Below are 55471 nucleotides of genomic sequence, written 5' to 3'. Positions count from 1 at the left end.
GTAAAACCCGTGCTACAGACCCCCGCCCCCGTTTCCGCCCGAAACCCGAGCTGACGCTTCGAAAGACATCGCCATGAGCTTTCGCAACATCTCCGCCTGGGCGATCCGCAACCCGGTGCCGCCGATCGTCCTGTTTCTGGCGCTGACGATCGCCGGGATCGTCAGCTTCGCGCGGCTCGACGTCAATCACGACCCCGACATCGACTTCCCGGTCGCCTATGTCTCGATCAACCAGCCGGGCGCCGCGCCCAGCGAGCTGGAGACCCAGGTGACCAAGCGGGTCGAAGCCGCGGCGCGCGGCGTCCAGGGCGTCGACGAGTTGCGCTCCACGGTGGAAGAGGGCGAGACCACCACGGTTCTTCAGTTCAAGATCGGCGCGAATATCGACCGTGCCGTCAACGACCTGCGCGACAAGATCGCGCAGATCCGCTCCAACCTGCCCGACGGCATCCTGGAGCCGCAGATCGGCCGCGTCGACACCACCGACAACGACATCGCCGACTTCTCCGCGACCACCAGCGACATGACGGTGGAGCAGCTGAGCTGGTACATCGACGACACCGTCACCAAGGAGCTGCTGTCGGTGCCGGGCCTCGCCGGTGTCGAGCGCCACGGCGGCGTGTCGCGCGAGATCCGCGTCACGCTCGATCCGCTGAAGCTCCAGGCCTATGGCATGACCGCGCCGCAGGTGAACGCACAGCTGCGCCAGATCAACCTCAACGCTACCGGCGGCCGCGCGGAGATCGCCGGGTCGCAACAGTCGGTGCGCGTGCTCGCCAACGCACAGGACGCCTTCGCGCTGGGGCAGACGCTGATCGCGCTGGGCGACGGCCGTACCGTGAGGCTGTCGGACATCGCCGAGGTCCGCGACGCCAATGCCGAGCAGACCAGCCTGTCGGCGGTCAACGGCCAGCAAGTCGTGTCGTTCGACTTCAAGCGCTCAAAGGGCGCGTCGGACGTTACCGTCTACCATGCCGCCGAAGACAAGCTGAAAGCGCTGGAAGCGCGTAATCCGCGCGTTCACTTCCAGCTGCTGGGCACGAGCGTCGACGACACGGAACAGATGTTCCATGGCGCGATCGAGGCGATGATCGAGGGCGCGGTACTCGCGGTGATCGTCGTGTTCCTGTTCCTGCGGGACTGGCGCGCCACCGCCATTTCCGCGCTCGCCATTCCGCTGTCGGCGATCCCGACCTTCTTCTTCATGGAGCTGATGGGGTTCAGCCTCAACCAGATGACGCTGCTGGCGCTCAGCCTGGTCGCGGGCGTGCTGGTCGACGACGCGATCGTGGAGATCGAGAACATCGTCCGCCACATGAAGATGGGCAAGAACGCTTATCAGGCATCGATCGACGCCGCCGACGAGATCGGGCTGGCCGTGCTCGCCACCACCATGGCGATCGTGGCGGTGTTCCTGCCGGTCAGCGTCATGCCCGGTATCTCGGGCCAGTTCTTCAAGAACTTCGGTCTGACCGTCGTCGCGTCGGTGCTGATGAGCCTCGCGGTCGCGCGTCTCATCACGCCGATGGTGGCCGCTTACTTCCTGAAGGCCGGCGGTCACGACGAGCGCCCCGATGGGCGCGTCATGGCGCTGTACATGCGGACGCTGCGCTGGACCGTGGACATCGGCCGCTTCCGCGCCGCCAAGGCGCGCGCGAAGGGTTGGATCGGCCGCCGCGTCGCCCGCCTGCTCGACCATCGCGTCTGGGTGATGGGGATCGCGGCACTGTGCCTGGTGCTGACGGTGGTGATCTTCGCGATGTTGCCCAAGTCGTTCCAGCCCCCGATCGACCACGATCGCAGCTCGATCACCGTCGAGCTGCCGCCCGGCTCGACGCTGGAGAGCACGCAGGCGGTGGTTTCGCGAGTCGCCGACGTGATGCGCGCGCAGAAGCCGATCGTCACCATGGTCTATCAGCGCGCGTTCGTCGGCAACGGCCGCTTGACGGTGACGCTGGCCGAGAACCGCTCGATGACCTCGACGCAGTTCGAGCGGATGATGACGCCGCAGCTGACCGCGATCCCCGACGCGCGCGTCAACTTCCAGAACCAGAACGGCTGGGGCGGCAACAGCCGCGATCTGTCGATCGTGTTCGGCGGCGACGACCCGGCGCAACTTCAGGCGACCGGCGACAAGATCGTCGAACAGATGTCGGCGCTCCGCTCGATCCGCGCGCCGCGTATTGAAGGGGGGCTGCAACGACCGGAGATCATCGTCCGGCCGCGCCTCGACCTCGCCGCCGACCTCGGCATCACCACCTCGACGCTGTCGAACGCGATCCGCGTCGCGACGCTGGGCGAGATCGATCAGGGATCGGCGCGCTTCTCGCTATCGGACCGGCAGATCCCGATCCGCGTCGCCTTTGCGAAATCGGCGCGCGAGCGGCTCGACAACATCCGCAACTTGGCGGTGCCGACCCAGACCGGCGGTTCCGTGCCGCTCCACTCGGTCGCGGACATCAGCTTCGGGGCCGGCCCGACCCAGGTCGACCGCATCGCCCAGCAACGCCAGCTGACCGTCAGCGCCGATCTGGCGCCCGGCGTCGTCGAGGGAGAGGCGCTGAAGCAGATCTACGCGCTGTCGGCGGTGAAGGACCTGCCGATCGGCGTGTCGAAGCTGGATGTCGGCCAGTCCAAGGCGCAGGGCGAGCTGGTCTCGAACATCATCATCGCGGTGTGCGCGGGGTTCTTCCTGCTCTTCGCGGTGCTGGTGCTGCTGTATCGCCGTTTCCTGCCGCCCTTCGTCAATCTAGGGTCGCTGTTCCTGGCGCCGCTGGGAGCGACCATCGCACTCTGGATTTGTGGCATGGCGGTGTCGATGCCGGTCTATATCGGCCTGCTGATGCTGCTCGGCATCGTCGCCAAGAACTCGATCCTGCTGGTCGACTTCGCGCTGGAGGAGATGGGCAAGGGCGTGCGCCGCTTCGACGCGATCCTGGACGCCGGGCACAAGCGCGCGCAGCCGATCGTGATGACCACGGTCGCGATGGTCGCCGGGATGGTGCCGACCGCGCTGTCGGTCACCGGCGACGGCTCGTTCCGCGCGCCGATGAGCGTGACGGTGATGGGCGGGCTGATCCTGTCGACGGTGTTGACGCTGTTGATCGTGCCGTCGAGCTTCAGCCTGGCACTGGGCGCCGAGCGAGCGCTCGGGACGCGGCTGGGGCGGCGGTTGCTGACGTATCGCCCCGGCGACGAGCATGGCGGCGCGGTGATCGCGGGTGGTCCCCCGCGTCCGGCGCTCGGCGGCCCGCAGGGCAAGCTCGGCTACGAGCCCGACGGCCCGCAGGCGGCGGAGTAAGGCTGGCGTCGCGCCGACCTTCTCCGTGCCCGTTCCCTTCAAGCTAGGGAAGCGAAGGTGAACCAACCGCTCCGCCACTCATTACCTCAGCCATGAGGGTCTCCGCCGGCTTCGATCTCGCGCCACCCGGCCTGACTCGCATGCGGTTGATTGCAGGGTTGTTGCTGGTCGCGATGGCCGTGCTCTATCTGGTCAGCCGCCAGTTCGTGCCCCTCCACCCGATCTGGGGTTTCGTGCGGGCCTTTGCCGAAGCGGGAATGGTCGGCGGGATGGCCGACTGGTTCGCGGTCACCGCGCTGTTCCGCCACCCGCTCGGCCTGCCGATCCCGCACACCGCGATCGTGCCGCGCAACAAGGATCGGATCGGCGATCAGCTCGCCAGCTTTCTTCGCGAGAACTTCCTCGTCACGCACGTCATCGCACGACGGATGCGGAGGATCGACGTCGCGGGCGCGGCGTCGCGGTGGCTGACCGATCCGGCGGAGGCGGCGGGCGGCCGCTTCCGCGCCGGTGCGTCGAAGCTGGCGGCGCAGGTGCTCGACGCGCTCGACCCTCAGCGGCTCGGCGGGATGGTCAAGGCCGCGGTCGCGCACCGCCTGGCGGAAACGCAGGTCGCGCCCGTCGCCGGCCAGCTCCTCAAGGCGGCAATGGCGGAGAACCGGCACAAGCCGCTGCTGGACGCCGCGATCCGCTGGGCCGGTGCAGCGCTTGCCGACAACGAGCATCTGATCCGCCAGATCGTCCACGACAAGGCGGGCTCGGTGCTGCGCTGGACCGGTCTGGACGAGACCGTGTCGAACAAGCTGATCGACGGGCTGAAGAACCTGCTGGAAGAGATGGCGTCGAACCCCGAGCACCCGTTGCGGGTGCGCGCGGAGAACGGCCTCGACATCCTCGCCTGGGACCTGCGCTTCGACCCCGACATGGGAGCCCGAGTCGAGCGGCTGAAGGGTGAGCTGATCGCCAACCCGGCGATGCAGCGCTGGCTGGACGGGTTGTGGGAACAGGCGCGCGCGGGCCTGCTTGCCGTCGCCCGCGATCCCGAACGTGTGATGCGCGGCCGGCTGGGCGAGGTGCTCCGCCAGATGGGCGAGACGCTGGCGACCGACCGCCGGCTCGCCACCACCATCAACCGCTTCGTCCGCCGTGCGGCAGTCGGAGTCGCCGCCGATTACGGAGACAGCATCGTCCGACTGGTATCGGAGACGGTACAGGGCTGGGACACGCAGACGATCACCCGCCGCCTGGAGAACGCCGTCGGTAAGGACCTCCAGTTCATCAGGGTCAACGGCACGCTGGTGGGCGGGCTGGTCGGACTGGTGATCCACGGGGTGGACGTGGCGCTGGGGTGACGGGAAGACGGGTAGGAGGCCCGCTGACGCCCAATTGCGGACATTCGCCTGCGTTCGTAAGCTGGTCGAATGGGCAGAACCGCAAATGCTCGGCCGTCCGAGCGCAAAATTGGAGCGCGGGTTAGGATCAAGCCGGGTCATCAAACGGAAGCCGAGGCGATGTTTGAGGAAGCGGGCTTGTCGCCAATATACAAGGAATTGAGAACAGACGGGAATATCTCATACTGGTTCGGCAAAGATCAGGTTGGGCCGCTCGCGGACGCTGGGGTGATTGAACGCATGCCCCTGCACTGGTGGGCGCATTATGCGATTGTCGAAGACTCCCCGACCATCAACTAATGCAATGTCCGCTTTCCAACAAAAGCGGACGTCGCCCCCCCCCGCGGCACGCAGGCTGGCGGAAGCGAACGGGGGCGAATACGCCCCCGTCATGCCCGAAACCGACCCGCCATCGCTGCCGCCCGGTCTCAGCCGCAGGCCCGACCTGCTTAGCCTGTGCGTCGTCCTGCTCGTGGTCTGGAATGCGGTGATCCTCTGGCTGGCCTTGACGGGCCAGCTTCAGCGCGAGGTCGGGAACGACGCTGCGGGCGCGGGCATGGCGCGCGGCTTCCGGGAGCTGTTCGCGACGGCGGGCGCGTTCGGGATCGCTCTCATGACGGTGCCGGCGCTGATCGTCCGCGCGCCCGTCGCCCGTGCCGTCCTGATCGGCTCGCTCGCGTTGGCGAGTCTGGTCACGCCGATGTTGCTGTAAGGTGGGTCGATTAGCGCCCGCGCTCCATCGCGCCCTTGCCCCGACTCGCCGGATCGCCCAATAGGGCCGGGCATGAGCGCCATCGCCGATTTCGAGCAGGACCAGGGCACGTTGCGCTTTCGCGGCGACCTGTCGCTGGCGCGGCTGGGGACGCTGCCAGATCGGCTGGACCAGGTCGACGGCCAGGTGTCGCGCGTCGACCTGTCGGGGATCGACCGCATCGACACGGTCGGCGCCTGGCTGGTCCACCGTTTCGCCGCGCGCCATGACGCGGCCGTCGAGGGGCTCGACACCGACAGTCAGCAGCTATTCGACCATGTCGTCCGTTCGGAACAGCCGGTCGCGATGCGGGAGGGTCCGACGAACAGCCTGATCCGGCTGGTCGGCGAGGTCGGCGACGCGACGGTTCAGGCAGGCCGGACAATGTACGGTCTGCTCGGGTTCCTGGGCGCGACGACGCTCGCCTTTATCAACGTGATCCGCCACCCGTCCAAGTTCCGCTTCAACGCCACCGTCCAGCGATTCGAGGTGGTCGGAGTCTCCGCGCTGGGCATCATCGGGCTGATGAGCTTCCTGATCGGCATGGTCATCGCGCAGCAGGGCGCGGTGCAGCTGCGGCAGTTCGGCGCGGAGGTGTTCACCATCAACCTGGTCGGCCGCCTCACCCTGCGCGAGATGGGCGTGTTGATGACCGCGATCATGGTCGCCGGTCGCTCCGGCAGCGCCTTCGCCGCGCAGCTCGGCACGATGAAGCTGACCGAGGAGATCGACGCGATGCGGACCATCGGCGTGTCGCCGATGGAGGCGCTGGTGGTGCCGCGCACACTGGCGGCGATCCTGCTGATGCCGCTGCTCGGCTTCTATGCGTGCATGATCGCGCTGATCGGCGGCGGCGTTCTGGTCTGGGTGGACCAAGGAATTCCGCCGGCCACCTTCATTCAGCGCATTCGCGAGGTTGTGCCGATCACCGACCTCTATGTCGGCCTCATCAAGGCGCCGGTGTTCGGCGCAATCATCGCCATCGCCGGCTGTTTCCAAGGCATGCTGGTCGAATCGGACGCCGAGCAGGTCGGCAGCCGCACCACCGCCGCCGTAGTGCAGGCGATCTTCATGGTCATCGTGATCGATGCCTTCTTCGCCGTGTTCTTCACCTGGCTGGGGTGGGATTGATGGCGAGGCGCAAGGACGACATCGTCATCAAGGTGCGGGGCCTGCGTAACGGCTTTGGCGATCAGCTGGTCCACGACGGGCTGGACCTCGACGTGCGACGCGGCGAGATTCTGGGTGTCGTCGGCGGCTCGGGCACGGGCAAGTCGGTCCTGATGCGCTCGATCGTCGGGCTGCAGCCACCGCTCGCCGGCGATGTGACCGTGTTCGGCGAGGAGACGCTCGACCGCGACGATTCGGAGACGATCGACATCCGCAAGCGCTGGGGCGTGCTGTTCCAAGGCGGGGCACTGTTCTCGACTCTGACCGTGGCCGAGAACGTCGAGGTGCCGCTGCGCGAGTTCTACCCCGAGCTGAAGCAGGCGCTGATGAACGAGATCGCCGCCTACAAGGTGGTGATGACCGGGTTGCCGGCGGATGCGGGACCGAAGTACCCGGCGGAACTGTCGGGTGGCATGAAGAAGCGCGCTGGGCTCGCCCGCGCGCTGGCGCTCGACCCCGAACTGCTGTTCCTGGACGAGCCGACCGCCGGGCTCGACCCGATCGGGGCCGCTGCGTTCGACGAGTTGATCGCCGGGCTGCAGAACACGCTGGGGCTGACCGTCTTCCTCATCACCCACGATCTCGACACGCTGTATGCGATCTGCGACCGGGTGGCGGTGCTCGCCGACAAGAAGGTGATCGCGGTCGGCACGATCGACGAACTGCTGGCGACCGACCATCCGTGGATCCAGGAATATTTCCGGGGACCGCGCGGTCGCGCCGCGGTGGCGACGCGGGAGGCGCAAGAGGGCATCGCGGCGCATGAGCCGGGATCGCAGAATAACGCGACCGGCGAGGCCACCGCGCACCCGACGGAGGTCCGGGACGAACAGGACCGTGATGCCGGAATCGATTCGTCCAAGATGAGGGCTCACTGATGGAAACCCGCTCCAACCATGTCCTGGTCGGCGCCGTGGTGTTGATCCTGCTGGCGGTGCTGGCACTCTTCACCGTCTGGCTCGCACGATTGGGCGGCAAGTCGGAGAAGGAGTACGACATCTTCTTCCAGCAGTCGGTAGACGGCCTGACCAAGGGCAGCCAAGTCTCCTATTCGGGCGTGCTGACGGGCACGGTCAAGCAGATCGCGCTGTACAAGCCGGACCCCAATCTGGTCCGCGTCCGTATCGCGGTCGACCCGGAAACCCCGGTCCTCCAGGGAACCACCGCCTCCGCATCGTGCTCCTTCACCGGCACTTGCACCGTCCTCCTCGACGGTGCCCGGCGCAACGCCCCGCCGCTCGTCTGCGTCAACGAGCAGGCCGGACCAGGCTGTCGGATGGGCTTGCCCGAAATCCCGCCCAAGGCCGGCGGGATCGGCGCGCTGCTAGCCAGCGCTCCACAGCTGCTGGAGAATGTCTCCGCGCTCACCGATCGGCTGACCAAGCTGCTCGGCGACAAGAACCAGACCTCGATTCAGGGCATCCTCGCCAATACCAACCGGCTGTCGGGCGCGCTTGCCGACCGCGGGCCGGAGATCGCGGCGACGCTGGCGCAGACCCGTGTCGCGATCCAGCAGGCGGGCGAGGCCAGTCAGAAGATCGGCGATTTGGCGGCAACTACCAATGGCCTGCTCGCCAACGACGTCCGCCCGACCGTCCAGAATCTCAATCAGGCGATCGCGGCGGCGAAGCAGAGCGCCGACACGCTCAACCAGACGATCGGCGAGGCGCGACCGGGCTTGCGGACCTTCTCGCGTCAGACCATCCCCGAGGCTAACCAGCTCGTCCACGACCTGCGCCAGACCGCGGCGGCGCTGGCGTCGATCGCGGAGAAGGTCGATCGCGGCGGCGCGACGTCGCTGGTCGGGTCACAGCGGTTGCCGGATTACGAGGGCAAGTGAGGCCAATATGAAGCATTATCTCTCCCCTGCCCTGCTGGCCGTGACGCTCGGGCTCAGCCTCGGCGGTTGCATCAGCTTCGGGCCGAAGCCCGCCAAGCTGCTGCTGACCTTGACACCGGTCGCATCGCTACCGGTGGGCCAAGTACAGACCTCGGCACGCGCGCGATCGATCGTGGTGCAGGTGCCGGTGACCGCCGCTTCGCTCGCGACGACGCGGATTCCGGTGCAGGCAACGGCGACCAGCCTCGCCTATGTCAAGGACGCCGCCTGGGCGGAGCCACCCGCGAGGCTGTTCGCGCGGCTCGTATCGGACACGCTGACCGCGGGCGGCACCGTGGTGCTCTCCGGCGTCCAGTCGGTCGACAGTCCCGCGAGCAACCTCGCGGGCGAGCTGCGCGCGTTCGGCTTCGACGCGGCGACGCGCAGTGCGATCGTGACCTTCGACGGCGTGCTGACGCGCGGCGGGGCCACGGCGGTCGAGAAGCGCCGCTTCGAGGCGCGCGTCCCGGTCGCGGCGATCGATGCGGCGGCGGCTGGTCCGGCGCTCAACGATGCCGCAAACCAGGTCGCGGCGCAGGTGGCGGCTTGGGCCGGCAGCTGACCGCCGACCCTCCCCTGCGTTTGCGGGCGGGGAGTGACGTTAGGTCCAACGTCTGCTGAGGCAGTGTCGCGGCGGTGAGGACGGACACCTGGCGCAGCTGTGCTGACTGATCAGGGCGCCCGCCTGACCGCGGGCAGTACATCGCACACCGCCGCCCCACCAAGCGCCACCGTCGGTGCCTTCGGATTTTCGCGCGCGCGTACCGCGCCCTCGAACCGCGGATTGTCCGCCGCGCGATACTGAAAGCGCGGACGCTCGGCCGCCGGCAAGTCGCCGGCGAGCCGTACCGAGACGATCGGCAGGTCTTCGGCGCGCGACGCATACACCCCCATCGCCGCGTCGCTGCGCGGCAGGGCGGCGAAATACTGTATTCCCTCGACGATCCGACCCACCACCGTATAGTTGCGGTCGAGGCGCCGCGCCGACTGACCGATCGGCGTGAACAGCTCCGCCCCCGACCCTGTCGACGGCGACGCATCGCGCGCGACCCCGACCATGCCGTAACAGTGCGTCAGCCACGCCTGCGTGCCGTTGCTCGCGACCGGCCAGCCATCGGCGGTGATGCCCGACGCGGTCGAATAGCTGTCCGTCTTCGCCATCCGCACCGCCGGCGAGAACGCGGCGATCTCGAATTCCGCCGCTGGCTGGTCGGTAATGCCGGCAGGCAGCGGCTTCTTCTCGGTCGCATCGCCCCATTGCGCGACCCAGTTCTCCTGCACGCGATAAACGCTCGTCCCGTCCCACCATCGCGCCCGCGCTAACGCCCGGATATTGGTGACGTGCGCGGGCGCGAAGGCGGGTGCCAGCCGGATCACGACGCGCTTGCCCGTTCCGAGCGCGATCACCAGCAGCTGGTCGTCGGGAATGGCGTGCCAGTCCGCCTCGACCGGATCGGTCGCCGCGGGCGTCTGGGCGATGCTCGCTCCCGCGAGCAGGGCGAACGGCAGGAAGGCGATACGGGTCATCTGCCGATGCTGCCCCGTGCCGCCGACGAAGGCAATCGCTTGCGGCCCCGCCCGCCACACGCTAGCGCAACCCATCCAGCGATTGCGGAGCGGTGGCCGAGTGGTCGAAGGCGCTCGCCTGGAAAGTGAGTATACGCCAAAAGCGTATCGAGGGTTCGAATCCCTCCCGCTCCGCCACCTAGTCTGCTCTTGCTGACACTCTCGATAACTGCGCCGCTAGACCGGCGCAGTTCTGCGCCTTTTCGCCAGCAATCAAGTAGGCCGGAGAGCCTGGTCCCGCGTGACCGAGGGGCGAATCTGGTCGGTTTCTCCGCAGCGCCCCACCCCAGTACCCTTTTGCAAACTCGCCGTTTAAGCGCTCACTAGGCGCGATAAGATTCCGTGCTTTGCAGGGTATCTGCAGGGAATTTCGCGATTGAAGTTCCTAATCGTCTGGGATCGATGACCATTGCCGGTCGCTTTTTTTGCACCTCTTGACCTGCTCCCCGTTTTCAGGCCGCTGATAACTTAGCTTCAGTGTCCATATGCCCCTGGCGGGGGCAGTTGGTGAACTCGGCGGGTGCCAACCCGCCAAGGCTGCTGTGCGGACGCACGGTGTTGTAGTCCGTCCGCCATGCCTCGATGATCCGTCTTGCCGCGGCCAGCGATGGGAACAGGTGCTCGTTCAGGCACTCGTCGCGCAAGCGACCATTAAAGCTTTCGACGAAGCCGTTCTGCTGCGGCTTGCCCGGCGCGATGTAATGCCAGTCGACCCCGGTATCCTGGCACCAGGCAAGAACGGCGTGACTGGTCAGCTCGGTGCCATTGTCGCTGACCACCATGCACGGCAGCCCGCGACGTTCGGCGATAGCGCTCAGCTCACGAACGACCCGCCGACCGGACAGCGACGTATCGACGATGCAGGCCAGGCATTCCCGGCTGTAATCGTCGATGACGTTGAGCAAGCGGAACCGCCGGCCGCAGGCCAATGCATCCGATACGAAGTCGAGCGACCAGCGCTGGTTGGGCTCCTGCGGGATTGCCATCGGCGCCCGCGTGCCCAGCGCGCGCTTGCGCCCGCCACGCTTGCGTATCGTCAGCCGCTCCTCGCGATACAGCCGATACACCTTCTTCAGGTTCATGCCCTTGCCCTCACGCTGCAGCAGGATCGCCAGCCGCCGGTAGCCGAACCGACGACGCTCGTTCGCGATCTCACGCATCCGCTCGCGGACAGCATCGTCCTTCCCGCGAAGCGGCTCATATTGCCATGCCGACCGATTGACCCCGATCAGCCTGCAGGCGCGACGCTCGGAGAAGCCGTGATCGGCCATCAGCTTCTCCACCGCAGCATAGCGCTCTGCAGACCGGGTCAGTTTTTTCCCAGCAGATCCTTAAGCGCCGACACGTCCAGCATCGACTCCGCCAGCAGCTTCTTCAGGCGTCGGTTCTCATCCTCGAGCGCCCGCAACCGCGCCGCGTCGGACACCGTCAGCCCGCCGTACTTCGACTTCCAATTGTAGAACGTCGCATCGCTGATCCCGTGCTTGCGGCACAGGTCCGCCGTCTTCACGCCAGCCTCGTGCTCGCGCAGCACGCCAATGATCTGATCCTCGGTAAATCGGCTTCGCCGCATCGCTCGTCTCCATCTGACGAGCTAACTTACCAATGGCATGATTTCCGGGGAGCAGGTCACTGTCCACGCCAACATCCACAATCACTTCAATCTCGAACGCCACCTTGTCGACCGACAGACCTACAAGGAACTACGCTCCGCCGCCCTGGCGGAGTGGCAGATCATCGCAAGCTAGGCCCCTGCCCTCAAAGCCCGAACACCATCGTGTGGAGACGGGTTCGCGTTAGACTGACAGCACCCCTGAACGTGATGGCCGGCCCAATACGCGTCTGGCGCACGGTCAACGATCCTGCCCATGCTTGGACAGTGACTACTTAGTAAAACGGGGTTATCTCATCAGCGTGAGCGAGCTTATCAGACCAAGTGCACCGACTGGTCAGAGCACACGCGTAGGGGGCCGGAAGGGCCCGCCCGCGCAAGCCCCCCAGCTCGTTCCTCTGCTCTAACTCATCGCCTGAGGTGTTCCGGCTGGCGGTGCTGATGTACGTCCGCTTCCCGGTTTCGCTCAGAATCGTCGACGACTTGCTGTGTGCGCGCAGCATCGACGTCTCTCACGAGAGGGTGCGAAGGCCCCCTGTGGCTGACGCTTAGCAGCGGTACTTATGGGAGGTCAGAGATGCTTAATCTGGGCGCGCTTGTCCTAACGATGGCGGTGGGCGCCAATTCGATGCAGGCACGTCACCTAAGGCGGCAAGCCATTAAGTTGCGACTTGCCGAGCATTTCCTTTCGTTTATGATCAAAAATACCGTTGCGTTCGCTTGTGTGATCCTTGGGGATGAAATTCCTCATATTCGCGAAAGTAGAGATTAGATGGCCGATCTGAAGCTTACATCGAGCCGCGCCTTGGCCGTCGCAATATTGTCTTGGTTTTGCGTCTCGGCTGATAGCATCGGTCACGCTGCGATGGGGGGAGCGGCGACACTGCTGAAGATTGACGTGACCAGTCCGGCGAACGGCAGCAGCCGACTATGGCAGGGACAGGTCGCTTATAGTATCACCGCCGCCTATGATGGTAAGTCAACGCGGTTCGGGGAGATACAGCCGAACGATGTGGTCTTAGAAACACGCTACGTGTCTGACGTCGCAATGGCATCGAAGGTCGGGCGCATGCTACCGACGGCGTTGAATACCATCAGCCAGTCTAACTGCGCCGGGTGCCACGATTTTGAGGCTGGCGGGGCCGGCCCATCCTATGCTGCAATCGGCGCGCGTTACTCCGGAACGCCGGCAGCCGCCGCGACGCTGGCGCTGCACATCACGCGCGGAAGTAGCGGCGTCTGGGGGTCATCCGCGATGCCGCCGCACCCGGACGTGACCGCCGCACAAGCCAGAGTGGCGGCGGACTGGATCATCGGGCACGGCAACGATGCCGGTGTCCATTACTATCTCGGCAACACCGGCAGCTTCAGGATGATCCCGGCGGAAAGACCGGGTCCGCGGGCGGGGATCGTTGCGACCGCCTTCTATACGGGGCCGCTTAGACCCGGCGACACCCACCGCACCGGAACCGGGGCCGATCGAGTAGTGGTCATGGGATTGGCGCATCACTGACACGGCTTGCACGCTACCTTGAACGGAGACGAGATGCAGCGACGCACATTCCTAAAGACGATGGCGGGAGTAGGCGCCTCGCTGGTCGCAGCAGCGGGTGCGACAGCACAGCCAGGGCCGCGCGTGGGCACGAAGTCGGTCATCGTAGCCGGGGCAGGAATTACCGGCCTATGTTGCGCCTATGAACTGATGCAGCGCGGCCTGGATGTCGTCGTGCTGGAGGCATCCGGCCGTTACGGCGGCCATGTCTACACCGGGCATGACGGCTTGTCGGACGGGCTGTATGCCGACTTCGGCGCCGACCACGTTACCAAACCGGGGTACGAGCAGTTCATGAGGTACGTGGACGCGTTCGGCCTGCCGCTGGTCGCCTATCCCGGTGCAGAAGGATCGCCGCTGCCGGCCGATAACGGTCGGATGCGGATGATCGGGGGTAAGTTCCACACTGAGGCGATGCTGGCCGACCCGACCGTGCTGGCAACGCTCGGCTTCAACCAGCGCGAGCTAGCTTTCCTGGCGAAGAACCCCTGGCACGAGCTGCCGACCTTGTATCTCGCCGATCACATCGGCCGCTTCCGAGACGCTGGCCAGCCTTTCGGCAACGGATTGGACGAGCTGGATGCGATCGACCTGGACACGTTGTATGCCAAGCAGGGCGCGTCTTCCTTCGCGCGGCAATATCTGAGCGGAAAGCACGTCAACGCGCTTTATGGCGTGTGGCGGTTCGCCGTTATGAAAGCGCGGGGAATCCCGCTGTCCGAAGGCGAGACGTTCCACCTAGCGGGCGGTAACGAGGAGATGCCCAAGGCATTCGCCGTGCGGCTGGGCGCGCGGGTGAAGCTCAATCACCCGATCACCGCAATCGACCACGATACCGACGGCGTGACGGTCAGCTACACCGCCTACGGACGCGACACGCCGCAGACGATGCGCGCCGACTATCTGGTGAACTGCATTTCGCTCCCAGTCTTCCGGCGCATCGCGGTGACGCCGCCGCTGTCGACGGCGAAGCAGTATGTCGTCGACAATCTGAGCTTCAGCTCGCACCCGTTCTTCGTGTTCGAGGCGGAGACGAAGTTCTGGCTCGACGACGGCTTCACCAATCTGTCGATGGAGTTCGAGCATCCCGATATTTCGTCGATTTGGGCGATGCCGGAGACGGCGCGCTCCACTCGCGTGGTGCTGAAGGCGTTTGGACCCGGCGGCCTGTCGCCGCAGCGCGTGCTTGCTGCGTTTCGGGAGGTTTATCCGGGCAAGAAGGACACCATTGTACAGGCGCTCACCTTTGACTGGACGAAGGACATGCTGGCGCCCACCTGCGAGATGGAACCTCTACCGGTCGGCGAGCTGCGGCGGTTTTGGCCGGAGATCATGAAGCCGGACGGCCGGCTCTATTTCGCGGGCACCTATGCCGACCCGCTGAGCCGCGGCATGGAGTCGTGCGTGCGCTCGGCCGCCCGCATCGCACAGGAGATCGCCGCGGCATGAGCCACACGGAGACGCACCGATGAACCGTCGCGAGATGCTACGGGCGAGCGCGGGCGCAGGCGTCGCTGTTGCCGCCGGCACAGGTGGGACTGCGTCGGCACAGATACTCGAACATCGCTGGGAGGGCCATGACTGGGGCAACGTTCTGCCGGTGCCGGACAGGCTCTACCAGGGTCCGTTCACCAACTATGGGGCTGACGCCAACGCGCCCGGCGGTAGCGTCGTCATGGCGACGTCGCCATCGCGCGACATCGTTCCCAACATCGGCATGGGCCTGACCGCCTATGTATCCGGCGACACCGGTCCCCCGCGGCTCCCCGGCCAGTCGCTCGAGCGCTCAATCAGCGACATCGTCGCGCTGCCGTTCACGCAGACGATCTACCTGCGCCCGAACTGGCGGGAGGTTCAGACGCGGCCCGGCAGGCTCGACCTGCCCGACTGGTGGCACATCGCGGTGGACCTCGCACGTCGGCACGGCAAGCGGGTGGGCTTTCGCATCATGCTGGAGAACCCGGACGATGCGGCACCGGGAATGCCGGCGTTCCTGATGGGAAAGGTGCCGTACGTTCCGCTCAGGGGCAGCTGGCCGGGTAACCGCGGCGAGGTCCGGCATCGCAAGAAGCATGCGATGCCGCGCTACGATGCGCCAGCCTATCAGGCAGCGTTCGAGGAGCTGAACACGCTGCTGGCGGAGCAGCTGAACGGCAGTCCAGACATCGAGTACATGGACACGATGATGTACGGCTTCTGGGGTGAGGGGCACCACTGGCCCTTCGAGGGCAACGTCTTTCCTTCCGACGTCGCCGCCCGTGCCACGATGATGCGGATGCTGGAAACCCAGCTGCGGCTGTGGACCAAGACACCGCTCGTGACCAACACGCAGCCGGACTTCAATCGGGTCGGCAATGCCGAGATGCTGGATCGCACGGTGCGGAGCGGCAACTGGATTCGCAGTGACACCATCTTCATCGAGAACACGCAAATCGAGGCGCTGAGCAACCGTCCGGCATGGACGGCGGCGGTGAGCGAGGTCGGGATGACGCGGGGGGATCCGAGCCGGTTGCAGACGGTGGACGGCGTCACGCTGAACGAGCAGATCGTCGCGCATGTGCTCGCCGTCGGTGCGAACTATTGGTCGGTGTGGAACTGGCACGACGAGGCGGCGGCCAACGTGCTGAGCTACTATGAGAAGTTTCCCGAGCCGATCGACCGCATTGCCCGTCGGATCGGCTATCGGGTGTATCCGGCCTTCATCTGGTCGTTCGCCCGCGACGGCGCCAGCGGCATCGTGGTCGGGCTCGCCAACGACGGTGTCGCCGGCGTGCCGGGGGTACTGCGGCTGTCGGTCACCGACCCGGCCGGTACCGTCCTGGCGAGCGGCTGCGTCGATCCTGGCTACCCGAAGCCGACGGGCATCCGCCAGGCGATGCTGGCCTGGCCTGGCAAGCGCGACTGGAGCGGGCTCAGATTGCGCGCGGAGATCGAGATCAAGGGCGTGCGTCACCCGGTTCGCTGGGCGTGCCAGCAGCCGCTCAACCCCGATTGTTCGCTGACCCTGAAGCAGAACTTGCCCGCCTAGCTTCACCCCACCGGAAGTCCGCCATGTTCCTGCGCGCGCTTGTCCTGTCCGCTTCGGTCGCGGCGATGGCCGCGGCCGCGCCGTCGCCCGTGGCGCAGACCTATGACGAGGCGGATTTCGCACGGGTCCGCAAGCTCGACGCGCACGTCCACGATTTCGTCGCCGATGATCGGTTCCCCGATGCCGCGCGTCGTGACGGCTTTGAGCTGCTGTCGATCGCGGTCGACTATCCGGATGGACCGCCGCTCTCGCTGGAGGTAGCCGCCGCCTACAAGCTGCTGGCAAGGGACCCCGCCCGCTTCCAATTCGCGACCGCGTTCTCGATGAAGGGGTTCGGCACGCCCGGCTGGACCGAACGCACCAACCGCGCGATCGACGAGGCGGTGGCGCACGGCGCGGTGGCGGTGAAGGTCTGGAAGAATATCGGCATGGTCGCAACGGACCAGGCCGGTCGCCGCGTGTTCCTCGACGACCCGCGCTTCGACGGCGTCATGCGCCATATCGAGGACAGGCACCTGGTCCTGATCGCGCATCAGGGCGAACCCCGGAACTGCTGGCTGCCGCTCGACCAGATGACGACCGAGAACGACCGCAGCTACTTCCGCGAGCACCCCCGATTTTACATGTTCCTCCACCCGAACGAGCCCGGTTACGAGACGCTGATGGCGGCGCGCGACCGGTTCGTCGCCCGGCACCCGCGGCTCACTTTCGTCGGGGCGCACATGGCGAGCCTGGAATGGAGCGTCGATCGCCTCGCGCAGTTCCTCGATCGCTATCCGAACGCCAATGTCGATCTCGCCGCGCGCCTGTCTAATCTGCAGGTGCAGTCCAACGCCGACTACGAGAAGGTGCGTGCCTTCATGGTGAAGTACCAGGATCGTCTGCTCTACGGCACCGACCTGAAAATCAGCCCGACGCCGCCGGACGCTCAGGATGTGCCAGCGGCCGGTGCCTTCGCGCGGGAGGCGGATGCGTTCTGGCGATCCGATTGGCGCTACCTGGCGACCCCACTCAGCCAGCGCGTCGACGCGATCGGGGCCGACGCCCGCGGACTGGCACTGCCGCGGTCGGTGATCGACAAGATCTACTATGCCAACGCGCGCCGCATCTTCCGCCTCGCACCGGCTGCGGCCCGCGCCAGCAAGGGCTGAAACCGGCCCGTCACCTGACGGGCCGGACTAGGCTACATGCGGGCGCGCAGGCCGAAGAAGAAGGCGCGGCCCGTATATTCGTAAAAAGACGGTACGTTGCGATAGGTCGCGAAGCGCCGGACGGCGGAGTCGAGCAAGTTGGAACCCTGAACATACACGGTCAGCTGCGGCAGGATGTCGTAGGCGATGCTCGCCGCGAGCTCGTGATAGGGGTCCTGCTTGTCACGCAGCGTGTTGATGTACAGCGCCGGGCCGACTTCGAACCTCGACTGAAACTGGTACGACACTGACGCATTGATGCCATGCTTCTCATAGAATACTTTGGTGTTCGCCGAGAATGGCACCGCTCCGGCGAGACTGCCGGCGGAACTGCCGCCGAGCGTTTGCGTCGAATGATTGTAGGTCGCGTTCGCCTGGACGCCCAAGCCGTTGTCCAAGAAATATTGACCGCCCACCTCGACGCCATAGACCTTGGCGCTGTCTCCGTTGACGTACTGTACCTCGGTGAACTGGAAACTGGCCGGCGCGCCCGCTACCTGATTGGTCGGCACGAGCACAAAAGGTACCGCTTGCGTGGTCACAAAATTGGTGAGGTGCTTGTAGAAGGCAGCGGCGGTGATCGCCAACCGGCTATTGGGGATATACTCGAGCGAGATATCGGCCTGATCCGCCGACACCGGCTTCAGGTTTGGGTTGCCCGCGTCGGTAACGACAGGCGTGTTCGACTGCGCCGCCGAATAGTCGACCGCGGAGGAGAGCTGGCCAAAGGTCGGGCGCGAGATCGCCTGCGACGCGGCGAGACGCAGCCGCAACCCGTCCGCTAGATCATAGGCGAAGTTTGCCGACGGCAGCAGGCGCGTATAGTCGCCACCGCCGATGATCGGCGCGATCGGGTTGAGGACGACGTTCGCCGTGCCGACGCCGACGACGACATAGCTGCGCACCGAGGTGCCGTAGCCGAGCGAGTTCACGCTGGTGCTGACGAAGCGGGCGCCGATGTCGCCGCGCCAGCGGCTGCCTTCCAGATTGAATTGGAAGTAGCCGTTCCACGTCCGCTCCTTGATGAGGTAGGACGCCAGCAGGTCGGGTACGACCTGCTGCGTGGCGTAGCCGCTGGGATAGGGCAGGCCCGTGTTCGGGTTGATGACGTTGGGGTTGTTCTCCGCCCTGCTCAAGGAGGAGAGGTAGGTGTCGATATCAAAGACAGGAATGTCTCGCGGGAAGTTGCCCGATAGCTTCGGCAGGATCCCGTTCACCTCGGACGGCTGAACGACGTTCGCGCCGATCTCGGAAAAGGCGAACGGATAGCCGCCGAAGTTCTGCGCCGTCGTGTACTGGTTGTCGATCGCGACGACCTGCTTGCGCCGATCGGTGTAGGCGCCGCCAAAGGCGAGCGACCGAAGCGTGCCGTTGTTGACCACATATTCGAGGTCCAACTTCGCGCCCTGCGTCCGATCGGAAATGTTGCTGCCCTGGATGCCGATGTAATGGGCGCGGAAGTCGCTGTTGCCCGCCTGAACCAGCGTGCGGCTGCCGATCGTGCCATCCGCATTCGGGATGGTGAGCACCAGGTCGGGTATTCCGCCGTCGCGCGTGCTGACGACCGCCCGGGAGCCGGGAATGCCGGCGACGACGAAGCGGTTCTGGCCGCCGGTGTTGTCGGTCGCTCGGCCATAATAGACGTCGGCCGCCACCTTGAACTGATCGACCGGGTTCCAGTCGATGTGCCCGCCGACCTGATAGGTGACCGACCGCCGCGGCTCGTCCGTGCCCAGGATGTCGATGGTCGCGTTGTTGACGGTGTAATTGGTGACGACCTTGTTGCTGTCCACCCTAACGCTATTCAAATCCCAGCGGACGTTGCCGTTGTCATCGAGCGGGGTCAGGCCCACGGAGACGCGATGATTCTGCTCAAGGTCGGTATAGTTGCTGTACAAACCGTCGAACCGGAACTCGAATCGGCTGGACGGCTTCCACTGATACGCCGCCGATCCACCGTAGCGCTGGCGCTCGCCGACCACATAGCCGACGCTGTAGAAGTACGGCACGATCACGCCACCGCCGTTAGGCGCGTCGACCACTGAGCGCTGCCCGTTCGGTGCGGTCGCCAGGTCGAACGTGTCGGTGGCGGAATATTCGCCCAGATTGTCGGTGCGGAACTTGTACTTGTTGTAGGTACCCGAGATCAGGATACCCATCGTGTCGTTGGCGAATGTTGTGCTCGCGACGCCCGACGCCTTGAAGCCGCCCCGCTCGGCGAACTGGTTGTACTGGCCCTCGACCGACCCCGCGGCATGAAAGCCGCGATGGTCGAACGGCCGCGCGGTGCGCAGGTTGATGTTGCCGCCGATGCTCCCCTCCAGCTGCGACGACTGCACCGCCTTCAGGACCTCGGCACCCGAGATCACCTCAGACGCCAGCACGTCGAAGGCGAAAGCACGACCGGCGCTGTCGGTGGGCAAGATACGACCGTTGAGCGTCGTCAAAGCGAAATCTTCGCCGAGTCCGCGGATGGTGACGTTGCGGCCCTCACCGCGACCGTCACGCCCGACCGTCACACCCGGTATGTTCGCCAGCGCCTCGGCGACGTTGCGGTTGGGGAACTTGCCCAACTCCTCCGCCGAGATCGCGTCGACGATCGTCGCGGCGTCTCGCTTGGTGTTGATCGACCGCAGCAGGCTGCCGCGCACGCCGCGCACGACGATCTCCTGCTGACCGGCCGCGTCGCCGGCGACGTCGGCCGGGTCGCCCGCCTGGCCGGGGCCGGACTGGATGGTCGACCCCGGATTGGCCTGCTGCGTCTGAGACGGCGAGGCGGACGACGGCTCGGCCTGGGCGGGTGCCGCCAGGGAGGGCGCGGTCGGCGACGGCGCGGTTTGGGATGCGGTCTGGGCCACGGCCTGCGATGCGATCATGATCGCGGTCAGGCTCACGCCTGCACGGATGCCACGGCGCCACTTTCCGAGACCCATCATCATGTCGCTCCTCCCAGAGTCATCTACCGTCAAGAGCCTGTTCGCTCGATTTATTGCGCTTGGATAAATATAACTTCTGACTGATGTCAAACGGAAAGAAACGAAAGTTACTGGTCGTGTTGTCGATCGGCCGGCGCGCTGATATCGCGGTGAAAAGGGAGCAGTTCCGTGCCGGCCATCCGAGACACCAGCGAGCGTCGGCAGCAGATCAGCGCCATGGTGCGCGAGCGTGGCAGCGTCCAGGTCTCGCCCTTGGCGCAACGGTTTGGCGTGTCGATGCAGACGATCCGCAAGGACCTTCATTTCCTCGCCAAGCGCGGCATCGCCGAGCGCTCCTATGGCGGCGCGATCTCGTCCGACGCGGTCAGCTTCGCGATGGAGCCGGCCCTGGAAGCCAAGAACGCCAGCCATTCGGCGGAGAAGGCGCGCATCGGCCGGATGGCCGCGGCGATGGTATCGCCCGGCGACTCCATCGTGCTCGATTCCGGCACCACGACGCTACAGATCGCCTACCATCTGCCCGACGACGAAACGATCACCGTGCTGACCAACGATCTGGAGGTCGCCTCGGTGCTCGCCGCCAAGGAGCGGATCACGCTGGTCTTGCTCGGCGGCACGCTTCGGCGGCGCAATCGGGCGCTGTACGGCGCGCAGACGGTCGGCGCGTTCGACGACCTGCACGTCGACAAGCTGTTCCTCGGGGTGGACGGCTTCGACGTCGAGCGCGGCGTGACGACGCATTACGAACCCGAGGCGATGCTCAACCGGCGCATGGTGCAGGCGGCCGCGCAGGTGATCGCGGTGACGGACCAGTCGAAGTTCGGCCGGGTCTGCCTCCATCGCATCATCAGCGTCGGCGACATCGACGAATTGGTCACCGACGGCGAACCGCCCGAGGCGGTCCGGGTGGCGGGCGAGCGACTGGACTTCCGCATCAACTGCGCGTGACGGCGCAGGCGGGACCGTCCGCCGGTGCCGCCCGTCCCTACAGACCGGCCGGCGGCGTCAGGCGAAAGAAGCGGTGAGCGTTGGTCCAGTAGATCTTGTCGATCACCGGCCGCGGCAGCGCCAACCCCTTCGCCTCGGCCCCGATCGCGTCGACCCGCTGACCAAGCGGCGTCGCGAGATAACGCCAGTCCGCGCGCCAGACACGGTCCTCCTGGCCCGGAAAGTCGTCGGTTGCCGGCGGGTTCTGGGCGCGGGCATGCGGGTCCGGCGGGCTGTCCGTTAAATCGGTGCCGTACAGGATACGGTCCTGATACTTGATAAAGAAGGCGCGCACCTTGGCGAGGTCGGCGTTCGACTGCACCTGTAGGTTGGACATCCGGGCGGCGAGATCGACCACGGCGTTGGGGTAGCGATCGAGGAAGCGGGCGAGTTCGTCGACGCTCCATTCCAGGCTGGCCATGTGCGCGCCGTCGAAGGCGAGCCTGGGGTGGCGGGCGACGAAGCGGTCGCGCGCGGCCATCAGTTGCTCGTAGCTCGGCTCGTTCGGGTGCAGATACATGTAATATTCGGGGTGTTCCATGAAATACTCGCGATCGTTGTCGGTCGTCATCTGATCGAGCGGCAGCCAGCAGTTTTTCGGCTCGCCCTGATGCGCGATCAGCGGAATGTGCCGCTCCTCCAGATGCCTCATCACCAGATCGAAACGGGGATCGTCGAGGAAGACGCGCCGACCCGCCGGGTCGCGCGCGACCATGCCGATGTTCTTCCAGACCTTAACTGCCACGGCCCCTCTGGCGACGGCCGCGTCGATCGTCCGGATCGTGCGCTCGGACCAGCCGGACGTGCCGAAGCCGTCCATCGAAAAGGCGGTGGTGAACTGGAAGTGCGTCCGATCGTCGGCACGCATGCGTTCGGCGATCGTCGCCTGTTCGGGCAGCGGCGGGAAATCGGGGTAGTCGACGTTGATCGACAGCAGCTCGAACCGGTCGCGCCGCGCGGTGGCGAGCGCGCCGCGATCGTAGCGATTGGCGTGGAAATGCGCGTCGAACTTCGGCACCTTGCCGAAATCCTGTTCCGAATACGTCGCCGGCGACGGCGCGGACGCGGCCCCGATGGTGGCGGCACAGGCCGCGAGAAGGGCGAGGCACAGCGACCGACCGGACATCTACAACTCCTATAACGAAACAAAACGCGCTATTTCATTATTGTTTTTGTTTACAGGCCGCAGGACCGCGTGCAAGCATATTCACAATCAGCGCCGTCGACGTCACGATGGCGCGGCCGGGCAGGAGAGCAAGGCATGTCGCTTCACCAGGTCACCCGCCGCGCCGCGCTCGCCCGGCTCCTGACCGGGGCGGCCGTGGTCGGCGTCGCGACCCGGCCGGCGAGGCTGCTGGCCGCGGCGACGCCCGGCGTCAGGCTGTCGGACGGCACGCTTACGATCGACTTCGACGCCGGGATGGGGTCACGACTCAGCTTCAGGGGACGGCCGATCACCCCGGCGACGTCCGCGGCGGCGGTCCAGCTGGTCGACGGGCGTACGATCGACCGCTTCCTGCTGCTCGACCATGGCGAGGAGGCGGTTGCGGGGCCTCATGGCGGCGGCCGCCGCCATCGCCTGCGCGCGACCGCGCAGGGGACGTTGGAGCAGCAGCTCGCCGTGACCTTCCTCGATCGTCATCCGGGGCTGGCGCTGATCGACGTGACGTATCGCAACACCGGGGCGGTGCCGCTGGCGATCGCCGGCTGGCGGGTCGCGACGCACGATCTCCTCCCCCATCCGGACGGGGCGTGGAGCTACGCCGGTGCCTCCTATCCCAACCGACGCGACTGGGTGCAGCCGGTCGCACCGGGCTTCCAGCAGCATAACTTCATGGGGATGAACGGGTCGGATTACGGCGGCGGCACGCCCGTCGCGGTCGTCTGGCGGCGCGACGTGGGGCTCGCGGTCGGGCATATCGACACGGTGCCGCGGCTGGTATCGCTGCCGGTCGCGGCCCAGCCGGGCGGCACCCGCATCGGCATGAGCGGCGACGCGCCCGTGATGCTCGCGCCCGGCGCTACCTTCGCGCTGCCGCCCGCCTTCGTGATGGCGCACACCGGCGATCACTTCCGCCCGCTCGACGCCTATCGTCGGCTGATGGCGGAGCGTGGCCTGGCGGCACCGGCGATCCCCGCCAGCAGCTACGGCCCGATCTGGTGCGCCTGGGGGTACGAGCGAAACTACACGCCCGCCGAGGTCTATGGTACGCTGCCCAAGGCGAAGGAGCTGGGCTTCGAATGGGCGGTGCTCGACGACGGGTGGCAGACATCCGAAGGCGACTGGAAGCTCGATCCCGTCAAATATCCGAGGGGCGATGCCGACATGCGGGCGTTCGTGTCCCGCATCAAGGCGGACGGGATGCGCCCGCGCCTCTGGCTGGCACCGCTCGCCGCCGACCCCGGCACCGACCTGCTGCGCGACCATCCCGACATGCTGCTGCTCGACCGGGACGGCGCGGCGCAGAACGTCAGCTGGTGGAGCGCCTTCACGCTGTGCCCCGCCTATCAGCCGACGGTGGACCATTTCCGCGGTGTGGTGCGGCGGATCATCGCCGACTGGGGCTATGAGGGGTTGAAGCTGGACGGTCAGCACCTCAATGGCGTCGCACCCTGCTACAACCCGGCCCACAACCATGCTCGGCCGGAGGAATCGTTCGAAAAGCTCCAGGATTTCTGGAAGGCGCTCTACGACGAGGCGATCGCCGCCAATCCGCAGGCGGTGGTGGAGATCTGCCCCTGCGGCGACAGCTTCGCCTTCCACAACATCCCGGCGATGAACAACACCCCGGCCTCCGACCCGGAATCGTCGTGGCAGGTCCGCCTGAAGGGCAAGACGTTCAAGGCGCTGATGGGGCCGTCCGCTCCTTATTCGGGCGACCATGTCGAGTTGTCGGACGGCGGCGACGACTTCGCCTCGACCTATGGCATCGGCGCGATCCCCTCGACCAAGTTCACCTGGCCAAAGCCGACGACGCACCCCACCGACACGCTGCCGCCCGGCGGCTTCGTCCTGACCGCCGAGAAGGAAGCGCTGTGGCGGCACTGGCTCGATCTCTATCGAACCAATCGTCTGGCGCAGGGCATTTATCTGGGCGGGCTCTACGACATCGGTTTCGACAAGCCGGAGGCGCACGTCGTCGGCGAGAACGGTAAGGTGCATTACGCTTTTTACGCCAGGCGATGGGACGGCCCGGTCGAACTGCGCGGGCTGGGCAAGGGCAGCTACGCGTTGGCGGACGCATTTACCGGTCGATCGCTGGGCCGCGCCACGGCCACGCAGAACCGCATCGCCGCGACGTTCGAGCGCTTCCTGCTCGTCACCGCCACACCGGTCGCGGCGTGAGCGCCGATACCGTTCGGGGGCCCCGCGCCTGGCTTGGCTACGCCCTGGTCACCGTTGTGCTGTGGGGCGTGTGGGGTGCCTTTTCTGGTCTGTCGCCGCAGTACGGCTTTCCGGAAACGCTCGTCTATTGCGTCTGGGCGCTGACCATGGTGCCGCCCGCGCTGATCGTCCTGTCGATGGCGCGATGGCGGCTCGATCGCAGCGTGCGGGCGATCGGCTACGGCCTGGCCGTCGGGCTGCTGGGTGCGGCGGGGCAGCTGATCCTGTTCTATGCGGTCGCCCGCGGCCCTGCGTATCTGATATTTCCCGTCATCTCGCTGTCCCCGGTGGTCACCATCGCGATGTCGTTCGCGCTGCTGGGCGAGCGCACGGGGCGCCTCGGCGCGATCGGCATCATGCTCGCGCTGCTGGCGCTACCCACGTTCGACTTCTCGCCGGGCGGTGCCGGCGGCGCGGCGGCGGGGTGGCTGCTGCCGGCGATCCTTGTGATGCTGTGCTGGGGCGTGCAGGCCTATTTCATGAAAGCCGCCAACCACGTCATGTCGGCGGCGAGCATCTTCGTCTACATGACGCTGAGCGGCTTGCTCGTCATTCCGATCGCCTGGGCGATGACGGACTGGACGCGGCCGATCAACTGGGGGCTCGACGGACCGGGATTGGCCGCGCTGATTCAGGTGCTCAACGCGATCGGAGCGCTGACGCTGGTTTTCGCCTTTCGCTACGGCAAGGCGATCATCGTCGCGCCGCTGGCCAATGCCGGCGCGCCGCTCGCCACCGCGCTTCTGTCGCTGGTGGTGCTGGGCGTCGTGCCGGGCGCGCTTAAGATCGTCGGCATCGTCCTGGCGCTGGCCGCCTCCCTGCTGCTTGCGATCGAGCCGGACGCTACCGATACGAACGCCGAGACCGGCCTTCCGAACTCGGCTGGGACGTAGTTTCGTTTTCTTTCGTGTGTACGACGCGCTGACTGGCCGGGGATGATAGTGGTGACGATTCGAGATATCATGGCGCGCCACAAGGCAGGCGAGCGGATCGGCATCACGTCGGTCTGTTCGGCTCACCCGCTGGTGATCGAGGCGACGCTGCGGCATGCGTTGCGTACGGGGCAGGAACTGGTGCTCGTCGAGGCGACGTCGAACCAGGTCAACCAGGACGGCGGCTATACCGGCATGGTCCCCGCCGACTTTCGTGCGTTCGTGCTCGGCATCGCGCAGAAGGTGGGCTTCGCGGCCGAACGCCTCGTGCTCGGTGGCGACCATCTCGGCCCGAACGCGTGGACCGCGCTGCCCGCCGATGATGCGATGGCCAAGGCGGCGGTGCTGGTCGCGGATTACGTCCGCGCCGGCTTCGGGAAGATCCACCTCGACTGCTCGATGAGCTGCGCCGACGATCCCACACCGCTGCCCGAGGCAACGATCGCCGCGCGGGCGGCACGCCTGTGCGCCGCGAGCGAAGCGGCGGTCGCCGACCCCGCCGACGCCCCGGTGTATGTGATCGGTACGGAAGTGCCGGTGCCGGGCGGCGCGGCCGAGGATCTGGAGGAACTCGCGGTCACGACACCGGAGGCGGCGCTCGCGACGCTCGACATGCACCGAACGTTGTTCGCCGAGGCCGGGCTGACCGACGCCTGGGAACGGGTGATCGCGACGGTGGTGCAGCCGGGCGTCGAGTTCGACCACGACAAGGTGATCGATTACCGCCCCGACCGCGCGACGGCGCTGAGCCGCGCGATCGAGCGGGTCGACCGCATCGTCTACGAAGCGCATTCGACCGACTACCAGACCGCCGAGGCGCTCGCCGCACTGGTCCGCGATCACTTCGCGATCCTAAAGGTGGGGCCCGGCGTCACCTTCGCATTGCGCGAGGCGTTCTGGGCACTCGACGCGATCGAGACGGAGACCGTGCCCGTCAGCGAGCGCTCCGGCCTGCGCGCGGCGACGCTCGCGCAGATGCACGCCGATCCGCGGCACTGGCGCAAATACTATCATGCCGAAGGCGAGGCGCTGGACCTCCAGCTGCAATACAGCCTGTCCGATCGCATCCGCTATTACTGGGCGACGCCGGCATTGATCGCGGCGCAGGAGCGGCTGTTCGCCAATCTGCGCGACCGTCCGCCCTCGCTGCCGCTGGTCAGCCAGCACCTGCCCACCGCCTATAATGCGGTGCGCCACGGCACCGCGACGCTCGACCCCGCCGACCTCGTGATCGCGCATATCGGCGCGACGCTCGACGCCTATCATGGAGCCTGCCACCCTCATGTCTGACACCCTGCTCGCCGACGCGCCGGCCATCGCTGGCGAGTCCTGGACATCGCGAGAGATCCGTCAGCAGCCGGCGACCTTGCACGCGACGCAGGCGGTGGTGGCCGCGCACCGCGAGCGGATCGAGGCGTTCCTCGCGCCCTTGCTCGCCAGGCCGGAGCTGCGGGTCGTGCTGACCGGGGCCGGCACCTCGGCCTTCATCGGCGACAGCCTGGCCCCGTGCTTGTCGCAGCATGCCCGCCGCCCGATCGAGTCGGTGCCGACCACCGACATCGTCAGCGCGCCGGACCTGTATCTGCGACGCGGCACGCCGACGTTGCTGGTGTCGTTCGGCCGATCGGGCAACAGCCCCGAAAGCCTCGCCGCCATCGACCTCGCCGAGGCCATGCTGGACGAGGTGCATCACCTGATCGTCACCTGCAATCCCGACGGTGCGCTGGCGGCGCGCGCGGAGAAGCGGGCGTTCGTCCTGCTGTTGCCGGAGCAGACGCACGATCGCGGGTTCGCGATGACCTCCAGCTTCAGCGCGATGACGCTGGCGGCGCTGTCAGTCTTCGGCGGCATCGAGCGCGTCGGCGCGCGGGTGCCCGCGATCGCCGCGGCGGTCGCGCAGGTGCTCGACCAGGCCGACCCGATCGTCACCGATCTCGCCGGCCGCGGCTTCGACCGCGTGGTGTATCTGGGCAGCGGCGTGCTGAAAGGGCTTGCCCGCGAGGCCGCGTTGAAGCTGATGGAGCTGAGCGATGGCGCGGTCGTCACCGCGTTCGACACGGCGATGGGCTTTCGTCACGGACCCAAGACGATCGTGACTCCGCGGACGCTGATCGTGGTATTCGTGTCCAATGATCCGCTTACGGCACGCTATGATCGCGATATCGTCGAGGAACTGCGCAACGACGGTCGCGCGGGTGCCGTCGTGGTGATCGGGACCGCCGACGACGACACCGTCACCGTGCGCGGTCTGGCGGACGCCGCCGATTGCGACCTGTTGTTTCCGTTTATCGTGCCCGCGCAGTTGTTCGGCCTACGCGTCTCGCAGGCATTGGGGCTGACCCCCGACCAGCCCAACCGGGCCGGCACCGTCAATCGCGTCGTCCAGGGCGTCCGCATTCACGCGGCGCATGCATGAGCGCGTCGCGCGTGTTCCTGGGTGTCGACGGCGGCGGGACCAAGACCGAGTTCGTCTGCATCGATGACGACGGGCGCGAGCGCGCGGCGATCAAGATCGGTGCCACCTACCATCCCGAGATCGGGCTGGCCGAGGTGCTGCACCGTCTGCACCAGGGGTTGGCGGCCGCCTGCGCCGCGGTCGGCGTGGTGCCTGCCGATCTGGCCTACGCATTCTTCGGCCTGCCCGCCTTTGGCGAGGACCGGGTGATCGACCCGCAACTGAACGCTGCGTGCGGCGCGATGCTCGGTCACGGGCGATACCGGTGCGACAACGACATGGTGTGCGGGTGGGCGGGGTCGCTGGCGTGCGAGGACGGGATCAACATCGTCGCCGGCACCGGCTCGATCGGCTATGGCCAGCACCGCGGCCGGGCCGCGCGGTCCGGCGGATGGGGTGAGGTCTTTGGCGACGAGGGGTCCGCCTATTGGATTGCGCTGCGCGGGCTGACGCTGTTCTCACGCATGAGCGACGGCCGGTCGTCCAAGGGACCGCTGCACGCGAAGTTTGTGACGCACATCGGGCTGGAGCACGACATCGACCTGTGTCAGCGCGTCATGGGCCCGCCGGCCATGAGCCGGATGGATATCGCCGGCCTGGCACCGTTGGTGGTCGCGGCCGCCGATGAGGGCGACGTGCAGGCGATGGCGATCCTCGATCGCGCGGCGGAGCATCTGGCGGCGATCGCGGGCGCGATCCGGGCCGACCTGGGCTTCGCGGCCGCGGAGGCCGTGCCGCTGTCCTGGTCCGGCAGCATCCTAACCAACGCGACCCGCGTCCGGTCGCGGTTCGTCGAGATCGTCACGACCGGCGGGTTCCACTCGGTGACCCCGCGCACGCGCGCCGCTCACGGCGCCGCACTATACGCCCGCAAGCTGGCCACGGGCCTTGTCAGACCAAGTGCACTAGCGGCTCGGCAGCCTAATTAAATCGGCTGATAAGCCGGCGCTCGTATGGCGGTCGCATGCCCCGCCCGCGCAAACCAGCCAGTCCGTTTCGCTGCTTCAACAGCTCGCCGGAGGTGATCCGGCTGGTAGTGATGATGTATGCCCGCTTCCCGCTGTTGCTGAGGAACGTCGAGGACCTGCTGTTCGAGCGCGGCATAGACGTTTGTCACGAGACGGTGCGGATGTGGTGGAACCGGTTCGGGCCGATGTTCGCCGGCGAGATTAGGCGGCAGCGGGTCAGCCGCATGCGCGGGTTTCGACACTGGCGATGGCACCTTGACGAGATGTACGTGAAGCTCAACGGCGAGATGGTCTACCTCTGGCGAGCCGTCGACCAGGAGGGCGAGATCCTCGAGAGCTATATTACGAAGACCAGGGACAAGGAGGCAACCCTCACCTTCATGAAGAAGACGCTGAAGCGCCACGGCTCGCCCGAGGCGATCACCACCGATGGGCTGCGCTCCTACCGCGCGGCGATGAAGGAGCTCGGTAACGCCGACAAACAGGAGGTGGGTCGCTGGGCCAACAACCGGGTCGAGAACAGCCACCTGCCCTTCCGACGACGAGAGCGTGCGATGCTCAGGTTCAGGCGAATGAAGACGCTGCAGAAATTCGCTTCGGTTCACGCCAACGTCCACAACCACTTCAACCTCGAACGCCACCTCGTCGACCGCCAGACCTACAAGAAACGACGCGCCGACGCGCTGGCGGCGTGGCAGGTCATCGCAAGCTAAGCCCCTGCCTCAAAGCCCGAGTACCATCGTGTGGAGACGAGTTCGCGTTAGACTGACAGCACCGCGCCAAGGGTTGACGATGCCCGTCATCCGCCGAGCGGCTTCCAGTGGACTCAACTCGCCCGCTTGAAACGCACGCACGGCGACGAGAGCAAGCCGAAGTGCGGCTGTGTCTTCCATGCCGAGAGGTTGCCAGTCCGCCAGCCCGCTCGCAAGCAGCCGTTCCGCTTTCCATCACAACCGGACATTGGTGGTGGTCCAACGTCCGCTTTCGCGCACGATCGGGCGCTGATACAAAGAAGAAGTCAGTAATTGGAGGCAAATGGAACACCTCTTTGGGGAACAGCAATGGAAACGCGCGCCGCGTCGGCCTATGACGCCGAAGCAATGGGTAGGGTGCTTCGCGAGATCATCGAGCATACCGGCCGCCAGCGTCCAAACGATGTTGAGTTTGTGATGGGCCGCTACATCGCTGATCCTGTGAGCATACGATGCACCGTTGCTACCGACGGATCAGGAAACGTCGTCGGCTTTCAGTCTTTGAAGAAGGCTGTCCCCGGCAACCCGTATGATACACCGGAAGGATGGGGCATTATCGGAACCCATATCAGCCCAAGAGCCCACCGGCAGGGCGTTGGTAAACTCTTGTTTTTAGCCACGCGAGAAGCCGCACTTCAAGCGGGTCTTGAAAAGATCGACGCCTACATTGGAGCGGACAATCCATCCGGGCTAAAATACTATGATGCTATGGGTTTCCAGACCTACCGTACACCCCAAGGGATTGTTCAGAAGGTCTGCGAACTATGACTTGATCGGACTTGCCGTTTAGTGCGCGCCTTTCTCGAAACTCGATCGTTGTCGAGAAAACTGAACGGCAATGTTTTGACGGCTCCCGCAATGCGGCTACCATGAAACGCGGTCGAGACGTTCGCCGAGGAAAAGCAATGCGGGATCACGACGGGAAGGTCGCCATCGTCATCGGCGGAACGCGCGGCATTGGTGCAGCGATCACTCGAAGGCTGGCGGCTGATGGCGCATCGGTTGGGTCAACATTTCTAAGCCGGTCGGATGACGCCCAGCGTCTTTCAGACCAATTGCGTTCGGCAGGCCATCATACCTTGATGGTGCAGGCAGACGTTAGCGATGCCGGGGCGCTCAACGATGCGATGGACCAGATCGTAAGGCATTTTGGCCGCCTTGATATTCTGGTGAGCGTAGCTGGAACGGCGATTGTAGGGCCGCTTGCGACATACCCAGACGATGCGTTCGACCGATCTTTTGCGCTCAACGTGAGGGCTCCCTTCCTTGCTGCGAAGAAGGCGGCGGGCTTGATGATCGAAGGCGGGCGGATCGTGACAATCGGAAGCATCGTGGCAGACAGGATGCCCGGCGCTGGCGGCACGCTCTACGCGGCGAGCAAAGCTGCGCTGGGAGGGATGACACGCGGCCTAGCTCGTGACTTGGGCGAGCGGGGCATCACCGCGAACCTAGTGCAGCCGGGGCCGATCGATACCGAACGCAACCCCGCAGATGGACCGAACGCCGTCGCAAATCGGAGTCCACTTGCTGTTCCCCGGCATGGCACGCCAGATGAGGTTGCAAGCCTCGTGACCTACCTGACTTCGCCCGAGGCAGGGTTCGTGACCGGCGCGACCTACAATATCGACGGCGGTTGGAGCGCGTGAACAGTCGCTAGGGCATTGTCAGACCAAATGCACCGGCTGGTAATCAGGCTTGTTTAGCGTCGCCGACATGCCCCGCCCGCGTCAGCCAGTCAGTCCGTTCCGCTACTTCAACTCCTCGCCGGAGGTGATCCGGTTGGTGGTGCTGATGTACGTCCGTTTCCCGCTGTCGTTGCGCAACGTTGAGGACCTGCTGTTCGAGCGTGGCATCGACGTTTGCCACGAGACGGTGCGGATGTGGTGGAACCGGTTTGGGCCGATGTTCGCGGGCGAGATCAGGCGGCAGCGGGTAAGTCGCATGCGCGGGTTTCGTCACTGGCGATGGCACCTAGACGAGATGTATGTGAAGCTCAACGGGGAGATGGTTTACCTCTGGCGTGCCGTCGACCAGGAGGGTGAGGTGCTCGAGAGCTACATCACCAAGACCCGCGACAAGGATGCAGGGCTTACCTTCATGAAGAAGGCGCTGAAGCATCATGGCTCGCCGGAAGCGATCACCACCGACGGGCTACGCTCCTACCGGGCGGCCATGAAGGAGCTGGGCAACGCCGAGAAGCAGGAGGTCGGTCGCTGGGCCAACAACCGGGTCGAGAACTCGCACTTGCCATTCCGACGACGAGAGCGTGCGATGCTGCGATTCAGGCGAATGAAGACGCTCCAAAAATTCGCTTCGGTCCACGCCAACGTCCACAACCACTTCAACCTCGAACGCCATCTCGTTGATCGACAGACCTACAAGGAACGACGCGCCGCCGCACTGGCGGAGTGGCAGGTCATCGCGAGCTAGCCCCCTGCGCTCAAAGCCCGATCTGCATCGTGTGGAGACGGGTTCGCATTAGACTGACAGCACCATATCGAGCGCTTCTACAATCCCACGCGAAGGCACTCGACCCTGGGCTATCTCAGCCCCATGGACTTCGAGCGGCAAGCGCTTGTAGCTTAACCTCGTGTCCGTGAAACCGGCAGCAGCTCAGTTCGTCGGGCGCTCGGAGTCATTAATGTTGATGCGCTCCAGCATCGACCTGACCACCTCGCGACACGTCATCGGCTCCTTGGCCTCGCGCAGAACGTCGAGCGACATCGGACCAGCCTCGCCGATGGGGAACGGTGAATCAAAGGCGTTCTTCCGCTTCGGCTTCACGCGCGAGCAGTTCCACGACGGGTGGTCATCGCGAAGCAACGTCTCGGCGGCGTGGACGAGTTCTTCCAGCCGAGTGATGCGAGACTGGAGACTCGGCAAGTCCGCCGCAGCGGTGCTGGCGGTCTTCGCAAGCTTCCGCTTCTCATTCAGTTCCGAGAGGTAGGTGCTGATTTTGCGCTCAAGGTCCGCGCGGCCGTTGGAGATGCCCAAGTGATGGTCCTTTCTGCTTGTGAGGCAGGAAAGAACGCCGATTCAACAATTTGGAGTCTGGTGCATTTGCGCCATAATATCGGGAGATTGGCTGGGGCGGCAGGATTCGAACCTGCGAATGGCGGCATCAAAAGCCGCTGCCTTACCACTTGGCGACGCCCCAACGGCGATTGCGCATATAGCGGGGTTGTCGCTCGGGCAAACCCCTTCAGGCGACGGCGTGACGCCAGTCGTGCGGGTCGGGGGCGCGGCCGCGCTGGATTGCGCCGAGGCGATCGAGGAAGCGCGCCGTCGTCTGGCCCATGCCGCCGCTGCCGATGGTGAAGCCATAGTCTGGCCCCTTCACCTCGGCGATCGGCGTCACCACCGCGGCGGTGCCGCAGGCGAAGCTCTCGACCAGCCGGCCGCTCGCCGCGTCGGCGCGCCAGTCGTCCAGCGAATAGGGCGACTCCTCCACCCGCAAGCCCTCGTCGCGCGCCAGCGTCAGGATCGAATCGCGCGTGATGCCGGGCAGGATCGTGCCCGTCAGCGGCGGCGTCCGCAGCGTGCCGTCGTCGAACACGAAGAAGATGTTCATGCCGCCCAGCTCCTCGACCCAGCGGCGCTCGGTCGCATCCAGGAACACGACCTGATCGCAACCGCGCCGCGTCGCCTCCGCTTGCGCGATCAGCGACGTGGCATAGTTGCCGCCGCACTTCGCGGCGCCGGTGCCACCGGGTGCGGCACGCGTGTAGTCGTGGCTGACCCACAGCGAGATCGCCCGGACCCCGCCCTTCCAGTACGACCCGGCGGCGGAGGCGAGCACCATGTAGAGATATTCGCTCGCGGGCTTCACGCCGAGGAACGCCTCGCTCGCGATCAGGAACGGGCGCAGGTACAGCGAGCCGCCGTCGATCGCCGGGATCCAGTCCGCGTCGGCGCGCACCAGCGCCTCCAGCGACCCCAGGAAAAGCTCGTCGGGCAGCTCGGGCATCGCCAGCCGCCGGGCGGAGCTGCGGAAACGGGCGGCGTTGGCTTCGGGCCGGAACAGCGAAACGTTGCCGTCGTCCAGCCGATACGCCTTGAGCCCCTCGAATATCTCCTGCGCGTAGTGCAGCACCGCGCAGGCCGGATCGAGCGTCAGCGGCGCGCGGGCGGTGATGCGCGGATCGTGCCAGCCCTGCTCGGTGCTATAGTCGATCACCGCCATGTGATCGGTGAAGACGCGGCCGAACCCGGGATCGGCGATCTGCCGGGCACGATCATCGTGCGCCATCGGGCTCGCATGAGGCTCCAGGCGAAACGATGACGGGGCTGACGCGGGCATTCTCAGGACCTTCGATGCTTGGGGGTTGCCCCGGCCTAGAGGCGCTGTCTAAACGGGTCAACGTGACCGCCGTAGCGCCTTCTGCTTCCCCGCTTTTCCTCCGCGAACCCGAGCTTCGGCGCGGCATGGAGCTGATCTATTTCGGCTACAGCCACCTGACCCGCTCGATCGACCGCGAGCTGGCCCGGCAAGGGCTGGGCCGCGCGCACCATCGGGCGCTGTATTTCGTCGCTCGCAAACCCAATCTGACGGTCAGCGAGCTGCTGTCGCTGCTGGCGATCACCAAGCAGTCGCTCGGGCGGGTGCTCAACGAACTCACCGCGCGCGACCTGATCGAGACGCGTGCCGGTGAGCGTGACCGGCGTCAGCGGCTGCTGCGGCTGACGCCGGCCGGCACCAAGCTGGAAACCGAGCTGTTCGACGCCGCGCGGCAGAAGATGGCGGCGGCCTATGCCAGGGCCGGGCAGCAGGCGGTGAGCGGCTATTGGGCGGTGCTGGAAGGGCTGATCCCCGAGGACGAGCGCGAACAGGTGCTGGGGCTGGGCAGCTGAATCGGAGCGGAATTGTGCTCCGTCGCACCGAACCGTGATGCCGGAACGGGTCAAAGGTGAGCAAAGGTTACACCAAAACCGGTCGTCGGTACGGCTTCGCGGCCCCTAGGCGTGCCGGCCCGCCGCCGATGAAAACAGTGCGTGCCGCCCTGCCCCGGCGGACCCTTGTAGGACAGCGATAAACGAGTGGTCAGGCGTCGGGACGCGCCGCGGCCGCCATCTCGCCGTTCCGCCGGGTCGCCGCCGCCAGCGTTTCGGTCAACAACGCCAGCATCGCCCCGTCCCGGTCGAGAACGTTCAGACCCTCCCGCGTCGACCCGCCGGGACTGGCGACACGGTCGGCGAGCACGCCCGGCGTGGTGTCCGCCCCGGCCGCGAGCAGCGCCGCGCCCTCGACGGTGGCGAGCGCCAGCCGACCGGCCTGATCCGCCGGCAAGCCCAGCGCCGCCCCCGCCGCCGTGAGCGCGTCGACGAAGCGGTAGAGGAAGGCGGGGCCGCTACCCGCCAGCGCGGTGACGAGGTCGAAGGCGCGTTCGTCGGCGATCCACTCGACCAGCCCGAGCGGCGCCATCAGCGCGGCGGCGCGGTCGCCCGCCTCCGTCCCACGCGCGCCGTGCAGCCCCACCACGCCCTTGCCGATCGCGACGGGCAGGTTGGGCATCGCGCGCACCACCGGCGCATCGACGACAGACGTGAGCGTCGCCAGCTCCACCCCTGCCAGGATCGACACGACCAGCCGCGGCGCGTGGCCACGAAGCGCGGGCGCGACGGCGCGGAGCTGATGCGGTTTGTGGCCGAGGATGATGGTGTCGAACGGCTCGGCCGGGATCGCAGCGACGACGCGCACGCCGTCCGGCTGCGCGCGGCCGCTGGGGCTGACCACCGTCACCCTGACGGCGGGCACGCCGCTCGCCAGCCAGCGGCGCAGCATCGCGCCACCCATGTTGCCGGAACCGACCATCAGCAGCCGGCCGGCGGCATCGGCGGGGGTCATGTCAGGCTTCTCCGTGGGTCTCGATCAGCGCGGCGGCGAGCGCGTCCTTGGGTGACTTGCCGCCCCACAGCACGAACTGGAACACGGGATAGAAGCGCTCGCACTCCTCGACCGCGGTCTCGACCAGCTGCTCCGCCTGCGCCAGCGACAGCGCCGCGCCTTCCTCGCCGTCGATCATCGCCGCGTGCCGATACAGGAGCACGCCCGACGAGGTCCACAGCTCGAAATGTCCGACCCAGAGCTGTTCGTTGACCAGCGACATCGCCTCGAAGATCGCGGGACGGCGATCGTCGGTCACCTTGATGTCGGGAAAGGCGAGGAACTGGAGCACGCTGTCGCCGTCGCGCCACAGCGCGCGCAGCTCATAGGTCGTCCAGCTGCCCTTGACCTGCGCGACGATCTCTTCGTCGTGACGCTCGTTCTCCCAGCCATGCGCGTCGAAATAGGTTTCGAGCATGTCGAGCGGGGCGTCGACGTCCGGCTCCTGATCGGCCTGATTCAGCATAGATCCCCGTGTCCCACCGCTGCGCCGTAGCACGGCCGACCGGCACGCGCCGCGCTGGCCGGCGCGTGCCGTGGACAGCTCTGTAGAGAAAACTGTGGAAAAGTCAGCCCGCGGGCACCTGCCGCGCCTCGAGCGCATCGAGCCGGGCACGCAGCGCATCGGCCTCGTCGCGGGCGGCGGCGGCCATCGCCTTCACCGCCTCGAACTCGTCGCGGCCGACGAAATCGAGGCCGCCGATCCACTCGCGCGCACGGTAGCGGGCGCCGGCCTCGGCCTCACGCCCCAACCCGGCCAGCGTCCCCGCCGCGCCGTTCAGCACCTTGACGAAATCACCGACGACACGGTTCTCGGACTGCATTCGACTACTCCTGTACGCCTACAGCATTTGGGAGGTCGACGCGCCCGGCGCAAGCCGCTCGGCATCGGGGTTGAGCTGCCCGATACGCCAGCACAGCACGCCCGCAAAGCCGACCCAGACCAGCAGCGGCACCATCAGCCAGGCGGCGCCGGACCGCACCCGGCCGAACAGCAGCGTGACGACGATCCCGACCAGCAGGATGGCGGCGATCAGCGCGGTCGACGCCGCGATCCGATGCGCGCCGAAGAACAGCGGCTGCCACGCGAACAGCAGCGCGATCTCGACCGCGAACAGCGCCACCGCCGGCCACCGACCCCGCGCCCCACGCGCGTTGAGCACGATCGCGACCGCCAGCCCCATGCAGATGTAGATGATGCTCCACGCCACCGGGAACGCCCAGTCGGGCGGATTGACCGACGGCTTTTGCAGCGCGACGTACCAGGCGTTGTCGCTGCCGGCCGGGACCGAGCGGCCGGAGACGAAGCCGATCAGCAGCACCAGCGGCACGCAGACCGCCGCCCAGCGCGCGAACGACCACCGCAACTGCCCCCTCGACGCGATCCCGCCCACGGCCGTCCCCCTGCTGTTGCTCGCGTCCCTGCCGCAACCCGCGCGGCGGTTCAACCGCGGGTGGCGGCGAGGAGGAACTCCACATTGCCTTCGGGTCCCGTGATGGGACTGGGCGTGACGCCGGCGACGTCCCAGCCCTGCGCCGTCACCCAGGCGGCGACGTCGTCGCACACCCGCGCGTGGATCGCCGGGTCGCGGACGACACCGCCCTTTCCCACCTCGTCGCGCCCGGCCTCGAACTGCGGCTTCACCAGCGCGAGCAGCCTCGCAGGCGGTCTGGCAAAGCCGAACGGGCGGTCGAGCACCTTGGCGAGGCCGATGAAGCTGGCGTCGCAGACGATCAGGTCGACGGGTTCGGGGATGTGGCCGGCGGTGAGGATACGCGCGCTGGTCTGTTCCAGCACGACGACGCGCGGGTCCTGCCGCAGCTTCCAGGCGAGCTGGTTGGTGCCGCTGTCGACCGCGTAGACCCGCGCCGCGCCGCGCGTCAGCAGCACGTCGGTGAAGCCGCCGGTCGAGCTGCCGACATCGATCGCGACCGCGCCCGTCACGTCCCAGCCGAAATGGTCGAGGCCGTGCGCCAGCTTGACGCCGCCGCGCGACACCCAGGGATGGTCGCGGCCCCGCACCTCCAGCGGCACGTCGGGCGCGAACTGCTCCCCCGCTTTGGCGACCTTGCGCTCGCCCGCGAACACCAGCCCCGCGAGGATCAACGCCTGCGCGCGGGTGCGGGATTCGACGAGGCCGCGGTCGACGAGGAGTTGGTCGATGCGGGTCTTGGGCAAACTTTACTCCTGATCGGTAGCGCGCTACCTCGCATCCATGAACGCGCCGGTCAGCCAGGACAAGTTCCGCGCCTATCGCGAGCGCAAGAAGGCGGCAGGGCTGCGCGAGGTTCGGTTATGGGTGCCCGATACGCGCTCCACCGCATTCAAGGCGGAGGCGACGCGGCAGGCCGCGCTTCTCAACCATAGCGAGGACGAGAAGGAAGCGATCGCGGCCATGGAGCGGCTCGCGCACGACGTGCTGGACGATTGGCACTGACCCGCGGTGATGTCGTGCTTGTCGCCGAAGGCAAGCCTCGACCGGTTGTCATCATCCAGTCGGACAGTCTGCCGACCCCCGACGCCGTCCTGATCTGCCCGCTCACGTCGTTCCTGATCGACGCGCCCATCTATCGGCCCACGATCGGCCCATCGGCAACCAACGGGCTGATCGTCACGTCGCAGCTGATGCTCGACAGAGTGACGCCAGCGCGCAGGACGCGGATCGACCGCGCGATCGGCCGCCTGTCCGACCCAGATATGGAACGGCTAGCGCTGGCGCTGATCGTCCTGCTCGATCTCGTCGGCTGAGGCGCGCGCATACCGCAGCGCCGCGCGCATCCGCCGCCAGATCGCGAGGTTCAGCCCCGCCAGCCCGATCACCGCCAGCACCGTCGCGGCGATCACCTTTTCCCATCCGGTCAAGCGCGCGCGCCCTCCGGCACCGCGGCGCTGTTGTGGCGGAGCGTGGTGAGGACGGTGCGGACGATGGCGTCCGCGTCCAGCCCCGCCTCGGCATATTGGACCTCCGGCTTGTCCTGATCCTGGAAACGATCGGGCAGGCGCATGGTGCGGATCTTCAGGCCGGCGTCGGTCAGGCCCTCGTCGCTCGCCAGCGTCAGGACATGGGCGCCCAGCCCGCCGACCGCCGCTTCCTCGATCGTCACCGCGACCTCGTGCGTGGTCAGCAGGCGCCGGATCAGCGCCTCGTCGAGCGGCTTGACGAAGCGCAGGTCGGCGACGGTGGTCGACAGCCCCTTCGCCTCCAGCTGTTCCGCCGCCTTCAGCGCCTCGCCCAGCCGCGTACCGAGCGACAGGATCGCGACCGTCTTGCCCTCGCGCACGACGCGCCCCTTGCCGATCTCCAGCACTTCGGGCGTGGCAGGCAGCGCGACGCCGGTGCCGTTGCCGCGCGGATAACGGACCGCGATCGGGCCGCTGTCGTGCTGGACGCAGGTGTGGACCATGTGGACCAGTTCGGCCTCGTCCGCCGCCGCCATCACGACGAAATTGGGCAGCGTCGCCAGATAGGTGACGTCGAACGAGCCGGCGTGGGTCGCGCCGTCCGCCCCGACCAGCCCGGCGCGGTCGATCGCGAAGCGAACGGGCAGGTTCTGGATCGCGACGTCGTGGACGACCTGATCGTAGGCGCGCTGCAGGAAGGTCGAATAGATCGCGCAGAACGGCCGCATCCCCTGCGCCGCCAGCCCGGCGGCGAAGGTGACGCCATGCTGTTCGGCGATGCCGACGTCGAAGAAGCGGTCGGGATGCACGGCGGCGAAGCGGTCGAGCCCGGTGCCCGACGGCATCGCGGCGGTGATCGCGCAGATGCGGGGATCGCTCTCCGCCTCGCGCGCCAGCGCCTCGCCGAAGACGTTCTGATATTGCGGCGGGCCGGCCGGTGCCTTGGCCTGCGCGCCGGTGATGATGTCGAACTTCTGGACGCCGTGATATTTGTCCGCCGACGCTTCGGCAGGGCCGTAGCCCTTGCCCTTCTTGGTCACGACATGGACCAGGATCGGGCCTTCCTCGGCGTCGCGGACATTCTCCAGCACCGGGATCAGCTGGTCGAGATTATGGCCGTCGATCGGGCCGACATAATAGAAGCCCAGCTCCTCGAACAACGTGCCGCCCATCGCCATGCCGCGCGCGAACTCGTCGGTCTTGCGGGCGGCCGAATGCAGCGGGCGCGGCAGCTTGCGCGCGAGTCGCCGCAGGACTTCGCGCATGCCCAGGAACTCGCGGCTCGACACGATCCGCGACAGATAGGCCGACAACCCGCCGACCGGCGGCGCGATCGACATGTCGTTGTCGTTGAGGATCACCACCAGCCGGTTGCCCGCGGCTTCGGCGTTGTTCATCGCCTCGTATGCCATGCCCGCCGACATCGCGCCGTCGCCGATCACCGCGATGCCCTTGCCCGGCCGACCGCTCAGTTTGTTAGCGGTGGCGAAGCCGAGCGCGGCGGAGATCGAGGTCGACGAATGCGCCGCGCCGAACGGGTCGTACTCGCTCTCGCTGCGCTTGGTGAAGCCGGACAGGCCGCCGCCCTGGCGCAGCGTGCGGATGCGGTCGCGCCGCCCGGTCAGGATCTTGTGCGGATAGCATTGGTGCCCGACGTCCCAGATCAGGCGATCGTTGGGCGTATCGAACACATAGTGGATCGCGGTGGTCAGCTCGACGACGCCGAGGCCCGAGCCGAGATGCCCGCCGGTGGTGCCGACCGCCGAGATCGTCTCCGCGCGGAGTTCGTCGGCGAGCTGGCGCAGCTGCTCGGGCTTGAGCGCGCGGAGATCGGCGGGGACGTTAACGGTGTCGAGCAACGGAGTCGCAGGAAGATCGGCCATTCACGGGGGCTTACCCGTTTGGAAAACGAGTGTCGATTGTGTGACGCTGGACAGGATACGCACATCATCTGCATGACGCAGCGCATGACCCGCACCCACCGCCTGGCGACCGAAGACGACCTGCCCGCCATCGCGGCGTTGATGGACCGCGCGATCGAGGCGTTGCAGGCCGGCTTCCTGTCGCCGGCGCAGATCTCGGCCAGCCGTGCCGGGATGGGGCTGGATACGCAGCTGATCGCGGACCGGACCTATTTCCTGGTCGAGGACGACGACGTGCTGGTCGGCTGCGGCGGCTGGAGCCGGCGGGCGACGCTGTACGGCGGCGACGCGGCGGCGGTGCGGGATGCGTCGCTGCTCGACCCCGCGCGTGATCCGGCGCGGATCAGGGCGATGTACACCGACCCCGACCGGGTGCGGCAGGGGATCGGCCGCGCGGTGCTGACGCTATGCGAGGACGCGGCGCGGGCGGCGGGCTTTGCCCGGACGCAGCTGATGGCGACGCGCGCGGGCGAGCCGCTGTATCGCGCGAGCGGTTACGAGGTGGTGGAACGGGTCGACAGCTTCGTGCCCGGCGAGGTCGCGGTGCCGGGCGCGGTGATGGTCAAGCCGCTTTAGGCGGCGACGCAATCGGCGCAGGTGCCGCGCACCTCGATCACCGGGCGGACCGGCGAGAAGCCCGCGGCCGACGCGGCGCTGCGGACGCCCTTCGTGATGCGGTCGTCGTCCAGATGCGTGGTCTGGCCGCAGGCGTCGCAGACCAGGAAGATGCAGTCGTGCAGGCAATCCGGGTGCGCGTTGGCGACATAGGCGTTGGCGCTCTCGACGCGACGCGCGAGGTTCGAGCCGACGAACAGGTCCAGGATGCGATAGACGGTGTTCGCCGCCACCCGCCGGCCCTCGCGCTTCGACACCGCATCGGCAATGTCATAGGCGGACGCCGGCTTGTCGAACCCGGCCAGCGCTTCGAACACGCTGGCGCGCATCGTCGTCCACTGTTCGCCCGCCTTTTCCAGCGTCGTCTGCGCGGCATGGGTAAGGGCGTCGCCCTCATGCTCGTGATGATCGTGAGCGTGCGCGGCCATGACCGGAAGATAAGCCCGCTCCGCCCCGCGAACAAGCCTAGTGCGTGGCGCGGTAGTTGAGGTCGTGCCCGAAGGCGAGGACACCGACGCCGAGGACGTTCCACAGCGCCTCGCCGCCGCCATGCGGCAGCCCGAGCGCGCCGGCCATCATGCCGAGGCCGAACGCCCCCACAACCGCCGGCATCATATAGCCATGCTCCAGCACGCCGCGCCCGAGCGCCAGCGCGCCGAGCGCGATCGCGATCATCAGCCCGACCTCATGGAAGATCGGATCGAGCAGCACGCTGCCCGCCGCCGACATCAGCGCGAGCAGCACGGAGGTGGCGATGCAGTGGACCAGACAAAGTCCCGACACCCCCATCGCGACGCGATCGAGACCGAATCGACGCAGCGACCCATGCAGGCCATGCATCCAGGACAGGCGAATCGCGGCGCTCACGATCCGCTATATGCATCGCCCGAGGAAAAGATACAACATCACACTCGCGCTTGGGTTGCACGACCGGGCGTGCGGTTTACACAGCGCCATGCGCCTGCCCCTGCTCGCCGTCCTGTCCTGCCTGATCGGCGTCGCCCCGGTCGCCGCGCAGCAAAGCGCGGTCGCCACCGATCCGCCCGCAGACCGCCTCCACCCCGCGGGCATGACCGTGCTGCATATCCCGTCCGGCGGCGTCGCGATCAACGGGGTCGCCTATACGCCGTCGGGGCCGGGCCCTCATCCGATCCTGCTGCTGCTCCATGGCTGGCCCGGTAACGAGAAGAACCTCGATCTCGCCCAGGCGGCGCGACGGGCGGGCTGGGTGGCGGTGACGATCAACTATCGCGGCTCCTGGGGCAGTCCCGGCCGGTTTTCCTTCGCGCATGTGCTGGAAGATACGCAGGCGGCGCTCGCCTATCTGCGGACGCCCGCGACCGCGGCGCGCCTGGGTGCTGACCCGGAGCGCATCGTCCTGGCCGGGCACAGCATGGGCGGCTGGTCGACGCTGTTGACGGCGGCGCGCGACCATCGCCTGCTGGGCGCGGTGGCGATCTCGGCGGCCGACATGGGTGCGCTTGGGGACCTGCCGCGTGAGAAGACGATCGCGGCTGCGGCGGACAACGCCGAGACGCTGGTGACGACCCCGGCCGCGATGGCGGACGAACTGATCGCGCGGGGACGCACATGGCGTCTGGCCGGTGCGGCGGCGGGGCTGACCCGCACCCGCCTGCTGGTGCTGACCAGCGACGACGGCCTGGCGCCGCCCGCCGACGCGCTGGTCGCGGCGGTGCGCGCCGGCGGCAGCGGCCAGGTGGAGGCGCGGCATGTCGCGACCGACCATGGCTGGTCGGACCACCGCATCGTGCTGGAGACGATCGTCCTCGACTGGCTCGCGATGCTGCGCTGAGGCGATCGGCCCGCCCCGGTTGGCGTGACCGCGGCGAGCGCCTATCTGCCGATCATGCTTCAGCCCAGCCCCGCCTTCATGACGCGCGCGCGTCCGTTTGCGCTGGCCCGGTGGCTATGGGCGGTGGCAGGGCTGATCGTGGCGATGGTGGTGGTCGGCGGGATTACCCGGCTGACCGAGTCGGGGCTGTCGATCACCGAGTGGAAGCCGATCACCGGCGCGATCCCGCCGCTGACCGACGCGCAATGGCAGGCGGCGTTCGACGGCTACAAGCGCATTCCGGAATATCGCGCGTTCAATCAGGGAATGACGCTCGCCGGGTTCAAGGCGATCTTCTTCTGGGAATATCTGCACCGCCTGCTCGGGCGGATCATCGGGCTGGCGTTCGCCGGGCCGCTGATCTGGTTCTGGGCGAGGAAGCAGATCCCGGCGGGGTACAAGCCGCGGCTGGTCGCGCTGCTGGCGCTGGGCGGGCTGCAAGGGGCGATCGGCTGGTGGATGGTCGCGTCCGGCCTGTCGGTGCGGACCGATGTCAGCCACCTGCGGCTGATGGTCCACCTGCTGACCGCGCTGGTGATCCTGGCGGGGATCGTCTGGACCGCGCTCGATCTGGTCGCGCTGAAGCGGCAGCCGCTGGTGCCCTCGGCACGGCTGCTGCCGGTCGCGGGCGTGGCGCTGATCCTGCTGTTCGTGCAGCTCGGCTTCGGTGCGCTGACCGCCGGGCTCGACGCGGGCTATGCCTATGCCAGCTGGCCGCTGATGGGCGATGCGCTGTTTCCCGCCGGCGCGCTGCCGCCGGGGGCGGGCTCGGGCGAGCTGGTCAACAACCCGATCGTCGTCCAGTTCGTCCACCGCTGGCTGGCGTTCGTCGCCGCCGCCGGTCTGTGCGTGCTCGCCTGGCGTGCCGGGCGGATCGGCAGCCGCGCGGGGCTGGCGGTGGTCGGGCTGGTGGTGCTGCAGATCGGGCTGGGCGTCGCGACACTGCTGTCGGGCGTGCGGATCGAGGTGGCGGTGTGGCACCAGCTCAACGCCGCGCTGCTGCTGATCGCCACCGTGACCGCCGCGCATGCGATCGGTCGCGCCCGCACCTGACGGGTATCCCATTACCCGTCAGCAAAGCCGCCGTAAAGCTTGACTTCGACGGCCCGCTACAGCATTGGCGCAGCACACGCCGCCTCCTTATCGGGGCGGCGCTTTGTTTCATTCGAAAGGTCAACACGCCCATGAAGGCGCTGATGAAGACCACCAAGTCGGTCAAGCCGCACGAGGTGGAGAAGAAGTGGCATATCGTCGATGCCGAGGGTCTGGTCGTCGGGCGCGCGGCGGTGGTGATCGCCAACGTCCTCCGCGGCAAGCACAAGACCAGCTTCACGCCCCATGTCGATTGCGGCGACAACGTCGTCGTCATCAACGCCGACAAGATCCGCTTCACGTCGAACAAGGCGGAAAAGAAGATCTATTACAAGCACACCGGCTATGCCGGCGGCATCAAGAGCGTGACCGCGGCCAAGGTGCTGGAGGGCCGCTTCCCCGAGCGCGTGCTGGAAAAGGCCGTCGAGCGCATGATCCCGCGCGGGCCGCTGGGCCGCGAGCAGATGCGTAACCTCCGTATCTTCAAGGGCACGGAGCATCCCCACACCGCGCAAGACCCGCAGGTGCTCGACATCGCCGGCATGAGCCGCAAGAACAAGGTGGGCGCATAATGTCCGACAACCGCCAGTCGCTTTCCGACCTCGCCAGCCTGACCTCGCAGGCGCCGGCCCCCGCCCCAACCGGCGGTGACGACGCCGCGCCGCAGGCCGCCGCTCCCGTCGTGTCGACCATGCCGCTGCGCGAGCAGATCATCGACAAGCAGGGTCGCGCCTATGCGACCGGCCGCCGCAAGGATGCCGTCGCGCGGGTCTGGCTGAAGCCCGGCACCGGCAAGATCACGATCAACACGCGCGATCAGGAAATCTATTTCGCACGGCCGACGCTGCGCCTCGTCATCAACCAGGTGTTCGGGATCACCGAGCGCGAAGGTCAGTACGACGTGATCTGCACCGTCAAGGGCGGTGGCCTGTCGGGTCAGGCGGGCGCGGTGAAGCACGGCATCAGCCAGGCGATCACCAAGTACGAGCCGGCGCTGCGCGCCTCGGTCAAGGCGGCAGGCTTCCTGACCCGCGACAGCCGCACGGTGGAGCGCAAGAAGTACGGCCGGGCGAAGGCACGTCGTTCGTTCCAGTTCTCTAAGCGTTAAGCGGACAGTTGGCGCCCGGCCTGTGCCGGGCGTCACGATCGGACGAAGGGGCGGTCCGGCGACGGGCCGCCCTTTTCGCGTGTGCCGCGATCGCGGTTGTTCATTCTTCGTCACCCCGCCCTTGAGCCGGGGTCCCGCTGCCTTGTCCCGCGCGCAGAAGAAGCGGGATCCCGGGTCAAGCCCGGGATGACGGTGTAGGGGGACGCCATGCCCCTTCCCCATCTCCATCAAGTCGGCCCGCACCGCCTGCTCTTCGTCATGGCGACCGAGCATGAATACGGCCCGGCGTTGCGCGCGCGTATCCGGCCGCTCATCACCGGCGTTGGTCCGATCGAGGCGGCGGCGGGGACCGCGGCGGCACTGGCGACCCTCGCCGCGGCGGACGCGCTGCCCGATGCGGTGGTCAGCCTCGGCTCGGCCGGATCGCGCCGCCTGCCGCTCGGCACGGTGTATCAGGTGAGCGACGTCAGCTGGCGCGACATCGACGCCTCGCCGCTCGGCTTCGCTCGCGGGGTGACGCCGTTCGCCGACTTCCCGGCGGTGGTGACGCTGGCGACGCCGCTCGCCGGCGTGCCCACCGCGACCCTCTCGACCGGCGCCGACATGGTGGTGGGCGCTGCGTATGACGCGATCGACGCCGATCTGGTGGATATGGAGACCTATGCCGTCTGGCGCGCCTGCGCCCGTTTCGATGTCCCGCTGATCGGCCTGCGCGGTGTGTCCGACGGGGTTGCCGATGGCGAGCGGCTCGACTGGACGGCGCTGCTCGGGTTGCTGGACGAGCGGCTGGCGGCAGCGGTGGGTGAGCTTGTCGAGGTGGGCATTAGTGTCTGCTAATGGTGGAAAGCGGACGTTGTGTCAGGCTATCGAACGCTCATGGTTGAAGCCGCGCTCCTTTCCCGGCAGCCTTACAGGCGGCGGACATGGATGCGACAGCGGCTGCCGTTCTGGGCGCTTAGCTGGGCTCCGAAGGGAACCGACTGCGAGGCTGCGGGCGGACAGCACGAGTGGTACAACGAAGACGGGCAGCGCTCAGCTTGTTACCATTGCGTGGTTACCGATGGCGGCCGGCGCTGGTGAGCGAAAGTCCGTTGTTGGTGGAAAGCGGACATTGACGTATCATTTGGATTTAAGCATCCTCACGGTAAGAAACAACCTGAAGTGAGAGTTGCCGTGAAATCGATTGCTCGGCACCGTCTAGAGATTGTGCTCGGAAGCGTGATTCTGATCGGCATGCTATTCTATCTGGGTTGGCTTCGCTGATCGCCAGCCGACGGCTTCTAGCTGCATGTCCGGTTTTGGGTGATTGCGATCCTTCGCCGCGCCGCACGAGCCGAACGTCCGTTAATGGTGGAGGGCAGTCATACGGCTTCGAGGTCGACAGCGTCGACCCGGTGTTGGAGCCCACCACCCTTGTCATAGACAAACGCGAACTGCGCGCCGATCAGCGGCACCAGCCTATGGGGGTCGCCGCAGCGGACATGATCGAAGGGATGCTCTACACTCACCAGATCAACGATCCGATTCGAATGGCCGTCCTCAACAGTAAACCATGCGTTGCACTCGGCTGACGGCAAGAAGCCATACGGGAGCATTCGAAGCCTTGCCGCCCCTGCCTCCCCGCACGCGTGGAAGGCGCAAGGCTCGCTCACCAGCGTCTTGAAGAGTGCCTCTGCAACCCTGTCCCAACCATCTCCTTGCTGCCCATCTTTCCACGGCACCTCTGCCCGGTTGAGGCTTGGCACAAGCGCGCGGCAAGCCTCCACGAAGTTCAGGATCAGGTCCGTAACGGTGATGCTAGCCATGCAACGACACTACGCGCCTCGTTCAAATGTTCGCAATTGGGCGTTAGCGGACGGACGCGCGGCTGGCGATCACAGCGTCGACTTTGGCGACTTTGTCTCGAAGCCTCTCAAGATATGGCCGCCCATACGTTTCCATCCGGTCGGCCGGGTAGTTCCGGATCGCGTCTTGATAGCGTTGCGCCTGATCCACCAAGTCAGCCCGGAGGCGCTCCAGATCACGATCTGAAAGTCTTTCACGCTCGACATAGGCTCGCTCGATGAACACCGCTCCATGTTAGGTCGGGCGCTCCTCAACCACCAGTCCAATGTCCGCTATTGGGCGTAAGCGGACGTTCGCTACGCCGCAATCCGATCCGCAAACAGCGTCCCCAACTCCCGCTTCAATATTTTCCCGTTCGCGTTCCTCGGCAGCGTCTCGTCAACGAACCGGATCGCCACCGGAGTCTTGAACACCGCGAGCCTGGCCTTCACCCATGCCTGCAGCTCCGCCTCGGTCGCCGTCATGCCGGGCGCCAGATGCACCACCGCCGCCGGTTCCTCGCCCAGCGTGCGGTGCGGCAGGCCGATCAGCGCGCAGTCGGTGACGGCCGGGTGATCGTAGAGGACGTTCTCGACCTCGGTCGAATAGATGTTCTCGCCGCCGCGGATGATCATGTCCTTGGCGCGATCGACGACATACAGGAAACCTTCGCCGTCAAGCCGCGCCAGATCGCCCGTCCGTACCCAGCCGTCGACGAAGGTCTCCGCCGTCGCCTCGGGCTTGCGCCAATATTGCTTCACGATCATCGGCCCGCGCGCCCACAGCTCGCCGACCGCGCCGACGGGCAGCACGGTCGTGCCGTCCTCGTCCCTGATCTCCAGATCGGCGGTCGCGACCGGCGGGCCGGCGCTGGTCGGGCGGTTGAGATAATCCTCCGCCGCGTGATGCGTGACCGTCGCCATCGTCTCCGTCATGCCCCAGCCGTTACCGGGCAGCGCGCCGAACTCCTCGTAGATCTTGCGGACCAGCTCGGGCGCGGACGGCGCGCCGCCATAGGCGATCGCCTCGATCGAGGAGAGGTCGTAATTGTGGCGCTCGGGATGCTCGATCAGCTGCCAGGCGATCGTCGGCACGCCGCCGGTGACATTGACCTTCTCGCGCTCGATCAGCTCCATCGCGCGGATCGGGTCCCATTTGCGCATATAGACGTTGGTCGAGCCGCCCGCGACCGTGCCCATCAGCCCGGCGGAACAGGCGGTGACGTGGAACAACGGAATCACCGTCAGGCTGGTGCGCGGCTGCGGCTCCGGGATCGGATCGCCGCGGCGCAGGAACGACCGCGCGCCGGAATAGCCGCCCGACATGATGTTGCTCATCATGTTGCGGTGCGTGCCAAGCGCCCCCTTCGGCGCGCCGGTCGTGCCGCTGGTGTAGAAGATCGTCGCGTCGTCGTCGGTGGCGATTTCGACGGCGGGCAGCGCCGTCTCGGGCAGCGTCGCCCAATCGTGCGGCGTGCCGATCACGTCCTCCAGCCGGTGGGCGATGCCGTCCAGCGGCGCGGTCGCGCGGGCGACCAGGACGTGGCGCAGGTCGGGCAGCGTCGGGTAATGCTCGCTCAGCCGGACCTGGCGCTCGTCGTCGCAGATCAGCACGACCGCCCCCGAATCGCGCATCCCGTATTCCAGCTCCGCGCCGGTCCACCAGGCGTTGAGCGGCACCATGATCGCGCCCATCGCGGTCGCGGCGAAAAAGGCGACGGGCCATTCGGGCAGGTTCCGCATCGCCAGCGCGACCCGGTCGCCCTTGCCGACGCCGAGCCGCGCCAGCTCGTTCGCCAGCGCCGCCGTCGCGCGCCAGTTCGCCTCGTAAGTGACGCGCTCGTCCTCGTAGATCGAGATCAGCCGCTCGCCATGCGCGCGGCTCGCCTCGATCAGAAAGCGCAGCGACGGCGGCGCGTTCTTCCACACCCGCGTCGGCACGCCACGGATCGTCACCGTCTCCATCTCGAACTTGCCGCCGGGCACGGTGAGCTGCCCGGCCGCGTCGGCAAGCGACATGGCGGGCCATCCGGCGGGCAGCGGGACGATTGGCTGACTGGCGGGCTGGCTGGGCTGGCTGGCCAAGGGGGCGATCCTCTCGTGCGATTTTCAGAACAACGGGTTTTCCCGTTACCCGGACAGGTTAGAGTTGATTCGCGACGCGCTCAAGGCGATAGGGTGCAGGTGATTTGAATTAGGGGTATGGATTTGGCCTTGCCGATCGCCGACGCCGCCCAGCTGGGGTTCGCCCCCGACCGCCTGCAGCGGATCGATGCTTTCCTGCGCGACAAATATGTCGAGTCGGGGCTGCTCCCCCACGCACAGCTGCTGATCGCGCGCGACGGCGAGATCGCGCATTTCAGCAGCATCGGCACCGCGCGAGAAGGCGGCGAGGCGCTGGCCGACGACGCGCTGTTCCGGATCGCGTCGATGACCAAGCCGATCACCTCGATCGCGTTCATGCAACTGGTCGAGGACGGCCTGGTCGCGGTCGACACGCCGGTCCACCACGTCCTGCCCGAGTTCAAGGGCGTCGGCGTCTACAATGGCGGCGGCGCGGGCGTACCGTTCGTGACGAAGCCGACCGGCGAGCCGATGCGGATGCTCGACCTGCTGCGCCACACGGCGGGGCTGACCTATGGCTTTCAGAACCGCTCCAACGTCGACGCCGCCTATCGCGAGGCGAAGCTGGGCGAGTGGCACGGCGGCGACGATCTCACCGCCTTCATCGGCAAGCTCGGCGCGCTGCCGCTGGAGTTCTCGCCGGGTGAGGCGTGGAACTATTCGGTCGCGACCGACGTGCTCGGCGCGGTGGTGGAGCGGGTGTCCGAACAGACGCTGGACGTCTATTTCCGCGAGCGCATCTTCGCGCCGCTGGGCATGGACGACACCTTCTTCCAGGTGCCCGAGGACAAGGTCGACCGGCTGACCGACTGTTATGTCTTTCATCCCAAGAAGCGCGAGCGGGTGATGTTCGACCGTGGCGCCGAATCGAGCTGGGCGAAGCGGCCGAACCTGTTGTCCGGCGGTGGCGGGCTGGTCTCGACCGCGCTCGACTACCACCGCTTCTGTCAGATGTGCGCCGACGACGGCACGCTGGACGGCGTGCGGGTGATCGGGCGCAAGACGCTCGACCTGATGCGGACCAACCACCTGCCGAACCGGGCCGACCTGACGACCATGTCGAAGTCGCTGTTCAGCGAAACGCAGAACGCGGGCACCGGCTTCGGGCTAGGTTTCGCGGTGGTGCAGGACGTGGCACGCACGATGATGCCGGGCAGCGTCGGCGAATATTACTGGGGCGGGATGTTCTCGACCGCGTTCTTCATCGATCCGGTCGAGCGGCTGCACATGGTGTTCATGACGCAGCTGAGCCCGTCCGCGCTCTACCCGATCCGCCGCGAGTTGAAGACGATGATCTACGCGGCGCTCGTTTAACCCGTGCTCCTGCGAAAGCAGGAGCCCAGAGCCAAGAACGCCGCGCTTGCGGCCCTAGGCTCCTGCCTTCGCAGGAGCACAGAGGAGAGAAGACATGACCGCCCCCTCCCCCATCCGCACCGAGCGCCACGACGACGTGCTCGTCATCATTTCCGACAACCCGCCGGTCAACGCGCTCGGCGCGGGCGTCCGCAGCGGGCTGGACGCCGCGATCAAGCAGGGGGTCGCCGACGACTCGATCACCGCGATGGTGATCCGCTGCGACGGCCGCACCTTCTTCGCGGGCGCCGATATTACCGAGTTCGGCAAGCCGATGCAGGGGCCGGGGCTGGGCGAGGTGGTCGACGCGATCGAGGCGTCGTCGAAGCCGGTGGTCGCCGCGATCCACGGCACCGCGCTGGGCGGCGGCTGCGAGGTGGCGCTGTCGTGCCACTACCGCGTCGCGGTGCCGTCGGCGAAATTGGGACTGCCGGAGGTGAAGCTCGGGCTGCTGCCGGGTGCGGGCGGGACGCAGCGGCTGCCGCGCGTCGCCGGGGTCAAGCTGGCGGTGCAGATGACCGCGACGGGCGACCCGATCTCCGCCAAGGCGGCGGCGGACGCCGGGCTGGTCGACCGCGTCGTCGGCGAGGACAGCCTCGAAGCCGACGCAATCGCGTTCGCGAAGGAAATCGCCGGCAAGCGTCCCCTGCCCCGCGCGTCCGAGCAGACCGTTACCCCCGACCCCGATGCGATCGCGGCATTCAAGGCAGCGAACGGCCGCAAGATGCGCGGCTTCGACGCGCCTGCCGCCAACATCGCCTGTATCGAGCTGGCGGCGAGCGGCGCGTCCTATGCGGACGGTATCGCGTTTGAGCGGCAGGAGTTCATGAAGCTGATGTCCGGCACGCAGTCGGCCGCCCAGCGCCACCTGTTCTTCGCCGAGCGTCAGGCCGCAAAGGTCGACGACATCCCCGCCGGCACGGCGCTGCGCCCGATCAGGAAGGTCGGCGTGATCGGCGCCGGCACGATGGGCGGCGGCATCTCGATGAACTTTCTCCAGGCCGGCATTCCCGTCACCATCGTCGAGACCGCGCAGGAGGCGCTCGACCAGGGTGCCGGGACGATCCGTCGCAACTACGAGAACTCGGCGAAGAAGGGCCGCTACACGACCGAGAAGGTCGAGGGGATGATGGGGCTGCTCACCCCCACCCTGTCGCTCGACGATCTCGCCGACTGCGACCTCGTGATCGAGGCGATCTACGAGAATATGGACGTCAAGAAGGAGCTGTTCGGCAAGCTCGACGCGATCTGCAAGCCGGGCGCGATCCTGGCGTCGAACACCAGCTACCTCAACATCGACGAGATGGCGGCGGTGACGAAGCGCCCCGGTGACGTGATCGGGATGCACTTCTTCTCGCCCGCCAACGTCATGAAGCTGCTGGAGGTGGTGCGCGGCGCCGCGACCAGCCCCGACGTGCTGGCGACGGTGATGGCGCTGGCCAAGCCGATCGGCAAGGTCGCGGTGGTCAGTGGCGTCTGCCCCGGCTTCATCGGCAACCGCATGCTGTCGCAGCGCGGCGGGCCCGCCAACCAGATGCTGATGCAGGGCGTCGCCCCCGAGCGGATCGACAAGGTGCTGACCGACTTCGGCATGCCGATGGGCGTCTATCAGATGAGCGACCTCGCCGGCGTTGATATCGGCTGGCATCGCGACCCGATGCGGATCGAGAGCATCCGCGACGCGCTGGCCGCCAAGGGCCGCTGGGGGCAGAAGACCAAGAAGGGCTTCTACGACTACGACGAGAACCGCACCCCGTCGCCATCGCCCGAGGTGAAGCAGGTCATCGAGGAGTTCCGCGCCAAGTCCGGGCAGGAGGCGAAGGACTATAGCGACGAGGAGATCCTGGGCGCGCTGCTCTACCCGATGGTCAACGAGGGCGCGAAGATCCTCGACGAGGGCATGGCGCAGCGCGCGTCGGACATCGATGTGGTGTGGATCTATGGCTATGGCTGGCCGGTCTATCGCGGCGGGCCGATGTTCTGGGCGAACACGGTCGGGCTCGACAAGGTCGTCGCCGGGCTGGAAGCGCAGGGCGTCGCGGTCGCGCCGCTGCTGCGCCGCAAGGCAGAGGCGGGCGAGAAGTTCTGATGGACATGTTGGCTCAGCCCTCTCCCGCGTGCGGGAGAGGGACAGCCGCGAAGCGGCAGGGTGAGGGCTGGGCGCACGGCATCGACCGTTCCGCACAGAGCCCTCACCCGACCTCGCTTCGCTCGGCCACCCTCTCCCGCAAGCGGGAGAGGGCAAAGTGAAGTCCGCCCTCGCCACCGCCGCCGCCGTCCGCGCCGGCGCGATCACCGCCGCACAAGTCTGCGACGAGACGATCGCCCGTATCGAGGCTCGCGACGGGGCGCTCAACGCCGTAGTCGTACGTGACTTCGACCGCGCACGCGCCGCCGCCGCCGCGCTGGACGCGCGCATCGCCGAGGGCTTCGACGCGCCGCTGCTGGGCGTCGCGATGACGGTGAAGGAGAGCTTCGACATCGCCGGCCTGCCCACCACCTGGGGCTTCGCCGAGCACGCCGACCACATCGCGCAGGCCGATGCGCTGGCGGTGGAACGGCTGAAGGCGGCGGGCGCGATCATCGTCGGCAAGACCAACGTGCCGGTCAGCCTCGCCGACCTGCAATCGAACAACCCGGTCTATGGCCGCACGCTAAATCCGCATCATCCGGAGCGCTCCGCCGGCGGCTCGTCGGGCGGCGGCGCGGTGGCGCTGGCGAGCGGGATGGTGCCGCTGGAATACGGCTCCGACATCGGCGGCTCGATCCGCGTTCCCGCCGCGTTCAACGGCGTCTGGGGGCACAAGCCGACTTTCGATGCGCTGTCCAAGGAGGGGCATTTCTTTCCCCGAACCGATGCCGCGCGCGGGGCGCTGTCGGTGATCGGGCCGATGGCGCGCGACGCGGACGACCTGGCGCTGGCGCTCGACCTCGTGTCGGACGTGACGCTGCCGCGCGACGGCGAGCGCGCGGCGGGCGACTGGCGCGTGCTGGTGCTCGACCACCACCCGGCAGCGGACGTGCAGGCGTCGATCCGCGCGGCGCTCGGCGGGCTGGCGAGCGCGCTGGCGACCGCCGGTGCGACGGTCACCCACGCCAGCGACGCGCTCCCCGACCTGACGGCACAGCATCGCCACTACATGACGATGCTCAACTGGACGATCATGCGCGGCCGCGCGCAGGGCGAGCACCCCGCGCCGACGCTGGCGCAATGGTTCGACGTCGAGGACGAGCAGGCGCGCTGCATCCGGCAGTGGAAGCGGCTGTTCGCGACGGTCGACGCGGTGATCGCGCCGACACTGGGCACCGTCGCGTTCCCGCACGACGACGCGCCGATCGCGGAGCGCCGCCTCGACATCGACGGCACCGACACCGCGTTCGGCGCGCAGTTCGCGTTTCCGGGCCTCGCCACCTTCCCGCTGCTGCCCGCGACCTCGGTGCCGATCGGCCGCGACGCCGACGGCCTGCCGATCGGGGTGCAGATCATCACCGACGCCTATCGCGACCACCGCGCCATCGACCTCGCGCGACTGGTCCACCGCCTCACCATCGGAGCATCCGCATGACCGATCTCGACACGTTCCGATCCGACACCCGCGCCTGGCTGGCGGAGAACTGCCCGCCCGAGATGCGCGAGCCGGTGCGCTCCGACGCCGACGTCTGCTGGGGCGGACGCAGCTACGATCCGACCGCCAATCCGGCGCAGGCGCGATGGCTCAAGGTGATGGGCGAGCGCGGCTGGACCGTGCCCGACTGGCCCAAAGCCTATGGCGGCGGCGGCCTGTCGGCGGCGGAGACCAAGGTCCTACGCGAGGAGCTGGCCGCGATCCGCGCGCGCAATCCGCTCAACAGCTTCGGCATCTCGATGCTCGGGCCGGCGCTGTTGAAATACGGCACCGAAGAGCAGAAGCTCGATTACCTGACGAAGATCGCGCGCGGCGAAATCCGCTGGTGTCAGGGCTATTCGGAGCCGAACGCCGGCTCCGACCTCGCCGGGCTGGCGAGCAGCGCGATCAGCGACGGCGACGATTACGTCATCAACGGCCAGAAGGTGTGGACCAGCTACGCCGACAAGGCCGACTGGATCTTCTGCCTCGTCCGCACGTCCAAGGAGTCGAAGCAGGGCGGCATCAGCTTCGTCCTGTTCGACATGGCGAGCGAGGGAGTCTCGACCAAGCCGATCCTGCTCATCAGCGGCTATTCGCCGTTCTGCGAGACGTTCATGGACAACGTCCGCGTGCCCAAGTCGCAGCGGGTGTACGAAGAGAACAAGGGCTGGGACGTCGCCAAATACCTGCTCGGCCACGAGCGCGAGATGATCTCCGGCATGGGGCTGGGTGGTCAGGGCGAGAACCCGTTGGTCGCGGGCGCGATCGCGACGATCGGGCTGGATCACGACGGCCGTCTCGCCGACCCGATGCTGCGCGCGCAGATCGCCGCGTTCGAGGTCCGCGCCAAGGCGTTCCGCTCGATGTCGGAGCGCTTCATCGACGAGCTGAAGGCCGGCAAGGCGCACCCCGCGCAGCCGAGCATGATGAAGTATTTCGGCACCGAGCTGAACAAGTCGCGCCACGAACTCATCATGGTGGCGGGCGGCTCGGACGCGCTGGAGTGGGAGAGCGACCGCTCGAACGGCGGCGGCGCGCCGCGCGCATGGTTGCGGACCAAGGCCAATTCGATCGAGGGCGGGACCAGCGAGGTCCAGCTCAACATCATCGCCAAGCGCATCCTGGAATTGCCCTCCTAACCCCGCTCGTCCTGAGGAGGCGCTGAGCGACGTCGACGCGCCGTCTCGAAGGACATGTGGTTCGAGACGAGGCTTCGGCTTCGCTCAGCCTCTCCTCACCACGAACGGCCTTATTCGACTGATCGGACCTTAGATGCCCCTCTACCTCGACGACGACCAGACCACGCTTCAGGACACGATCCGCGACTTCGTCG

55 protein-coding genes, 2 tRNA genes and 2 pseudogenes (2 of these 59 cut by a window edge) are annotated in these 55471 nt (G+C 67.0%); 40 read left to right on the top strand and 19 right to left on the bottom strand.

The genetic code is table 11. The features are described 5' to 3' along the window. The 8 genes from ACOFKS_RS01315 to ACOFKS_RS01280 form a co-directional block, all read left to right on the top strand. A protein-coding gene (locus ACOFKS_RS01315) for an efflux RND transporter periplasmic adaptor subunit (RefSeq protein WP_419807436.1) crosses the window boundary here: on the top strand, nucleotides 1-54 show its final stretch. 1143 nt of this gene lie to the left of the window's left edge; only the last 54 of its 1197 coding nucleotides appear in the window; the start codon falls outside the window, past its left edge; the stop codon is at nucleotides 52-54. Nucleotides 55-73: 19 nt separating this feature from the next. Next, nucleotides 74-3301, top strand: a complete 3228-nt coding sequence (locus ACOFKS_RS01310; protein WP_419807435.1) for an efflux RND transporter permease subunit — start codon at nucleotides 74-76, stop codon at nucleotides 3299-3301. A gap of 92 nt (nucleotides 3302-3393) precedes the next feature. Continuing rightward, nucleotides 3394-4653: a DUF445 domain-containing protein gene (locus ACOFKS_RS01305; protein WP_419807434.1), complete on the top strand. Its 1260-nt coding sequence runs from the start codon at nucleotides 3394-3396 to the stop codon at nucleotides 4651-4653. A gap of 430 nt (nucleotides 4654-5083) precedes the next feature. Beyond that, the gene (locus ACOFKS_RS01300) at nucleotides 5084-5404 is read left to right on the top strand and encodes a hypothetical protein (RefSeq protein ID WP_419807433.1); all 321 of its coding nucleotides are present in this window, start codon (nucleotides 5084-5086) and stop codon (nucleotides 5402-5404) included. Between the two features lie 72 nt (nucleotides 5405-5476). Next, nucleotides 5477-6574: an ABC transporter permease gene (locus tag ACOFKS_RS01295; protein WP_419807432.1), complete on the top strand. Its 1098-nt coding sequence runs from the start codon at nucleotides 5477-5479 to the stop codon at nucleotides 6572-6574. After that, nucleotides 6574-7491: an ABC transporter ATP-binding protein gene (locus ACOFKS_RS01290; RefSeq protein ID WP_419807431.1), complete on the top strand. Its 918-nt coding sequence runs from the start codon at nucleotides 6574-6576 to the stop codon at nucleotides 7489-7491. Before ACOFKS_RS01295 ends, ACOFKS_RS01290 begins: the two co-directional genes overlap by 1 nt. Next, the gene (locus ACOFKS_RS01285; protein ID WP_419807430.1) at nucleotides 7491-8453 is read left to right on the top strand and encodes an MlaD family protein; all 963 of its coding nucleotides are present in this window, start codon (nucleotides 7491-7493) and stop codon (nucleotides 8451-8453) included. Before ACOFKS_RS01290 ends, ACOFKS_RS01285 begins: the two co-directional genes overlap by 1 nt. A 7-nt stretch (nucleotides 8454-8460) precedes the next feature. Further along, the gene (locus tag ACOFKS_RS01280) at nucleotides 8461-9054 is read left to right on the top strand and encodes an ABC-type transport auxiliary lipoprotein family protein (RefSeq protein ID WP_419807429.1); all 594 of its coding nucleotides are present in this window, start codon (nucleotides 8461-8463) and stop codon (nucleotides 9052-9054) included. 110 nt (nucleotides 9055-9164) lie between these two features. Here the strand turns inward: ACOFKS_RS01280 and ACOFKS_RS01275 are convergent, their stop codons facing one another. Then, nucleotides 9165-10019: a peptidylprolyl isomerase gene (locus ACOFKS_RS01275; RefSeq protein WP_419807428.1), complete on the bottom strand. Its 855-nt coding sequence runs from the start codon at nucleotides 10017-10019 to the stop codon at nucleotides 9165-9167. An 86-nt stretch (nucleotides 10020-10105) separates the two neighbouring features. Between ACOFKS_RS01275 and ACOFKS_RS01270 the strand changes: the two genes are divergently transcribed. Next, nucleotides 10106-10196: transfer RNA gene (locus ACOFKS_RS01270), tRNA-Ser, on the top strand. 314 nt (nucleotides 10197-10510) lie between these two features. On the opposite strand, the gene ACOFKS_RS01265 is transcribed toward ACOFKS_RS01270, so the two are convergent. Next, a protein-coding gene (locus ACOFKS_RS01265) for an IS3 family transposase (protein ID WP_419807427.1) occupies nucleotides 10511-11631 on the bottom strand; the annotation gives its coding sequence in 2 pieces (ribosomal slippage) (nucleotides 10511-11382 and nucleotides 11382-11631; 1122 coding nt in all). A 58-nt stretch (nucleotides 11632-11689) separates the two neighbouring features. Here ACOFKS_RS01265 and ACOFKS_RS01260 point away from each other — a divergent pair. From ACOFKS_RS01260 to ACOFKS_RS01235, 6 genes and pseudogenes are all read left to right on the top strand, one after another. Further along, nucleotides 11690-11806: pseudogene (locus tag ACOFKS_RS01260) on the top strand (IS6 family transposase); the annotation flags it as partial. A 441-nt stretch (nucleotides 11807-12247) separates the two neighbouring features. Next, nucleotides 12248-12442, top strand: coding sequence for a hypothetical protein (locus tag ACOFKS_RS01255; protein WP_419807426.1), 195 nt, complete (start codon nucleotides 12248-12250; stop codon nucleotides 12440-12442). Next, entirely contained in the window at nucleotides 12443-13183 is a 741-nt protein-coding gene (locus ACOFKS_RS01250) for a c-type cytochrome (RefSeq protein WP_419807425.1), read from the top strand. An 18-nt stretch (nucleotides 13184-13201) separates the two neighbouring features. Continuing rightward, on the top strand, nucleotides 13202-14671 hold the full coding sequence (locus tag ACOFKS_RS01245; RefSeq protein ID WP_419807424.1) for a flavin monoamine oxidase family protein: 1470 nt from the start codon (nucleotides 13202-13204) through the stop codon (nucleotides 14669-14671). A 19-nt stretch (nucleotides 14672-14690) separates the two neighbouring features. Continuing rightward, the gene (locus ACOFKS_RS01240) at nucleotides 14691-16250 is read left to right on the top strand and encodes a hypothetical protein (protein ID WP_419807423.1); all 1560 of its coding nucleotides are present in this window, start codon (nucleotides 14691-14693) and stop codon (nucleotides 16248-16250) included. Between the two features lie 23 nt (nucleotides 16251-16273). Then, nucleotides 16274-17401, top strand: coding sequence for an amidohydrolase family protein (locus tag ACOFKS_RS01235; protein ID WP_419807422.1), 1128 nt, complete (start codon nucleotides 16274-16276; stop codon nucleotides 17399-17401). Nucleotides 17402-17433: 32 nt separating this feature from the next. Here ACOFKS_RS01235 and ACOFKS_RS01230 read toward each other — a convergent pair whose 3' ends face one another. After that, on the bottom strand, nucleotides 17434-20679 hold the full coding sequence (locus tag ACOFKS_RS01230; protein WP_419807421.1) for a TonB-dependent receptor: 3246 nt from the start codon (nucleotides 20677-20679) through the stop codon (nucleotides 17434-17436). On the opposite strand from ACOFKS_RS01230, the gene agaR reads away from it, so the two are divergent. Further along, a complete protein-coding gene (gene agaR, locus ACOFKS_RS01225; RefSeq protein ID WP_419807420.1) occupies nucleotides 20593-21324 on the top strand; it encodes a transcriptional repressor AgaR in 732 nt (243 codons plus the stop codon). The genes ACOFKS_RS01230 and agaR overlap by 87 nt on opposite strands. A 37-nt stretch (nucleotides 21325-21361) precedes the next feature. Here agaR and ACOFKS_RS01220 read toward each other — a convergent pair whose 3' ends face one another. After that, a complete protein-coding gene (locus tag ACOFKS_RS01220) occupies nucleotides 21362-22489 on the bottom strand; it encodes an amidohydrolase family protein (protein ID WP_419807419.1) in 1128 nt (375 codons plus the stop codon). Between the two features lie 135 nt (nucleotides 22490-22624). Here ACOFKS_RS01220 and ACOFKS_RS01215 point away from each other — a divergent pair, with 135 nt between their 5' ends. The 10 genes and pseudogenes from ACOFKS_RS01215 to ACOFKS_RS01170 all read left to right on the top strand — a co-directional run. Beyond that, nucleotides 22625-24709 carry a glycoside hydrolase family 36 protein gene (locus ACOFKS_RS01215; protein ID WP_419807418.1) on the top strand — a complete coding sequence of 695 codons (2085 nt, stop codon included), beginning with the start codon at nucleotides 22625-22627 and terminating at the stop codon, nucleotides 24707-24709. Next, nucleotides 24706-25641, top strand: coding sequence for an EamA family transporter (locus ACOFKS_RS01210; protein ID WP_419807417.1), 936 nt, complete (start codon nucleotides 24706-24708; stop codon nucleotides 25639-25641). The genes ACOFKS_RS01215 and ACOFKS_RS01210 overlap by 4 nt, the downstream gene beginning before the upstream one ends. Before the next feature lie 42 nt (nucleotides 25642-25683). Beyond that, nucleotides 25684-26970, top strand: a complete 1287-nt coding sequence (locus tag ACOFKS_RS01205; RefSeq protein WP_419807416.1) for a D-tagatose-bisphosphate aldolase, class II, non-catalytic subunit — start codon at nucleotides 25684-25686, stop codon at nucleotides 26968-26970. Continuing rightward, nucleotides 26963-28096, top strand: a complete 1134-nt coding sequence (locus tag ACOFKS_RS01200) for an SIS domain-containing protein (protein WP_419807415.1) — start codon at nucleotides 26963-26965, stop codon at nucleotides 28094-28096. The genes ACOFKS_RS01205 and ACOFKS_RS01200 overlap by 8 nt, the downstream gene beginning before the upstream one ends. Further along, nucleotides 28093-29064: an N-acetylglucosamine kinase gene (locus ACOFKS_RS01195; protein WP_419807414.1), complete on the top strand. Its 972-nt coding sequence runs from the start codon at nucleotides 28093-28095 to the stop codon at nucleotides 29062-29064. Before ACOFKS_RS01200 ends, ACOFKS_RS01195 begins: the two co-directional genes overlap by 4 nt. Nucleotides 29065-29099: 35 nt before the next feature. Then, nucleotides 29100-29816: an IS6 family transposase gene (locus ACOFKS_RS01190; protein WP_419807413.1), complete on the top strand. Its 717-nt coding sequence runs from the start codon at nucleotides 29100-29102 to the stop codon at nucleotides 29814-29816. 348 nt (nucleotides 29817-30164) lie between these two features. After that, on the top strand, nucleotides 30165-30623 hold the full coding sequence (locus ACOFKS_RS01185) for an N-acetyltransferase family protein (protein ID WP_419807412.1): 459 nt from the start codon (nucleotides 30165-30167) through the stop codon (nucleotides 30621-30623). A gap of 137 nt (nucleotides 30624-30760) precedes the next feature. Next, complete coding sequence (locus ACOFKS_RS01180) at nucleotides 30761-31501, top strand: SDR family NAD(P)-dependent oxidoreductase (protein WP_419807411.1); 741 nt, start codon at nucleotides 30761-30763, stop codon at nucleotides 31499-31501. Between the two features lie 67 nt (nucleotides 31502-31568). Beyond that, complete coding sequence (locus ACOFKS_RS01175; protein WP_419807410.1) at nucleotides 31569-32285, top strand: IS6 family transposase; 717 nt, start codon at nucleotides 31569-31571, stop codon at nucleotides 32283-32285. 63 nt (nucleotides 32286-32348) lie between these two features. Continuing rightward, nucleotides 32349-32441, top strand: a pseudogene (locus tag ACOFKS_RS01170) (IS3 family transposase); the annotation flags it as partial. A gap of 27 nt (nucleotides 32442-32468) precedes the next feature. Here ACOFKS_RS01170 and ACOFKS_RS01165 read toward each other — a convergent pair. From ACOFKS_RS01165 to ACOFKS_RS01155, 3 genes are all read right to left on the bottom strand, one after another. Continuing rightward, nucleotides 32469-32849 carry a hypothetical protein gene (locus ACOFKS_RS01165; RefSeq protein ID WP_419807409.1) on the bottom strand — a complete coding sequence of 127 codons (381 nt, stop codon included), beginning with the start codon at nucleotides 32847-32849 and terminating at the stop codon, nucleotides 32469-32471. Between the two features lie 88 nt (nucleotides 32850-32937). Continuing rightward, nucleotides 32938-33012, bottom strand: a tRNA-Gln gene (locus ACOFKS_RS01160). Nucleotides 33013-33057: 45 nt separating this feature from the next. After that, entirely contained in the window at nucleotides 33058-34155 is a 1098-nt protein-coding gene (locus ACOFKS_RS01155; protein WP_419807408.1) for a branched-chain amino acid aminotransferase, read from the bottom strand. 125 nt (nucleotides 34156-34280) lie between these two features. Here ACOFKS_RS01155 and ACOFKS_RS01150 point away from each other — a divergent pair, with 125 nt between their 5' ends. Further along, nucleotides 34281-34706: a MarR family winged helix-turn-helix transcriptional regulator gene (locus tag ACOFKS_RS01150; protein WP_419807407.1), complete on the top strand. Its 426-nt coding sequence runs from the start codon at nucleotides 34281-34283 to the stop codon at nucleotides 34704-34706. A 190-nt stretch (nucleotides 34707-34896) separates the two neighbouring features. Here the strand turns inward: ACOFKS_RS01150 and ACOFKS_RS01145 are convergent, their stop codons facing one another. The 5 genes from ACOFKS_RS01145 to ACOFKS_RS01125 form a co-directional block, all read right to left on the bottom strand. Continuing rightward, nucleotides 34897-35700 carry a pyrroline-5-carboxylate reductase family protein gene (locus ACOFKS_RS01145; RefSeq protein WP_419807406.1) on the bottom strand — a complete coding sequence of 268 codons (804 nt, stop codon included), beginning with the start codon at nucleotides 35698-35700 and terminating at the stop codon, nucleotides 34897-34899. A 1-nt stretch (nucleotide 35701) separates the two neighbouring features. Beyond that, nucleotides 35702-36205 carry a YbjN domain-containing protein gene (locus ACOFKS_RS01140; RefSeq protein ID WP_419807405.1) on the bottom strand — a complete coding sequence of 168 codons (504 nt, stop codon included), beginning with the start codon at nucleotides 36203-36205 and terminating at the stop codon, nucleotides 35702-35704. Nucleotides 36206-36308: 103 nt separating this feature from the next. Continuing rightward, entirely contained in the window at nucleotides 36309-36563 is a 255-nt protein-coding gene (locus tag ACOFKS_RS01135; RefSeq protein ID WP_419807404.1) for an accessory factor UbiK family protein, read from the bottom strand. An 18-nt stretch (nucleotides 36564-36581) separates the two neighbouring features. Then, nucleotides 36582-37106, bottom strand: coding sequence for a TspO/MBR family protein (locus ACOFKS_RS01130; RefSeq protein WP_419807403.1), 525 nt, complete (start codon nucleotides 37104-37106; stop codon nucleotides 36582-36584). Between the two features lie 77 nt (nucleotides 37107-37183). Beyond that, on the bottom strand, nucleotides 37184-37918 hold the full coding sequence (locus ACOFKS_RS01125; protein ID WP_419807402.1) for a TlyA family RNA methyltransferase: 735 nt from the start codon (nucleotides 37916-37918) through the stop codon (nucleotides 37184-37186). A gap of 37 nt (nucleotides 37919-37955) precedes the next feature. On the opposite strand from ACOFKS_RS01125, the gene ACOFKS_RS01120 reads away from it, so the two are divergent. Next, on the top strand, nucleotides 37956-38177 hold the full coding sequence (locus ACOFKS_RS01120; protein ID WP_419807401.1) for an antitoxin MazE-like protein: 222 nt from the start codon (nucleotides 37956-37958) through the stop codon (nucleotides 38175-38177). Next, on the top strand, nucleotides 38168-38488 hold the full coding sequence (locus ACOFKS_RS01115) for a type II toxin-antitoxin system PemK/MazF family toxin (protein ID WP_419807400.1): 321 nt from the start codon (nucleotides 38168-38170) through the stop codon (nucleotides 38486-38488). Before ACOFKS_RS01120 ends, ACOFKS_RS01115 begins: the two co-directional genes overlap by 10 nt. Here ACOFKS_RS01115 and ACOFKS_RS01110 read toward each other — a convergent pair. Then, nucleotides 38447-38602: a hypothetical protein gene (locus ACOFKS_RS01110; protein ID WP_419807399.1), complete on the bottom strand. Its 156-nt coding sequence runs from the start codon at nucleotides 38600-38602 to the stop codon at nucleotides 38447-38449. The two genes, ACOFKS_RS01115 and ACOFKS_RS01110, sit on opposite strands and share 42 nt — an antisense overlap. Further along, nucleotides 38599-40524 (bottom strand): 1-deoxy-D-xylulose-5-phosphate synthase, encoded by a 1926-nt coding sequence (gene dxs / locus ACOFKS_RS01105; RefSeq protein ID WP_419807398.1) that lies wholly within the window; start codon nucleotides 40522-40524, stop codon nucleotides 38599-38601. The genes ACOFKS_RS01110 and dxs overlap by 4 nt, the downstream gene beginning before the upstream one ends. Before the next feature lie 72 nt (nucleotides 40525-40596). Between dxs and ACOFKS_RS01100 the strand changes: the two genes are divergently transcribed. After that, on the top strand, nucleotides 40597-41139 hold the full coding sequence (locus ACOFKS_RS01100; RefSeq protein WP_419807397.1) for a GNAT family N-acetyltransferase: 543 nt from the start codon (nucleotides 40597-40599) through the stop codon (nucleotides 41137-41139). On the opposite strand, the gene ACOFKS_RS01095 is transcribed toward ACOFKS_RS01100, so the two are convergent. Further along, nucleotides 41136-41606: a Fur family transcriptional regulator gene (locus ACOFKS_RS01095; RefSeq protein ID WP_419807396.1), complete on the bottom strand. Its 471-nt coding sequence runs from the start codon at nucleotides 41604-41606 to the stop codon at nucleotides 41136-41138. The genes ACOFKS_RS01100 and ACOFKS_RS01095 overlap by 4 nt on opposite strands. Before the next feature lie 37 nt (nucleotides 41607-41643). Beyond that, entirely contained in the window at nucleotides 41644-42018 is a 375-nt protein-coding gene (locus ACOFKS_RS01090) for a MerC domain-containing protein (RefSeq protein WP_419807535.1), read from the bottom strand. A 115-nt stretch (nucleotides 42019-42133) separates the two neighbouring features. On the opposite strand from ACOFKS_RS01090, the gene ACOFKS_RS01085 reads away from it, so the two are divergent. The 5 genes from ACOFKS_RS01085 to ACOFKS_RS01065 all read left to right on the top strand — a co-directional run bounded on the left by ACOFKS_RS01085 (nucleotide 42134) and on the right by ACOFKS_RS01065 (nucleotide 46067). Continuing rightward, on the top strand, nucleotides 42134-42991 hold the full coding sequence (locus ACOFKS_RS01085) for an alpha/beta hydrolase family protein (protein ID WP_419807395.1): 858 nt from the start codon (nucleotides 42134-42136) through the stop codon (nucleotides 42989-42991). Between the two features lie 54 nt (nucleotides 42992-43045). Next, nucleotides 43046-44083 (top strand): COX15/CtaA family protein, encoded by a 1038-nt coding sequence (locus ACOFKS_RS01080; protein ID WP_419807394.1) that lies wholly within the window; start codon nucleotides 43046-43048, stop codon nucleotides 44081-44083. A 131-nt stretch (nucleotides 44084-44214) separates the two neighbouring features. Next, entirely contained in the window at nucleotides 44215-44694 is a 480-nt protein-coding gene (gene rplM / locus ACOFKS_RS01075) for a 50S ribosomal protein L13 (protein WP_419807393.1), read from the top strand. Then, entirely contained in the window at nucleotides 44694-45230 is a 537-nt protein-coding gene (gene rpsI, locus ACOFKS_RS01070; protein ID WP_419807392.1) for a 30S ribosomal protein S9, read from the top strand. The genes rplM and rpsI overlap by 1 nt, the downstream gene beginning before the upstream one ends. A gap of 207 nt (nucleotides 45231-45437) precedes the next feature. Then, nucleotides 45438-46067 carry a 5'-methylthioadenosine/S-adenosylhomocysteine nucleosidase gene (locus ACOFKS_RS01065; RefSeq protein ID WP_419807391.1) on the top strand — a complete coding sequence of 210 codons (630 nt, stop codon included), beginning with the start codon at nucleotides 45438-45440 and terminating at the stop codon, nucleotides 46065-46067. A gap of 524 nt (nucleotides 46068-46591) precedes the next feature. Here the strand turns inward: ACOFKS_RS01065 and ACOFKS_RS01060 are convergent. From ACOFKS_RS01060 to ACOFKS_RS01050, 3 genes are all read right to left on the bottom strand, one after another. Further along, nucleotides 46592-47035 (bottom strand): hypothetical protein, encoded by a 444-nt coding sequence (locus tag ACOFKS_RS01060; RefSeq protein WP_419807390.1) that lies wholly within the window; start codon nucleotides 47033-47035, stop codon nucleotides 46592-46594. A 43-nt stretch (nucleotides 47036-47078) separates the two neighbouring features. Further along, entirely contained in the window at nucleotides 47079-47300 is a 222-nt protein-coding gene (locus ACOFKS_RS01055; RefSeq protein ID WP_419807389.1) for a hypothetical protein, read from the bottom strand. 71 nt (nucleotides 47301-47371) lie between these two features. Beyond that, the gene (locus ACOFKS_RS01050; protein WP_419807534.1) at nucleotides 47372-49072 is read right to left on the bottom strand and encodes a class I adenylate-forming enzyme family protein; all 1701 of its coding nucleotides are present in this window, start codon (nucleotides 49070-49072) and stop codon (nucleotides 47372-47374) included. Between the two features lie 183 nt (nucleotides 49073-49255). Between ACOFKS_RS01050 and ACOFKS_RS01045 the strand changes: the two genes are divergently transcribed. The 5 genes from ACOFKS_RS01045 to ACOFKS_RS01025 all read left to right on the top strand — a co-directional run. Further along, nucleotides 49256-50491, top strand: a complete 1236-nt coding sequence (locus ACOFKS_RS01045) for a serine hydrolase domain-containing protein (RefSeq protein ID WP_419807388.1) — start codon at nucleotides 49256-49258, stop codon at nucleotides 50489-50491. A 94-nt stretch (nucleotides 50492-50585) separates the two neighbouring features. After that, nucleotides 50586-52619: a 3-hydroxyacyl-CoA dehydrogenase NAD-binding domain-containing protein gene (locus tag ACOFKS_RS01040; protein ID WP_419807387.1), complete on the top strand. Its 2034-nt coding sequence runs from the start codon at nucleotides 50586-50588 to the stop codon at nucleotides 52617-52619. A gap of 157 nt (nucleotides 52620-52776) precedes the next feature. After that, nucleotides 52777-54096: an amidase family protein gene (locus tag ACOFKS_RS01035; protein WP_419807386.1), complete on the top strand. Its 1320-nt coding sequence runs from the start codon at nucleotides 52777-52779 to the stop codon at nucleotides 54094-54096. Continuing rightward, on the top strand, nucleotides 54093-55277 hold the full coding sequence (locus tag ACOFKS_RS01030) for an acyl-CoA dehydrogenase family protein (protein ID WP_419807385.1): 1185 nt from the start codon (nucleotides 54093-54095) through the stop codon (nucleotides 55275-55277). The genes ACOFKS_RS01035 and ACOFKS_RS01030 overlap by 4 nt, the downstream gene beginning before the upstream one ends. 133 nt (nucleotides 55278-55410) lie before the next feature. Beyond that, nucleotides 55411-55471, top strand: the start of a protein-coding gene (locus tag ACOFKS_RS01025) for an acyl-CoA dehydrogenase family protein (protein ID WP_419807384.1). Its footprint extends 1067 nt past the window's final position; 61 of the gene's 1128 nt are visible here — the first part of the coding sequence; the start codon lies at nucleotides 55411-55413; its stop codon lies beyond the right edge, outside the window.

The organism is Sphingomonas sp. (assembly GCF_965200135.1).
GTDB lineage: Bacteria > Pseudomonadota > Alphaproteobacteria > Sphingomonadales > Sphingomonadaceae > Sphingomonas.
This window is presented reverse-complemented; position numbering and strand designations above follow the sequence as displayed.

Bases quoted from the DNA above. Each gene is read 5' to 3' on its own strand.
- ACOFKS_RS01310 (WP_419807435.1), top strand. From the start codon at position 74: ATGAGCTTTCGCAACATCTCCGCCTGGGCGATCCGCAACCCGGTGCCG.
- ACOFKS_RS01305 (WP_419807434.1), top strand. From the start codon at position 3,394: ATGAGGGTCTCCGCCGGCTTCGATCTCGCGCCACCCGGCCTGACTCGC.
- ACOFKS_RS01300 (WP_419807433.1), top strand. From the start codon at position 5,084: ATGCCCGAAACCGACCCGCCATCGCTGCCGCCCGGTCTCAGCCGCAGG.
- ACOFKS_RS01295 (WP_419807432.1), top strand. From the start codon at position 5,477: ATGAGCGCCATCGCCGATTTCGAGCAGGACCAGGGCACGTTGCGCTTT.
- ACOFKS_RS01290 (WP_419807431.1), top strand. From the start codon at position 6,574: ATGGCGAGGCGCAAGGACGACATCGTCATCAAGGTGCGGGGCCTGCGT.
- ACOFKS_RS01285 (WP_419807430.1), top strand. From the start codon at position 7,491: ATGGAAACCCGCTCCAACCATGTCCTGGTCGGCGCCGTGGTGTTGATC.
- ACOFKS_RS01280 (WP_419807429.1), top strand. From the start codon at position 8,461: ATGAAGCATTATCTCTCCCCTGCCCTGCTGGCCGTGACGCTCGGGCTC.
- ACOFKS_RS01275 (WP_419807428.1), bottom strand. From the start codon at position 10,019: ATGACCCGTATCGCCTTCCTGCCGTTCGCCCTGCTCGCGGGAGCGAGC.
- ACOFKS_RS01255 (WP_419807426.1), top strand. From the start codon at position 12,248: ATGCTTAATCTGGGCGCGCTTGTCCTAACGATGGCGGTGGGCGCCAAT.
- ACOFKS_RS01250 (WP_419807425.1), top strand. From the start codon at position 12,443: ATGGCCGATCTGAAGCTTACATCGAGCCGCGCCTTGGCCGTCGCAATA.
- ACOFKS_RS01240 (WP_419807423.1), top strand. From the start codon at position 14,691: ATGAACCGTCGCGAGATGCTACGGGCGAGCGCGGGCGCAGGCGTCGCT.
- ACOFKS_RS01235 (WP_419807422.1), top strand. From the start codon at position 16,274: ATGTTCCTGCGCGCGCTTGTCCTGTCCGCTTCGGTCGCGGCGATGGCC.
- agaR (WP_419807420.1), top strand. From the start codon at position 20,593: ATGGTGCGCGAGCGTGGCAGCGTCCAGGTCTCGCCCTTGGCGCAACGG.
- ACOFKS_RS01230 (WP_419807421.1), bottom strand. From the start codon at position 20,679: ATGAAGGTCCTTGCGGATCGTCTGCATCGACACGCCAAACCGTTGCGC.
- ACOFKS_RS01220 (WP_419807419.1), bottom strand. From the start codon at position 22,489: ATGTCCGGTCGGTCGCTGTGCCTCGCCCTTCTCGCGGCCTGTGCCGCC.
- ACOFKS_RS01215 (WP_419807418.1), top strand. From the start codon at position 22,625: ATGTCGCTTCACCAGGTCACCCGCCGCGCCGCGCTCGCCCGGCTCCTG.
- ACOFKS_RS01205 (WP_419807416.1), top strand. From the start codon at position 25,684: ATGATAGTGGTGACGATTCGAGATATCATGGCGCGCCACAAGGCAGGC.
- ACOFKS_RS01200 (WP_419807415.1), top strand. From the start codon at position 26,963: ATGTCTGACACCCTGCTCGCCGACGCGCCGGCCATCGCTGGCGAGTCC.
- ACOFKS_RS01195 (WP_419807414.1), top strand. From the start codon at position 28,093: ATGAGCGCGTCGCGCGTGTTCCTGGGTGTCGACGGCGGCGGGACCAAG.
- ACOFKS_RS01190 (WP_419807413.1), top strand. From the start codon at position 29,100: ATGCCCCGCCCGCGCAAACCAGCCAGTCCGTTTCGCTGCTTCAACAGC.
- ACOFKS_RS01185 (WP_419807412.1), top strand. From the start codon at position 30,165: ATGGAAACGCGCGCCGCGTCGGCCTATGACGCCGAAGCAATGGGTAGG.
- ACOFKS_RS01180 (WP_419807411.1), top strand. From the start codon at position 30,761: ATGCGGGATCACGACGGGAAGGTCGCCATCGTCATCGGCGGAACGCGC.
- ACOFKS_RS01175 (WP_419807410.1), top strand. From the start codon at position 31,569: ATGCCCCGCCCGCGTCAGCCAGTCAGTCCGTTCCGCTACTTCAACTCC.
- ACOFKS_RS01155 (WP_419807408.1), bottom strand. From the start codon at position 34,155: ATGCCCGCGTCAGCCCCGTCATCGTTTCGCCTGGAGCCTCATGCGAGC.
- ACOFKS_RS01150 (WP_419807407.1), top strand. From the start codon at position 34,281: ATGGAGCTGATCTATTTCGGCTACAGCCACCTGACCCGCTCGATCGAC.
- ACOFKS_RS01145 (WP_419807406.1), bottom strand. From the start codon at position 35,700: ATGACCCCCGCCGATGCCGCCGGCCGGCTGCTGATGGTCGGTTCCGGC.
- ACOFKS_RS01140 (WP_419807405.1), bottom strand. From the start codon at position 36,205: ATGCTGAATCAGGCCGATCAGGAGCCGGACGTCGACGCCCCGCTCGAC.
- ACOFKS_RS01135 (WP_419807404.1), bottom strand. From the start codon at position 36,563: ATGCAGTCCGAGAACCGTGTCGTCGGTGATTTCGTCAAGGTGCTGAAC.
- ACOFKS_RS01120 (WP_419807401.1), top strand. From the start codon at position 37,956: ATGAACGCGCCGGTCAGCCAGGACAAGTTCCGCGCCTATCGCGAGCGC.
- dxs (WP_419807398.1), bottom strand. From the start codon at position 40,524: ATGGCCGATCTTCCTGCGACTCCGTTGCTCGACACCGTTAACGTCCCC.
- ACOFKS_RS01100 (WP_419807397.1), top strand. From the start codon at position 40,597: ATGACGCAGCGCATGACCCGCACCCACCGCCTGGCGACCGAAGACGAC.
- ACOFKS_RS01095 (WP_419807396.1), bottom strand. From the start codon at position 41,606: ATGGCCGCGCACGCTCACGATCATCACGAGCATGAGGGCGACGCCCTT.
- ACOFKS_RS01090 (WP_419807535.1), bottom strand. From the start codon at position 42,018: ATGCATGGCCTGCATGGGTCGCTGCGTCGATTCGGTCTCGATCGCGTC.
- ACOFKS_RS01085 (WP_419807395.1), top strand. From the start codon at position 42,134: ATGCGCCTGCCCCTGCTCGCCGTCCTGTCCTGCCTGATCGGCGTCGCC.
- ACOFKS_RS01080 (WP_419807394.1), top strand. From the start codon at position 43,046: ATGCTTCAGCCCAGCCCCGCCTTCATGACGCGCGCGCGTCCGTTTGCG.
- rplM (WP_419807393.1), top strand. From the start codon at position 44,215: ATGAAGGCGCTGATGAAGACCACCAAGTCGGTCAAGCCGCACGAGGTG.
- rpsI (WP_419807392.1), top strand. From the start codon at position 44,694: ATGTCCGACAACCGCCAGTCGCTTTCCGACCTCGCCAGCCTGACCTCG.
- ACOFKS_RS01065 (WP_419807391.1), top strand. From the start codon at position 45,438: ATGCCCCTTCCCCATCTCCATCAAGTCGGCCCGCACCGCCTGCTCTTC.
- ACOFKS_RS01060 (WP_419807390.1), bottom strand. From the start codon at position 47,035: ATGGCTAGCATCACCGTTACGGACCTGATCCTGAACTTCGTGGAGGCT.
- ACOFKS_RS01050 (WP_419807534.1), bottom strand. From the start codon at position 49,072: ATGTCGCTTGCCGACGCGGCCGGGCAGCTCACCGTGCCCGGCGGCAAG.
- ACOFKS_RS01045 (WP_419807388.1), top strand. From the start codon at position 49,256: ATGGATTTGGCCTTGCCGATCGCCGACGCCGCCCAGCTGGGGTTCGCC.
- ACOFKS_RS01040 (WP_419807387.1), top strand. From the start codon at position 50,586: ATGACCGCCCCCTCCCCCATCCGCACCGAGCGCCACGACGACGTGCTC.
- ACOFKS_RS01030 (WP_419807385.1), top strand. From the start codon at position 54,093: ATGACCGATCTCGACACGTTCCGATCCGACACCCGCGCCTGGCTGGCG.